This window comes from Rhizobium sp. LARHSG275 (assembly GCF_052871115.1).
On the sequence record NZ_JBIXJN010000001.1, the window covers coordinates 55681 to 111820 of the forward strand.

Here is a 56140-nt window from a genome sequence, read left to right on the forward strand (position 1 = left end):
CACGCAGACCATGAAGACGATGCCGGTGATGATCGTCACCGGGAATTCCGACGTGGCGAGGTAGTTTTCCAGCGCCACCACCAGCCCGGCGCCGAAGAGCGGACCGATCAGCGTGCCGATGCCGCCGAGCAGCGTCATCAGGATCACCTCGCCCGACATCTGCCAGGCGACGTCGGTCAGCGTCGCAAACTGGAAAACGATCGATTTCACCGCGCCCGCGAGCCCGGCAAGCGCTGCCGACATGACGAAGGCGCCGAGCTTGTAGCGCGCCACGGAATAGCCAAGCGAGATCGCCCGTTGCTCGTTCTCACGGATCGATTTCAGGATCATGCCGAAGGGTGAATTGATGAAGCGCCAGATGATCAGCACGCCGATGATGAACACGGCCAACACGAAATAATACATGTTGGTCGAGTTGTTCAGATCGATGAAGCCGAAGAGATGGCCGCGCGGAACGGATTGGATGCCGTCCTCGCCCTCGGTGAACTTCGCCTGCAGACAGAAGAAGAAGAACATCTGCGACAACGCTAGCGTGATCATCGCGAAATAGATGCCCTGGCGGCGAATGGCGAAGAAGCCCATGACGAGGCCGAGAAACGCCGCCCCCGCCACGCCGATCAGGATGCCGAGTTCCGGCGGCAAGCCCCATGCCTTCACCGTATAAGCGGTGAAATAGGCAGCACCGCCGAAGAAGGTGGCATGGCCGAAGGAAAGCAGGCCGGTATAGCCGAGCAGCAGGTTGAAGGCGCAGGCAAAGAGCGCGAAGCAGAGCAGCTTCATCAGGAAAATCGGATAGAAGAAGAACGGTGCCAGCAGCAGGAGCAGCAGCCCGGCCAGCAGGAAGCCCGCCTGCACCGAAAGGGCGGTCCGGCTTTTTTCCGTTCGGATGGTGTCGGTGATGTCGGCCATGTCAGGCATCCCGTCCGAAGAGGCCCGCGGGCCTGATGAGAAGCACGATCGCCATGATGACGAAGATCACGATGTTCGACGCCTCGGGATAGAAGACCTTGGTCAGACCCTCGGCGATGCCGAGCACATAACCGGTGATGATCGCGCCCATGATCGATCCCATGCCGCCGACGACGACGACGGCGAAAACGACGATGATCATGTTCGAGCCCATCAGCGGCGAGACCTGATAGATCGGCGCCGCCAGCACGCCGGCAAAGGCGGCGAGACCGGCGCCGAGCGCATAGGTGAGCGTCAACAGCACCGGCACGTTGACGCCGAAGACCTGCACCAAAACGGCATTTTCGGTGGCGGCCCTGAGATAGGCGCCGAGCTTGGTCTTTTCGATCAGCAGCCATGTGCCGAGGCAGACGACGAGCGAGACGACGACCACCCAGCCGCGGTAGATCGGCAGGAACATGAAGCCGAGATTGGCCCCGCCGGCAAGGGCCGCCGGTGTCGCATAGGGCTGGCCGGAAGAGCCGTAGAGATAACGGAAGGTGCCCTCGACCGCGAGCGCCAGCCCGAAGGTGAAGAGCAGGCCGTAGAGCGGATCGAGATCATAGAGCCGCCGCAGGAACAGCCGCTCGATGATAGCGCCGGCAAGGCCGACGATAACGGGCGCCAGGATCAGTGACGGCCAGTAGCCGATGCCGGCATAGGTCAGCAGCAGGTAGGCGACGAAGGCGCCGAGCATATATTGCGCGCCATGGGCGAAGTTGATCACCCTAAGCAGGCCGAAGATGATGGCGAGGCCGAGGCTGAGCAGCGCGTAGAACGAGCCGTTGATCAGGCCGATCAGCAGCTGGCCGAGCAGCGCCTGCAGGGGAATGCCGAAGATCATCGTCATCTGGTCACACTCCCAGAACCTTGTGCAGCGTATCCATGCGCTGCGGCAGTTCACCGACCGGGAATTCCGACACCATCTGCCCATGATCCATCAGATAGAAGCGATCGGCAATACGGCTGGCGAAACGGAAATTCTGCTCGACGAGCAGGATCGTCATGCCGCGCGCCTTCAGCGTCTTCAGCACCTCGCCGATGCGCTGGACGATGACGGGGGCAAGCCCCTCCGTCGGTTCGTCGAGAATGAGCAGCCTGACGCCAGTGCGCAGGATCCGGGCGATCGCCAGCATCTGCTGCTCGCCGCCTGATAGTTTGGTGCCCGGGCTGCCGCGGCGCTCGTGGAGATTGGGGAAGAGCTCATAGATCTCGTCGAGCGTCATGCCGCCCGCTGCCACGACAGGCGGCAGCAGCAGGTTTTCCGAAACGGTAAGCGTCGAGAAGATGCCGCGCTCCTCCGGCACGAAGCCGATGCCCCGATGCGCCGTCTTGTGCAGCGGCACCTGCATCATATCACTGCCGGCAAAGCTGATCTTGCCCTTACGGGACCGCACGATGCCGGTGATGGTGCGCAGCGTCGTCGTTTTGCCGACGCCGTTGCGGCCGAGAATGGTGATCGTCTCGCCTTCGGCCACACGCATGTCGACGCCGTGCAGGACGTGGCTTTCGCCGTACCAGGCATTGAGCCCCTGGACTTCGAGGAGAGCGGCCATCAATGCTCCTCCGTGCCCATATAGGCCACGCGCACACGCTCGTCCTGGCTGACGGTGGCATAGTCGCCCTCGGCGAGGATCTCGCCGCGCTGCAGCACGGTGACATGCTGGCAGATATTGGCGACGACGGAGAGATTGTGTTCGACCATCAGCACCGCCCGGTCGCGGGCGACGTCGCGGATGATCGAGGAGACGACGCCGACATCCTCCTGCCCCATGCCGGCCATCGGCTCGTCGAGCAGCAGCACTTTCGGATCCAATGCCAGCGTGGTGGCGATCTCCAGAACGCGCTTGCGGCCATAGGAAAGATCGGCGGCGATGTGATCGCGCTCCTTGGACAGCCCGACGCTCGCCAGCAGTTCGTCGGCGCGCTCGTTCAGCCGGCCGAGCGCGGACAGCGGCTGCCAGAACTGCGTGGAAAGATTGTTCGGCCGCTGCAGCGCCACCCGGACATTGTCGAGAACGGTCAGATGCGGAAAGACCGCCGAGATCTGGAAGGAGCGAACGAGCCCCATGCGCGCTACTTTGTCGGGCGGCGTTTTGGTGATGTCGGTGCCCATCAGTGTGATGGTGCCTGAGGTCGGCTGCAGGAACTTGGTCAGCAGGTTGAAGACCGTCGTCTTGCCGGCGCCGTTCGGGCCGATCAGCGCATGCACGCTCGCGTCATGCACGTCGAGATCGACGTTCTTGACGGCCGTGAAGCCGCCGAAATCGCGGCGCAGGCCGCGGGCGGATAATACCACCCGCGGCTTTTCCTGAGTTTCAATTGCGGAAACCGCCATCGTGCTTACTTCACCAGATCGCAGCCGCTCTTGGCGGGATCGATATAGGCTTCCTTGCCGGGAATGGTGGCGAGCACGTTGAAGTAATCCCACGGCTCCTTGCTTTCGGCAGGCTTCTTGACCTGCAGCAGATACATGTCGTGGATCATGCGGCCATTGGCGCCGACCGTGCCGCCGCGGCCGAAGACGTCATCGACCGGCATTTCATGCAACTGCTTGGCGACGGCTTCTGTTTCGTCGGTGCCGGCCTTCTGCACCGCCTTCAGATATTGCGTCACTGCCGAATAGGTGCCGGTATGGATCATGTTCGGCATCTTGCCGGTTCGGGCAAAGAACTTCTTGGCGAAGGCGCGGCTTCCGTCGTCGCGGTTCCAGTAATAGCCTTCCGTCAGCGTCAGCCCCTGTGCCGCATCGAGGCCGAGGCCGTGGACTTCGGCCAATGTGAAGAGCAGCGCCGCCAGATGCTGGCCGCCCTGGGTGATGCCGAATTCGGCCGCCTGCTTGATGGCGTTCGAGGTATCGAGGCCGGCATTGGCAAGGCCGATCACCTTGGCACCGGACGATTGCGCCTGCAGCAGGAAGGACGAGAAGTCCTGGGTCGACAGTGGGTGGCGGACGGCGCCGACGACCTTGCCGCCGCTCGCCTTGACGTAATCGCTGGTCTGCTGCTCCAGCGAATAGCCGAAGGCATAGTCGGCGGTCAGGAAGAACCAGCTGTCGCCGCCCTGCTTGACCAGCGCGCCGCCGGTGCCGACGGCGAGTGCATGCGTGTCGTAGGCCCAATGGAAGCCGTAAGGCGAGCAGGCCTTGCCGGTGAGATCCGTCGTCGCCGCACCCGTGACGATGTCGATCTTTTTCTTCTCCTTGGCGATCGCCTGCACGGCGAGCGCCACCGACGAGGTCGTCAGTTCCATGATCGCATCCACCTGCTCGGTGTCGTACCACTGGCGGGCGATGTTGGAGGCGATATCCGCCTTGTTCTGGTGGTCGGCATCAACGATCTCGACCGGCACATCAAGCACCTTGCCCCCGAAATCCTCGACCGCCATCTTGGCGGCTTCGACAGAAGACTTGCCGCCGAAGTCGGCATAGACACCCGACTGATCGTTCAGGATGCCGATCTTGACCTTGCCGTCGGTCGCGCTCTGCGCGAGCACCGCTGTGCTGCTCGCGAGCAGAAATGCAACTGATGCAATGAGATTCTTACGCATATTCTCTCCTCCCAGAGATTGGCCAGATTGCGGATCTGTTCATATTTGGCCAGCCGCACTCCTCAGAACGACGGACCCTCACCTTACGATCACGGAAATTCCGCCCTGAGGCAACGGGTGGTTTACAACTAATTCCAAACAGTATCTGTTCGTTTTTGAACAGAGGAGGATCGCGATGAACAATCCACCGCAGTTTACTTGGGACGATCTGCAGTTTTTTCTAGCCGTCGCCCGCACCGGACAGCTGTCGACCGCCGCCAGGCAACTGCGCTCCAGCCATGCCACCGTCTCGCGCCGCATCGACCGGCTGGAGTTCACCCTCAAGGTCAAGCTGTTCGAGCGCAATCCGCGCGGCTATGTGCTGACCGCCATGGGCACGCGCTTCGTCGAGACGGCCGAGAAGATGGAGCAGGAGACCGAGCGGCTGCGCGCCGATCTTGCCGCCGGCTCGATGGCGCAGCGCGGCCTTGTGCGGCTGAGTGCGCCGGAGGGCTTTGCCAATTTCTTCTTCGCAACCGTGCTGCCGCAGTTTGCCGCCCAGCATCCGCACCTGGCGCTGGAACTGGTGACGATCCAGCAGATCATGTCGCTGTCGCGCAAGGAGGCCGATCTTTCCGTCGTGCTCGACGAACCGAAGGGCGGGGCGTATTTCGCCGAGAAGCTGACCGACTACCACCTGCAGGTCTACGGCTCTCGGGATTATCTAGCCAAGGCGCCTGACATCAATTCCCGCGAAGACCTGCTCAGCCATCCCTTCGTCAGCTATATCGAGGAAATGATTTTCGCGCCGGGCCTGGATTATCTGAGCGATGTGCACCCGCGCATCAAGCCGCAGTTCCAGAGCTCCAGCATCTTCGCGCAGCTGACTGCCACGAGAAACGGCCTCGGCCTCTGCATCCTGCCCTATTTCTTCGCCAGCCGTTATCCCGAACTGGTGCGCGTGCTGCCAGACGAGATCGACCTCAAGCGTCATTACTGGATCACCTGCCATCGCGACCTGAAACAGGCGCCGCGCGTGCGCGCCGTCATCGATTTCCTCCGTGAGGCGGTGCGCGGCGAGGATGCGCGCTTCGTCCCGCCCTATGTCACCGCCGCCGGCCCGGCGCGCCGGGCAAGAGCGGATGTTTAGATCATGAGTGGCATCGTGCCAGCTATTTCAGGAATTCGGCCCGGTGCGGGGTGAATGCATCGATCAGTCTGCCCTTTTCCAGCGCCTTGACGCCATGGACCAGGTTGGGGGGCACGATGAAGCTGCCGCCCTGCTTGAGCACCTCGGTCCGGCCATCGATCGTCACTTCGAAACTGCCTTCGGCGACGTAGCTCGCCTGGATGTGCGGATGCGAATGGGCAGCACCGACGGCACCGCTTTCGAAGGCCACTTCCACCATCATCATCTCGGGCAGATAGGTCATGATGCGCCTGACGACACCGGGCTCAGGATTGACCCATTCGGCGTCTTCGGCCGATACGAACAGATCGCTTGACGACATTTCCGCCTCCTCGTTCCAGAATCGATCGCGGGCAAAATGGATCATGCCGACGCTTTTGAAAAGATGGCGTGGCCCGTCTTTTCGGCGCGACCGTCGTCTGTTGACGCGGTCGGCTGGCGGGTCTATGGCCAACTTGAGCGAGGCAAGCCTGAACCGGGATGAGGAGACGCCGCCATGCAGCATACGCGCGAAGTTTTCGACTGGGCCGATCCATTTCGCCTGGTGGAGCAGCTGACCAGCGAAGAGCGCATGGTGCAGGACACCGCCCACGCCTATGCGCAGGAAAAGCTTGCGCCCCGCGTTCTCGACGCCTTCCGCAACGAAAAGACCGATCCAGCGATCTTCCGCGAAATGGGCGAACTCGGCCTGCTCGGCCCGACGATCTCGCCGGATTATGGCGGTGCCGGACTCGGTTACGTCGCCTACGGCCTGATCGCCCGCGAGGTCGAAAAGGTCGATTGTGGCTATCGTTCGATGATGAGCGTGCAGTCCTCACTCGTAATGGTGCCGATCGAAACCTTCGGGTCGCAGGCACAGAAGCTGAAATACCTGCCGAAACTCGCCACCGGCGAATGGATCGGCTGCTTCGGGCTGACCGAACCGGATCACGGCTCCGACCCCGGCTCGATGGCTACACGTGCCAAAAAGGTCGACGGCGGCTACAGCCTGACCGGCTCGAAGACCTGGATCTCCAACGCACCGATCGCCGATGTCTTCGTCGTCTGGGCAAAGACCGAGGATGGCCTCATCCGCGGCTTCATCCTCGAAAAGGGCTGGAAAGGGCTTTCGGCTCCCGCCATCCACGGCAAGGTGGGCTTACGCGCCTCGATCACCGGTGAAGTGGTGATGGACGGGGTCTTCGTGCCTGAGGAAAACCTTCTGCCTGATGTGACAGGCCTCAAAGGGCCGTTCACCTGCCTCAACTCGGCCCGCTTCGGCATCGCCTGGGGCGCACTCGGTGCTGCCGAGGATTGTTATGCGAGAGCCCGGCAATATACGCTGGAGCGCAAGCAGTTCGGCCGGCCGCTTGCCGCCAACCAGCTGATCCAGAAGAAGCTCGCCGACATGGCGGCGGAGATCGCGCTCGGCCTTCAGGGTTGTCTGCGGCTTGGCCGCATGAAGGAGGAAGGCCATCCGCCGGTGGAACTGACCTCGATCCTCAAGCGCAACAGCTGCGGCAAGGCGCTGGAGATTGCGCGGGCGGCCCGCGACATGCTCGGCGGCAACGGCATCTCCGACGAATTCGGCATCGCCCGTCACCTCGTCAACCTCGAAGTGGTCAACACCTATGAGGGCACGCACGACATCCACGCGCTGATCATCGGCCGGGCGATCACCGGCATTGCCGCCTTTGCGAACTAGCCTCTTGGCGCGAAAGGGCGAATTGCCACGCGCCTGACAATGTGCAACCTTCGCTGAAGGCGGCAAGAGCCGGCAAAAGGGGGGACCATGCATGTTTCTGCTTGTTGCATTGCTGATTGGTGTCATTGCCGGGCTTCGCGCCATGACGGCGCCCGCCGCCGTCGCCTGGGGCGCGGCGCTTGGCTGGTTTGATGTCTCGCAGACGCCGCTTGCGTTCATGGCTTACCAATGGACGCCGTGGATCTTCACGCTTCTCGCCGTCGTCGAACTGATCACCGACCAGCTGCCGTCTACGCCTTCGCGCAAGGTGCCGGTGCAATTCGGCGCTCGCATTGTCATGGGCGGGCTGGCAGGTGCCACGATCGGCGCCGCCAACAGCCTGCTCTTCGGCGGGCTGATTGTCGGGGTGATCGGCGCCGTCATTGGCACATATGGCGGTGCTGCCGTCCGCGGCAGGCTCGCAGCGTCCTTCGGCAAGGATCTGCCGGCTGCTCTCATCGAGGATGCCGTCGCCGTCATCGGCGCGCTGCTGATCGTGGCCGTGTCATGAAGAGCTTCGACGCCATCGTTATCGGCGCCGGTCAGTCCGGCCCCTTCCTCGCTGCCCGGATGGTCGAAAAGGGCATGAAGGTGGCGCTGATCGAGCGCAAATTCCTCGGCGGCACCTGCGTCAATGCCGGCTGCATGCCGACGAAGACGCTGGTCGCCAGCGCCCGCGCCGCCCATGTCGCGAGAAACGGCGCCGTTTACGGCGTGAATCTCCAGGGCGAGATCGCAATCGACATGAAGGTAGTCAAAGCCCGTGCCGAAACCGTGACCATGAACGCCCGCAACGGCTTGATCGGCTGGTTCGCCGGCATGGACGGTATGACCGTGATTTACGGCCACGCCCGTTTCGAGGGTCCGAAGACCGTCAGCGTCAACGGCGAGACGCTGACCGCACCGTGCATCTTCCTCAATGTCGGCGCGCGGCCCGTCATCCCCGACCTGCCCGGGATCAACGATATCGACTATCTCACCAGCACCTCGATCATCCATCTCGACACGCTGCCGCGGCATCTGGCCGTCATCGGCGGCAGTTATATCGGGTTGGAATTCGCACAGATGTATCGCCGCTTCGGCGCCGAAGTCAGCGTCATCGAGCATGGCCCGAAGCTCGCATCGCGCGAGGACGAGGATATATCCGACGCGATCGCCGATGTCCTGCGCTCGGAGAGCATCGACATTCATACCGGCGCCAGCGACATCGCCTTCGCCAAGAGCGGCGACGGAATAACGGTCGCCACCGATTCAGCGAGAATCGATGTGAGCCATGTGCTGATCGCCACCGGCCGCAAGCCGAATACCGACGATCTCGGCCTCGATACCGCCGGCGTCATCACCGACAAGCACGGCTATATCACCGTCGACGACAGGCTTGCCACCAATGTCGACGGCATCTTGGCGCTCGGCGACTGCAACGGCCGCGGCGCCTTCACCCACACTTCCTACAATGATTTCGAGATCGCCGCCGCCAACCTGCTCGACGGCGACGATCGCAAGGTCTCGAGCCGCATCCTGGCATATGCGCTTTATATCGACCCGCCGCTTGGCCGCGTCGGCATGACGGAGAAGCAGGCGCGCGCCTCGGGACGGAAGATCATGATTTCGACCCGGCCGATGAGCCGCGTCGGCCGCGCCAACGAGCGCGGCGAGACCAAGGGATTCATGAAAGTGATCGCCGACGCCGAGACCAAAAAAATTCTCGGCGCGGCAATTCTCGGCATCGAGGGCGACGAGGTGATCCACGGCATCATAGACGCGATGAATGCGGGAACGACCTATCCCGCATTGCAATGGTCGGTGCCGATCCATCCGACGGTGTCGGAGCTGATCCCGACGCTGCTTGGGGATTTGAAGCCGGTTTAGCTGTAGAAACCCCGGGCCGAGGACAGCTGCGTGTCTATCGAACTGCTGATCGAGCACTACGGCCTGTTGGCGATATTTCTGGGTGAAGCCTTCGAAGGCGAAACAGCCGCCTTCCTTGGCGGCGTGATTTCCCACCGCGGGCTGCTGACCTATTGGTCGGCGTCGCTTGCGGCAACGGCAGGATCGTTCGCCGGCGATCAGTTCTGGTTCTTCGCCGGCCGTTATGCGGCTCGATGGGGTCTCGTCCGCCGGCTGATGGAGACACCGGCGCTGGCGCGTGCAACCCGGCTCCTGGAAAGATATCCCACAGGCTTCATCCTTGCGTTTCGTTTCCTGGTGGGATTGCGGACGATCAGCCCGATCGTCATCGGCACGACGCGAATAGCGACCGGGAAATTCATCATCCTGAATGCCGTGGCCGCGCTGGTGTGGGGGCAGCTTTTCACGGCGCTGGGCTATTTGTTCGGGCACGGCCTTGAACAGACATTGGGCCGCCTTCCGCTTCACCGCCATCTGCTGATCGCAGTCGGAGCCGCGGCTGTCGTCGCAGCCGCGGCTCTTGCCTTTCGCAAGATGAAACTGAACGCCAAGCACTCATAGAGGTATGGCGTCCTATTCCATCACAATCTGCAGCTTCACGTCGCTCGGCCGCGCCTCGACGGCGCGGTCAAACGCCTTGATGGAATCCTCGAATTTGAACGTCTCTGATATCAGCGGCTTCAGATCCACGCGACCCGAGCCGAGCAGCGCGATCGAGCGCTCATACTGGTGCGCGTAGCGGAACACCGTCTCGATGCGGATTTCCTTGGTGGATGCCGTCGAGACGTCGAAGCCGATCGGGTTGACCGGCAGGCCGACGACGACGATGACGCCGCCCGGGCGCGGCAGCGCCATGATCGTCTCCCAGGCCTTTGGCGAACCGGAGCATTCGAAGACGACATCGGCGCCCCAGCCGTCGGTCAGCCGGGCAACTTCTTCGGCCAGGTTCTTCTCGCGGATATTGACCGGTATGACGCCCTGGTATTGTGCGGCGATATCGAGCTTCGGCTGGGCAAGATCAGCCACGATCGCGCGGGCGCAGCCGCCGGCAAGCGCCGCGATCGCCACCATGGTGCCGATCGGCCCGGCGCCGAGAACGACGGCAGTATCACCAGGCGTAATCTTCGCCTTGGCAGCCGCCTGCATGCCGACGGCGAAGGGCTCGACCATGGCGCCTTCGGCAAAGCTGACACTGTCGGGCAGCTTGAAGGTGTAGTTGGCGGGATGCACGACCTCTGGCGTCAGCACGCCATGGATCGGCGGGGTCGCCCAGAAGGTGACGGCCGGGTCGATATTGTACATGCCGAGCCGGCTTGCCTTCGAATTCGGATCGGGAATGCCGGGCTCCATGCAGACGCGGTTGCCGACTTTCAGATGGGTGACGCCGGCGCCGACCTCGACCACCGTGCCCGCCGCCTCATGGCCGAGCACCATCGGTGCGTTGACGACGAAGGGGCCGATCTTGCCGTGGGTGTAATAATGCACGTCCGAACCGCAGACGCCGACCGTGTGGATCCTGACCTTCACCTCGCCGGGGCCGGTTTCGAGCGGCAGATCGATATCGCGGAGCGCAAGCTCATGCTGGCGCTCGAGGACAAGCGCGCGGACTTTGGTCATCGTCGGTTTCCTTCCCTATTGGCTTGCCCATGACTCCATCGGGCCGTTGAAGCCGACTATAAAGCCCGAAGCCTTCCCAATTCAACCGGATTGCGAAGGCTTTTGCTCAACAATTGATAAAATGCTCACCTGGATTTGCCGAGGATCGGTGCCGGCAGCGGCCCGTCCGAAAACTGCGCCAGCCTGGTCCGACGGTGAGCGGCCTCGCATGGGCATTTATAAGATTTTTATATTGATGGCCTGTCGTCCGTCTCGAACCTTTATGCTCTTCGGCTCCATATTGACGTCCGAGAGATCGAAAGATCGTCTCCACGCCAGAAAGCATGAAAGGCGGCCTCCCAGCGCCCTTTGTCTTGTCTGACTCCAAGAAGAACGACAGGAGTCACGATCATGATGGATATCATTCTACTCGGCACGGCGATCATATTCTTTGCGCTGTGCTTTGCCTACACCCGAGCCTGCGACAGGCTTTGACAGGAGAAACGACGATGACCCTCGATTATGTCTTGAGCGGTGCCGTAACCGTGTTTCTCACCGTTTACCTCACCTACGCTCTCCTTCGCCCAGAACGCTTCTGAAGAGAACTGGCGCTTCTGGGGTCGCGCATGCGCGACCGAGAAGCAGCCGGGTATTGAAAGTTTACCTCCATGACCCTCAACGGATGGCTTCAGATCCTGCTTTACTGCGGGATCGTGCTCGTGCTCGTCAAACCGCTCGGCGGTTACATGACGCGTGTCTATAACGGAGAGCGCACATTCCTCTCCCCGGTCCTCGTCCCGATCGAACAGGGGCTTTACCGTATTGCCGGCACCAGCGAGCGCGAAGAGCAGCACTGGACCTCCTATGCCTTCGCGATGCTGATGTTCAACCTCCTCGGCGTCCTCGTCCTCTACGCGCTCCTGCGCCTGCAGGACGTCCTGCCCTATAATCCGGCCGGCATGGCCGCCGTCCCGCCGGAGCTTTCGTTCAACACCGCCGTCAGCTTTCCCACAAATACCAATTGGCAGAATTATGGCGGCGAAAGCACCATGTCGTATCTGACCCAGATGGCCGGCTTCACGGTGCAGAACTTCCTGTCGGCCGCGACCGGCATGGCGATCGCGGTCGCCTTCATCCGTGCCTTCGCACGGGCGTCGGGCAAGGCGATCGGCAATTTCTGGGTCGATATGATCCGCGGCACGTTCTATATCCTGCTGCCGATCTGCATCGTGCTGACCATCGTCTACGTCTATCTCGGCGTGCCGCAGACGCTTGGGCCCTATGTCAATGCGACCACGCTCGAAGGTGCGCAGCAGACGATTGCCGTCGGGCCGGTCGCCTCGCAGCTTGCGATCAAGATGCTCGGCACCAACGGCGGCGGCTTCTTCAACGCCAATTCGGCCCATCCGTTCGAAAATCCCAACGCGATCTCCAATCTCGTCCAGATGGTCTCAATCTTCGCGATCGGCGCGGCTTTGACCAACGTCTTCGGCCGCATGGTCGGCAACCAGCGCCAGGGCTGGGCGATCCTTGCCACGATGGGCGTGCTGTTCCTCGCAGGTGTCGGTGTCACATATTGGGCGGAAGCTGCCGGCAACCCGCTGATGCACGTTTTCGGTCTCGGCGGCGGCAATATGGAAGGCAAGGAAGTCCGCTTCGGCGTTGCCTTGTCTTCGCTCTTTGCGGTCATTACGACGGCCGCTTCCTGTGGCGCGGTCAATGCCATGCACGGCAGCTTCACCGCGCTTGGTGGCCTGATCCCTTTGATCAACATGCAGCTCGGCGAAATCATTGTCGGCGGTGTCGGCGCGGGTTTCTACGGCATCCTTCTCTTCATCATCGTCGCCGTCTTCGTCGCCGGCCTGATGGTCGGCCGGACGCCGGAATATCTCGGCAAGAAGATCGAGGCGAAGGAAATGAAGATGGCCGTTCTCGCCATTCTCTGCCTGCCGCTCGCCATGCTGGTCTTTACCGCAATCGCCACCGTGCTGCCCTCCGCCGTCGCCTCGATCGGCACCGCCGGCCCGCACGGCTTCTCCGAAATCCTCTATGCCTATACCTCGGCTGCGGCCAACAACGGTTCGGCTTTCGGCGGCCTGACCGGCAACACGCCCTGGTACAACGTGACGCTCGGCATCGGCATGCTCGCCGGCCGCTTCCTGGTCATCATCCCGGCGCTTGCCATCGCCGGCTCGCTGATCGCCAAAAAGACGGTTCCGGCTTCGGCAGGCACCTTCCCGACGGATGGACCGCTCTTCGTCGGCCTGCTGGTCGGCACGATCCTGATCGTCGGCGGCCTGACCTTCTTTCCGGCCTTGGCGCTCGGCCCTATCGTCGAGCACCTGGTCATGATCGCCGGCCAGACCTTCTGAGGTGATGCCATGATCCTCCGTCAGAGGCTTCGCAACGCTCCCACCCTCGTCCCGGTGCGCCGGGACGAGGGAATGGCCCGAGACCCTAAGCCTCCGACATCATCCTGGTGATGATGGCAGGCCCCCTCGTCATCGCCGCCATCTTCAAAATCCTACAGGGCTGACCGGCTTCCGGTTCGCCATCCTCGTTTCAAAGCTGGAGTCTCTTATGAGCCAGGCAAAATCCGCGAGCATCATGGATTCTCGCATCCTCATTCCGGCCGTGGGCGCCGCGTTCAAGAAGCTGAACCCGCGCGCGCTTGCCAGAAACCCGGTCATGTTCGTCGTGGCCACGGTCTCGGTGCTGACCACCATCCTCTTCCTGCGCGATTTCGTAGCAGGCAACGGTAATCTCGGCTTCTCGTTTCAGATCAATCTTTGGCTCTGGTTCACCGTCCTCTTCGCCAACTTCGCCGAAGCCGTCGCCGAAGGCCGCGGCAAAGCGCAGGCGGATTCGCTGCGCAAAGCGCGCACCGAAACCCAGGCGAAGCTACTCACCGCCAACAACGGCAGCGGCTACCGCATGGTGCCGGGCACCAGCCTTAAGGTCGGCGATATCGTGCTCGTCGAGGCCGGCGACATCATCCCGTCGGATGGCGAAGTGATCGAAGGTGTTGCCTCCGTCAACGAAGCGGCGATAACAGGCGAATCCGCCCCTGTCATCCGCGAATCCGGCGGCGACCGCTCGGCCGTCACCGGCGGCACGCAGGTACTCTCCGACTGGATCCTTGTCCGCATCACCGCCGCCGCCGGCTCGACCTTCATCGACCGGATGATTGCGCTCGTCGAAGGCGCCGAACGCCAGAAGACGCCGAATGAGATCGCGCTCAACATCCTGCTTGCCGGCATGACGCTGATCTTCGTGCTTGCCACCGCGACGATCCCGAGCTTTGCCATCTATGCCGGCGGCTCGATCCCGATCATCGTGCTCGTCGCCCTCTTCGTCACCCTGATCCCGACGACGATCGGCGCGCTGCTCTCGGCAATCGGCATCGCCGGCATGGACCGCCTCGTCCGCTTCAACGTGCTCGCCATGTCCGGCCGCGCGGTCGAAGCTGCCGGCGACGTCGACACGCTGCTGCTCGACAAGACGGGCACGATCACGCTCGGCAATCGCCAGGCGACGACCTTCCGTCCGGTCCGCGGCGTTTCCGAACAGGATCTCGCCGATGCCGCCCAGCTCGCCTCGCTTGCCGACGAAACGCCGGAAGGTCGTTCCATCGTCGTGCTCGCCAAGGAGAAATACGCGATCCGCGGCCGCGACATGGCAAGCCTGAAAGCAACCTTCGTGCCCTTCACCGCCCAGACCCGCATGAGCGGCGTCGATCTCGAAGGAGCCTCGATCCGCAAGGGTGCGGTCGATGCCGTGCTGGCCTATGTCAACGGCGATTCATCCTCGAAAAACGGCAGCGAGGTCGTGCGCGAACTGCAGTCGATCGCCGACGAAGTCGCCAAATCAGGCGGCACGCCGCTGGCAGTTGCCCGCGACGGCAGGCTGCTTGGCGTCATCCAGCTGAAGGATATCGTCAAGGGCGGCATCCGCGAGCGCTTCACCGAGCTGCGCCGCATGGGCATCCGCACGGTGATGATCACAGGCGATAACCCGCTGACGGCAGCCGCCATTGCCGCCGAAGCCGGCGTCGACGACTTCCTCGCCCAGGCAACGCCGGAGATGAAGCTGGCGCTGATGCGCGAGGAACAGTCGAAGGGCAAGCTCGTCGCCATGTGCGGCGACGGCACCAACGATGCGCCGGCGCTCGCCCAGGCCGATGTCGGCGTCGCCATGAACACCGGCACGGTCGCCGCCCGCGAGGCCGGCAACATGGTCGATCTCGATAGCGATCCGACGAAGCTCATCGAGATCGTCGAGATCGGCAAGCAGCTCCTGATGACGCGCGGCGCGCTGACGACGTTTTCGATCGCCAACGACATTGCCAAGTATTTCGCCATCATCCCGGCGATGTTCCTGACCCTCTACCCGCAGCTCAGCGTGCTCAACATTATGGGATTGTCGACGCCGCAAAGCGCCATCCTCTCGGCGATCATCTTCAATGCCCTGATCATCATCGCGCTGATCCCGCTGTCGCTGAAAGGTGTCCGCTACCGTCCGATCGGCGCCGGCGCTCTACTGTCGCGCAACCTGCTGATCTACGGTGCCGGCGGCATCATCGTCCCCTTCATCGGCATCAAGGCGATCGACATGGCCGTCGCAGCCCTCGGGCTCGCCTGAACACTCCAAGGAGTAAGACAATGTTCAAAGAACTTCGTCCGGCAATCGTCATGATCGTCGCCACCACCGCCATCACCGGTCTTCTCTATCCCCTCGCAATGACGGGTGCTGCCCAGGCCCTCTTCCCGACCCAGGCGAACGGCAGCCTGATCGAGAAGAACGGCCAGGTGATCGGCTCGACGCTGATCGGCCAGGCCTTCACCAGCGACAAGTATTTCCACGGCCGCCCTTCGGCCGCCGGCGACGGCTACAATGCGGCTGCCTCCAGCGGTTCGAATCTCGGCCCGACCAGCCAGAAGCTGATCGACCGCGTCAAGGGCGACTACGAGACCGCCAAGGCGACGAACCCGAACGCGGAGGTGCCCGCCGACCTCGTCACCGCTTCGGGCAGTGGCCTTGATCCCGATATCTCGCCGGAGGCTGCCTACTTTCAAGTGGCGCGCGTCGCCAAGGCACGTGGTGTTGATGAGGCCAAGGTCAAGGCGCTGGTCGACGGTGTGGTTCATGCCCGCGAACTCGGCATTCTCGGCGAACCCACAGTCAATGTTCTGGCGTTGAACCAGAGCCTTGATGCTTCTATGACTCAGTGACGTCGGAAGGCTGAGGGCGCCTCTGTAGGCCAGGGCGAGTTTGGCGAGAAGGCCAACACCACCCTCCGTCATCCTCGGGCTTGACCCGAGGATCCATGCCGTCGCCGCTGGTGGACGCGATGTAGATGCTCGGGTCAAGCCCGAGCATGACGGAGGGTGGGGGCCGCTCAACTGACTTAATGAGGGATACGAGACGTAACGCATTCTCGGCAGCCATCTGCAGAAAGACCACACGCATGCCAGACGACAATCGCGACCAGGCCGGCAGGCCCTCGCCCGATGCGCTTCTTGAAAAAGCCCGGGCGGAGTCGCGCGGCCGTCTGAAGATCTTCCTCGGTGCCGCCCCCGGTGTCGGCAAGACCTACGAGATGCTCGTCTCCGGCCGCGCCAAGATGGCCGACGGTCTCGATGTCGTCATCGGCGTTGTCGAAACTCATGGCCGCAAGGAGACCGAGGCGCTCGTCGCCGGCTTCGAGATCATCCCCCGCGTTGAAATCAGCTACAAGGGCCGGCCGCTCGAGGAAATGGACCTCGACGGCATCCTCGCCCGCCGGCCGGATCTTGTGCTGGTCGACGAACTCGCCCACACCAATGCCGAGGGCAGCCGCCATCCGAAGCGCTATCTCGATGTCAAGGAATTGCTCGATCGCGGCATCGACGTTTATACGACGCTGAATATCCAGCATGTCGAAAGCCTGAACGACGTCGTCTCGCAGATCACCCGCATCCGCGTGCGCGAGACGGTGCCGGACTCGATTATCGACCTTGCCGACGACGTCGAGATCATCGACCTGACGCCGGATGATCTGATCAAGCGTCTGCATGACGGCAAGGTCTACATGCCGCGCACCGCCGAACGTGCGCTGAGCAATTATTTCACCCCCGGCAACCTGACGGCACTGCGAGAGCTTGCGCTCCGCAAGACTGCCCAGCGCGTCGACGACCAGCTGCTCACGCATATGCAGGCCCATGCCATATCGGGCCCCTGGGCGGCGGGCGAACGCGTTCTCGTCTCGGTCGACCACCATCCGCGCTCCGCCTCGCTGGTGCGTTATGCCGCCCGCATGGCCTCGCGGCTGCGCGCGCCCTGGGCTGCCGTCTATATCGAGACCAACCGCTCGATCAATCTGACGGAAGCCGAGCGCGATATCGTCGCCGCCACGCTGCGCCTTGCCGAGCAGCTCGGCGGCGAAGCGATCACCATTCCCGGTCGCGAAGTGGCCGAGGAGCTCGTTCGTCATGCCACCGCCAATAACGTCACCCATATCGTCATCGGCGCCCCGAAGAAGCCGACATGGCGCGACTGGTGGAGCCGTTCGATCACCGACGAGCTGATCCGCAAGACCGGCGAGATCAGCGTCCATGTCATTTCAGGCAATGAGAAGGACGGCACCACCGCGCGCGGCGTCAGGGCGGCCGCCACCCCGCCGCCACTGGATTTCAGGGCCTACCTGCTGGCAACCGGTTATGTCGCCATCGCGCTCTGCGTCAGCATCGTGCTCGACCAGGTGCTCGACGTGCGCAACCTCGCCCTCGTCTTCCTGATGGCGGTGCTGACCTCCGCCGTCCTCCACGGCCTGCGGCCGGCCCTTTACAGCTGCATCCTCAGCGCGCTTTCCTTCAATTTCTTCTTCCTGCCGCCGCGCTACACGTTGACGATAAGCGATCCGGAAAGCGTACTTGCGCTCTTCTTCTTCCTGGGCGTCGCCATCATCGCCAGCAACCTGACCGCGACCGTGCAGCGCCAGGCGGCGGCCGCCCGCCAGCGGGCGCGCACGACCGAGGACCTCTATCTCTTCTCTAAAAAACTCGCCGGCACCGGCACGCTCGACGACGTGCTCTGGGCGACGGCCTTCCAGCTCGCCTCGATGCTGAAGGTCCGCGTCGTGCTGCTGCTGCCGGAAGAGGGCGGTATCGCCGTCAAGGCCGGTTATCCCCCCGATGACACGCTCGACGATGCCGATATCGCCGCGGCCCGCTGGGCCTGGGAGCACAATCATGCCGCCGGCCGCGGCGCCGACACCCTGCCCGGCGCCAAGCGCCTCTATGTGCCGCTCCGAACCGGGCGCACCGCCGTCGGCGTCATCGGCCTCGACAGCGACCGCCGCGACGGGCCGCTGCTGACACCGGAGCAACAGCGGCTGCTGGATGCGCTGGCCGATCAGGCGGCCCTTGCCATCGAACGCATCCAGCTTGTTGCCGATGTCGACCGGGCACGGCTTGCGGCCGAAGCGGACCGGCTGCGCTCGGCCCTGCTGACGTCGATCTCGCACGACCTGAAGACGCCGCTTGCCGCCATCCTCGGCGCCGCCGGCACGCTGCGCGATTATTTCGCCTCGATGCCGGAGGAGGATCGCAGCGACCTGCTGTCGACCGTCGTCGACGAATCCGAACGCCTCAACCGCTTCATCGCCAACCTGCTCGACATGACCAAGATCGAATCCGGCGCGATGGAGCCGAACCACGCGCTGCATTATGCCGGAGACATCGTCGGCAGCGCGCTGCGCCGCGCCGCAAAGATCCTCGATCACCACAAGACCGAGATGAGCATTCCCGCCGACCTGCCGATGGTACGCGTCGATCCCGTCCTGTTCGAACAGGTGATCTTCAACCTTCTCGACAATGCCGCAAAATACGCGCCCGAGGGATCGGTCATCCACATTGAGGGCTGGGCCGATGCCGACAACGTCGTCGTGCAGGTCTCGGACGAAGGCCCGGGTATTCCACCGGCCGATCTTACCCGCGTCTTCGATACCTTCTACCGCGTGCGCAAGGGCGATCAGGTGCGCGCCGGCACCGGGCTTGGCCTTTCCATCTGTCGCGGCTTCATCGAGGCGATGGGGGGCGCGATCACCGCCGGCAACCGGACGGGCCGTCCGGGCGCTGTCTTCACCATCCGCCTGCCGAAACCCACCGACATTCCAAAACTGGATGAACTCAAATGACCGGTTCAGCCGTCAAAATCCTCGTCGTCGACGACGAGCCTCCGATCCGCAAGCTGCTCCGCGTCGGCCTGACCGCGCAAGGCTACGAGGTGCAGGAGGCGCCGAACGCCAGCGCCGCCCGTCAGTCGGTCGCCGCCGACATGCCCGACCTCATCGTGCTCGACCTCGGCCTGCCCGATACATCAGGCCACGACTTGCTGCAGGCGTGGCGCGACGAAGGGCTTTCCATGCCGGTCGTCATTCTCTCCAGCCGCACTGACGAGGCCGGTATCGTCAAGGCGCTGGAAAGCGGCGCCGACGATTACGTCACCAAGCCCTTCGGCATCAACGAGCTCGGCGCCCGCATCCGCGTGGCGCTGCGCCACCGCCTGCAGCAGCAGGGCGAAAAGGCAATCTTCCAGACCGGCGGGCTGTCGATCGATCTCGTCAAGCGCATCGTCAAGGTCGACGGCCAGGAAATAAAGCTGTCGCCGAAGGAATACGACATCCTGCGCGTGCTCGCCCAGCACGCCGGTAAGGTGCTGACACACCAGTTTCTTTTAAAGCAGGTATGGGGGCCGGCGGCGGATGTGCAGTATCTGCGCGTCTATATCCGGCAGCTGCGGCAAAAGGTCGAGCAGCTTCCGGACCAGCCGCACTATATCACCACCGAGACCGGCGTCGGCTACCGGCTCAGGGAACCGGATTGACATCCCCTCCCTCCCGCTGCCCGAGCAGTATTGAGCCGAACAGTATTGAGAATGACATGAACCTTCTGAACATCATACGGCCGGAACACACCTCCATCGGCGTGTCGGCGCCGACCAAATGGCGCGCGCTGCAGACCATCGCGGACAAGGCGGCCAAGGCATTCTCCGTCGATGGCCAGACCATCCTGAAGGCGCTCGAAGCGCGTGAGAAGCTCGGTTCCACCGGCATCGGCAACGGTATCGCCATTCCACATGCGGCGATCGACGGCATGACCAGCCCGCGCGGCCTTCTCATCCGCTTCGCCCAACCACTGAATTTCGAAGCGATCGACGATATCCCGACCGACATCGCCTTCGTGCTGCTCTTTGGAGAAAACAATCGCGGCGAATATCTGAACGTGCTGTCTGCCATCGCCAGGCGGCTGCAATCGGACGGCGTGCTTGCCGCCATGCGCAAGGCAAGAACGGTCGACGAATTCTATTCCGATTTCATCGCCGATTCACGGGTGTGACGTCCAAATTCAATAGCGAGAGCATGATGTCGTCCGAAGATCGCTCACACTTGTCGGCATCATAAAAAGGCGCGGCCCGAAGGTCGCGCCCGCTCGTCTGCAATCAGACTATCTTAGAAATCGCGCTGGAAGCGCAGGAAGCCGAACACTTCGTCGTCGCCTTCGTCCTCATCGTGATATTGCACGCTGAGCTTCGTACGCAGGTCTTCGACGATCTGGTAGTCGATGGTGACACCTGTGGTATAGGCGCTGCCGCCGGTGAAGCCGTTGCCGTCAGCCTCGAGAGCGATGTTTTCGAAGTACTGGAAGCCGGGAGTGACCTTCCACTTGTCGTTGATCTTCAAGGCATATTCTGCTGCGATCGTCCATTCGGACTCTTCGTAGTAGTAGTTGGCGCCGCTTGCCCATACGCCGGCGATGCCGAGCGTGCCCGGGCCGATATCGGCATAGACGATGCCGCGGACAGCGACTTCGCTGGTGTCGGTGTCATAACCGGCAAGCAGGTAAGCGCTGATGGCGCCGGCCTTGTAAGAGACCTGGCCTGCGACACCAAAGTTGTTCGGGCCGTCGCCCGGCTTGGTGGCGTAGTCGTCTTCCAGTTCGTCGACCGAGATGCCGGCCGCGAAAGCGCCGGCCTCGTACTGATAACGGATCGAGTTGTGGGTCGTCTCGTTGCTGGCGAGCGTATCGGTCTCGCCGCTCATGTCGTCATCCCACCAGCTGTACAGCTTACCGACGCGGAAACCGGCAATGTCGATATAGCCTTCATCGAGCAATGCTTCCTGGTCGGTGGCATTGTCGACATTGTAACGCAGCGTGATGACGCCGGTGAGCGTGCCGTACTCGGTGTCGTTCTTGGCCTGGAAGGTGACCTGACCGCGAGTCCAGAAGTCTACGTCGGAGTCGCCGGAAATATGGTCACCGAAACGCACTTCAGTACGGATGTAACCGCCGATCGAAAGGCATGTTTCCGTCCCCGGAATATAAAAATAGCCGGTACCGTAGGCGTCGCAAACGCGAACATATTCCACGGGCTCGGGTTCCGCCGCCACGATGGCGTCGGCTGCACGGGCTCCGGAGGCCGCGGCAAGGGCGGCAACGGAGGCAAAAAGGATCGTCCTGATATTCATTTTGAATGGCCCTTAACAGGTTTGGAATGCGAGGCGCACTTCAAGGGTTGCCCCCGCGTTGCGGTCGGCGAATACGACCGCAACGGAGGCCATATAGGAATCCGCAAGTGTCATCGCGGCAAAATCTTGGCAAAAATCAGCACCATCATGTCGCTTTCGCGGAGGAACTGTGGCCAAAAAAACACGCTCCCGCGACACGACGGCGGGCGACGATCGATTGGCCGCGGCCAACTTCGGCACGTCCATTTCGAAACCGCCTCTTAAATGGAATGACATTCTAACAGCCCGGCTGGAACGGGAAGAAACTTCGTTTCATTATACGACTGAATGGATAGAGTTAAGACACAAAAACAGGAGGGTTCCCATGCAGACACAACGGTTCACCCGGCTCCTCGCGGCGGCGGTCATGGCAGGCAGCTTCGCAATCGGGGGCATCGCTCCGGCATTCGCGGATCAGACGCTTCTTAACGTTTCATACGATCCGACCCGCGAATTGTACAAGGATTTCAATGCCGCCTTTGCCGCCAAGTGGCAAAAGGACAGCGGTGAAACCGTGACGATCCAGGCATCGCATGGCGGCTCCGGCGCCCAGGCCCGCTCCGTCATCGACGGCCTCGACGCCGATGTCGTGACACTTGCCCTCGAAGGCGATATCGACGCCATCGCCAAGGCGACCGGCAAGATCCCGGCCGACTGGAAGACCAAGTTCCCCAACAATTCGACGCCTTATACGTCGACGATCGTCTTCCTCGTCCGCAAGGGCAACCCGAAGGGCATCAAGGATTGGGGCGACCTGGTCAAGGACGACGTGCAGGTCATCACCCCGAACCCGAAGACATCGGGCGGCGCGCGCTGGAACTTCCTTGCCGCCTGGGCATGGGCGAAGCAGGCCAACGGCGGCGACGAAGCCAAGGCGCAGGATTACGTTGCGAAACTGCTGCAGCACGTTCCGGTTCTCGACACCGGCGCCCGCGGCGCCACGACCACCTTCGTCCAGCGCGGCCTCGGCGATGTGCTGCTCGCCTGGGAAAACGAAGCCTATCTTTCGCTCGAGGAACTCGGTCCCGACCAGTTCGAGATCGTGACACCGACCTTCTCCATTCGCGCCGACCCGCCGGTCGCCATCGTCGACGGCAATGTCGACAAGAAGGGAACACGCAAGGTCGCCGAAGCCTATCTCAACTACCTCTATTCGGACGAAGGCCAGAAGATCGCCGCCAAGCATTACTACCGGCCGTTCAAGCCGGAAGCCGCCGATCCGGCTGACATCGCCCGCTTCCCGAAGCTGACGCTGGCGACCATCGACGACTTCGGCGGCTGGAAGAGCGCACAGCCGAAATTCTTTGGCGACGGCGGCGTATTTGACCAAATCTACAAGCCGGCCCAATAATAGACTTCATGAAAGCACATAGCCCCACGCGGTGGCGGTTCAAACGGCCGAGCGTCATTCCGGGTTTCGGAATGGCGCTCGGCCTTACCTTGACCTGGCTCACCCTTCTGATCCTCATCCCGCTTTCGGGCCTTGCCGTCCGGTCGAGCGCGCTCGGCTGGGAGAAATTCTGGTCGATCGCGGTCGATCCCCGCACGTTGAACGCACTGCGTATCAGCTTCGGCAGCGCCTTCATCGCCGCGATCGTCAACGCCGTCTTCGGCATCATCCTCGCCTGGGTGCTGGTGCGTTACCGCTTCCCCGGCAAACGCATCATCGATGCCATGGTCGACCTGCCCTTCGCGCTGCCGACCGCCGTTGCCGGCATCGCACTGGCGACACTCTATGCGCCGAACGGCTGGATCGGTCAGTTCCTGACGCCGCTCGGCATCAAGATCGCCTTTACGCCAGCCGGCATCGTCGTGGCGCTGATCTTCGTCGGCCTGCCCTTCGTGGTGCGCACCGTGCAGCCCGTCATGGAGGAGATCGACAAGGAAGTGGAGGAGGCTGCGGCAACGCTCGGCGCCAACCGCTTCCAGACGATTTTCCGCGTGCTGCTGCCGGGGCTGGCGCCGGCCGTGCTCACCGGCTTCGCGCTCGCCTTTGCCCGCGGCGTCGGCGAATACGGCTCGGTCATCTTCATCGCCGGCAACCTGCCGTTCAAATCGGAGATTGCGCCGCTGCTGATCATCATCAAACTCGAAGAGTATAATTACGCGGCAGCCACCGGCATTGCGGCGATCATGCTGGTCCTCTCGTTCGCCCTGCTGCTGGTCATCAACCTCATCCAGAGCTGGAGCAGGCGGAGGTATGGCTATGGCGCTTGATGCGACCGTTCGACCGGCAAAGCTGCGTTCGGTGACGACTGAACATCGGATCGCACGCTACAGCCTGATTGTCCTTTCACTCGTCTTCTTGCTGCTGATCCTGCTGCTGCCCCTCGCGGCCGTTTTCGTAGAGGCCTTCCGCAAGGGCACCGGCCCCTTCCTCGAGGCGCTCGGCGATGCGGAGACATTTTCGGCAATCCGCCTCACATTGATCGTCGCGGGGATCAGCGTGCCGCTCAACCTCGCCTTCGGGGTCACCGCCGCCTGGGCAATCGCCAAATTCGAGTTCAAAGGCAAAGCCTTCCTGACGACGCTGATCGACCTGCCCTTCTCGGTCTCACCCGTGATATCGGGCCTGGTCTTCGTTCTGCTGTTCGGCGCCAATACCTGGCTCGGCCAGTGGTTCAGCGCTCACGACATCAAGATCCTGTTTGCGGTGCCGGGGCTGATCCTCGCCACCATGTTCGTCACCTTCCCCTTCGTCGCCCGCGAACTGATTCCGCTGATGCAGGAACAGGGAACGGCCGACGAGGAGGCGGCCCTTTCGCTCGGCGCCAGCGGCTGGCAGACCTTCTGGCACGTGACCTTGCCGAATATCAAATGGGGCCTGCTCTACGGCGTGCTTCTCTGCAACGCCCGCGCCATGGGTGAATTCGGCGCCGTCTCAGTGGTATCAGGCCACATCCGCGGCCAGACCAATACGATGCCGCTGCAGGTGGAAATCCTCTATAACGAGTATAATTTCACCGGCGCTTTTGCCGTCGCCACGCTTTTGGCCTTGCTCGCGCTCCTGACTCTTGTTTTGAAGACGCTGCTGGAAATGCGCTATAGCGCCGAAATCGCCGCCAGCCGGCGGCACTGAAGGAATTGGAATGGAAGTACGCGTTCAAAACATTCGCAAGGAATTCGATCGTTTTCCGGCGCTGCACGATGTCTCGCTCGACATCCGCTCCGGCGAGCTGATCGCACTGCTCGGCCCTTCGGGTTCCGGCAAGACGACATTGCTGCGCCTGATCGCCGGGCTGGAAAGCCCGACGGAGGGGCTGATCTTCTTCGGCGACGAGGATGCCTCGAAGAAATCAGTGCAGCAGCGCAATATCGGCTTCGTCTTCCAGCATTATGCCCTCTTCCGCTACATGACGGTGCTCGATAACGTCACCTTCGGCCTGAGAGTCAGAAAGGGTGCGCGGCGGCCTGCGAAGGCCGACATCCGCCGGCGGGCGCTGAAACTGCTCGACCTTGTCCAGCTTTCCGGTCTTGAAAAACGCTATCCCGCCCAGCTTTCCGGCGGTCAGCGCCAGCGCGTGGCCCTCGCCCGCGCTATGGCCGTCGAGCCGAACGTGCTGCTGCTCGACGAACCCTTCGGGGCGCTCGACGCCCAGGTTCGCAAGGACCTGCGCAAATGGCTGCGCGAGATCCACGACCGCACCGGCCACACCACCGTTTTCGTCACCCACGACCAAGACGAGGCCTTGGAACTCGCCGACCGTGTCGTCGTTATGAGCCAGGGCGCGATCGAGCAGGTCGGCACGCCCGACCAAGTCTACGATTATCCGAACTCGCCCTTCGTCTTCGGCTTCATCGGCCAATCGAACTGCCTTGAGGTCGAGATATCAGGCGGTGACATCCTCTTCGAAGGCCGTTCGCTCGGTCTTAATGCCGATGGTGAGCCCGAGGGACCCGCGCAGCTCTACTTCCGCCCGCATGACGTCAGGCTCTGCGAATCAGCCGAAAACTGCATAGCCGGCCAGCCGGTCTCCAGCCGCCGCGTGGCAGGCACCCGTCATATCGAATTGGATATCGGCAACGACCGCCCGCATATCGAGATCGAATTGCCGCCGAGCGAGGCCGACAGGCTTGACCGCAACCGGGTAGCTTTCAAGCCAACCCGCTGGAAACTGTTCCGCAGCTGATGGAGATTGGGGCAGCGCCGCGCGTCTTTTCGAGAGCTGCAGAAGACGCTGTAACACTTTGAATTGCTGCTTAATTTTATCCTTGGATCGATTCCGATCTCGGGAATTATGGAAAGGCTCATCGCCGGAATCGTATTTGGCGAGAAGCCCTTAAGGTTTTTGTTATCTAAGGTTGTTTGTATTTCAGTCATATGACGAGTAAAACGTTTTCGCTTAATCATGAAGGGCTGAACTAATTCCGTAGGAGGCACCTGGCGTTGAGGGCGGAGATTTCCTTTGGAAAATCCCTGATCGGGATTTTGTTTGTAGGACTGGCAGCGGCAAGCTGCACGACGACATCGAAACCGGCGGCGACGGCGGCGAACACCAAGACGAAGCAGGGCCAAGCGGCGAAAGTCACGTTCAATTATACGGCCAAAGACCGCGAGTGCCTCCAACGCGCGATGTATTTCGAATCGCAGCATTCGGACGAGGACGGCTACATGGCTGTCGGGACCGTCGTCATGAACAGGCTCACCTCTGGCGCCTATTCCACATCGATCTGCGGCGTCGTGGCCCAGAAAAGGCAGTTCGCGCCCGGCGTGATGACGCGCGAAGTCAAACCGCAGGCGGAAACTGAGCTTGCGAGCGCGGCCGATGCGATTCTTATCAAGGGCGCACGCCATCCTGCGGTGAAGGATGCGATGTTCTTCCACACCGATGGCCTGAAATTCCCTTACGACAACATGCACTATGTGACGGTTGCCGGCGGTAACGCCTTCTACGAGAAGCGCGATTCCAACGGCATGCTTGAAACGCCGCCGCCGCTGCCCTCCTACGAGGTGGCGATGAACTATGTGCCCGGCGAAAGCATGCTGCCGCCGCAATTCGAGGCATTGATACCCTCGGCAGTTCCCGTTCCTCTGCCGGCTCCGGACCCCATGGCGACGGCAAGCACGGGGCAGATGCGGATAACGGCGCCGGTGACTTCGCCGGAAACATCACCGGTAACATCGGTCGAGCCGGAGCCGGGAATGCCCATCGCGATCCCTATTCCCCGGCCCGCCTATGACAGCGTGATGCTGCGTGAAAGCCTTCCGACGAACGGTGGTTAAACCGTCCTTCCGGTATGAGTTAGATGGAAGCGCGCCTAAAGCGCGTCGCAATCTTTCAGATCCGCTTACCGCACTTCAGGTCTTTGATTTCCGCATGTCGCGATCTCAAAACCGCTGCACACTTTTGCGCGACATGCTTTAGGCGCGCTCTTCCCAGACCCTCGCCAATTCCACGATCGTTTTGACGGCCTTTTCCATGTCCTGACGGCTCACCCATTCTAGCGGCGAGTGGAAAGCATGGCCGCCGGCGAAGATGTTCGGGCACGGCAGTCCCATGAAGGAAAGGCGAGAGCCATCCGTGCCGCCGCGGATGCTGCCGCGCACCGGCGTCATGCCGGCCCGGCGCACCGCCTCGATGGCGTTCTCGACGATCTCCGGGTGACGATCGAGCACCACCTTCATGTTGCGATATTGCTCCTTCACCTCAAAACGATAGGTCGAGCCGGGATAGCCAGCCAACACGTCCTTAACGATGGCTTCGAGCATCGTTTCCTTTTCCGTCAGCCCCTTGTCGGTGAAGTCACGGATGATGAGGCTCAGCGACGCCTTCTCCATCGATCCGGTCACGCCTGTCGGATGGATGAAGCCCTGCTTTCCTTCGGTGGTCTCGGGGGCAAGATGCCTCGGCAGCCGGTCGATGATGGCGCCTGCGATCTTGATGGCGTTTTCCATGCGGTCCTTGGCAAAGCCGGGATGGATTGCCACACCTGATATGCTGATCTCGACGCCATCGGCCGAGAAGGTCTCATCCTCGATATGGCCGGCCGTCTCGCCGTCCATCGTATAGGCGAAGTCGGCACCGAGTTTCTTCAGGTCGACCTTGTTGACGCCGCGCCCGACTTCCTCGTCGGGGGTGAACAGGATCTTGATCGTCCCGTGCCTGATATCGGGATTACCGACGAGCATCTGAGCGGCGGTCATGATTTCGGCCAGTCCGGCCTTGTCGTCGGCACCGAGCAATGTCGTGCCGTCGGTCGTGACGATATCGTTGCCGATCTGGTTCTTCAGTTCGGGATGATCGCTGACGCGGATCACCCGGCTCGTATCATTGGCAAGCTTGATATCACCGCCGGCATAGTTCCTGATGATCTGCGGCTTGACATCGGTGCCGCTGAAATCGGGTGCGGTATCCATATGCGAGCAGAAACAGATGACCGGCACCGTCTTGTCACTATTGGCCGGAATGGTCGCGTAGATATAGCCGTGTTCATCGAGATGCGCGTCGGCAAGACCGATCTTCAGCAGTTCATCGACCAGAACCCGGCCGAGATCCTTCTGCTTGCCGGTGGTCGGCTGCGTCGACGAGGCAGGATCGGATTGCGTATCGATAACGACATAACGGAGAAAGCGGTCGAGAACAGTGTCGATCATGGCATCCAGTCCAGCAAGATCACACGGACGATATAGCCCTCCTGGGCGATGCGGCAAAAGATTTTTCCGCTCGCAGCGCGTGAGGAATGACTGTTCAATCCCATTTCATGCCCCCCTGTCGGATACCGGAATCGAGACCACATGTGAAACCAGCCTACCGTCGCTGACCTCATGCACGAGGAAGGACGGAGCGTCGATCACCGAAAGATCGGCACGGCCTTCCAGCAGAAGCGGATTGGGCAGGCAAAGGGAGCCGCAGGTCTGGACAGGGATCGATCCCAACCGACCAATTGCAGGTCGGTGGACATGGCCGCAGAGAATCGCCAGCGGCAGCCTGTGCATTGTCTCCAGGGTGCTGAGAAGCGCACTGCCGTTCCTGCATCCCACCTGGTCCAGCACCTCGATGCCGATCCTGAATGGCGGCTGATGCATGAAGAGAAGCGAGGGTGTCGTCACATCCGCAAGCACGCTCATCAGCCATGGCAGATGCGGCAGGACATCGCCATAGCTCCGACCGGCGACGGTCACATCGACACCGAAGAGGGTCAGGGCATCGACGGCTGTCTGGAAGTGCACTGGTCCCGTCGCATTGATCCACGAGCCGACGGCGGCAAGTTCGGAACGCATCAATTGCACGTCGTCACCGTTGCCCGGCAACAGGTGGACAGGGCAGTCCAGCGACCGCAGGCTTTCGGCGACCAGGCGATAGCCTTGCCGCCATCCGTCGTCCACCAGATCTCCGGTGACAACAAGTGCATCCGGGCGGAACGTCTTCAGCCACGCTATCGCTCGCTCCAGCGTCCGCAGCGACGAAAGGTCCGGCCTCGCATGGATATCGGATATCTGCGCAACAAGCATGTTCTGCCTCCCCACCCTACCGGAGACAGTATGCCGAAACCGATAGCGTCCGGCTACCGGCCTCCGACCATTCAATCGACGCGTTTTCCTTCGCCATCGAACACGTGCAGATATTGAGCGGGGAAGGCCACATTGATTTTCGGACCTGCCTTCAGCGCTTCGCGGTTCAGCGTGAAGATCTTGAATGGCAGACCATGCAGGGCAAGGTGCAGGATGATGCCGAAGCCTGTGGGCTCGACGAGTTCCACATCGGTGGCGAGCCCTGCCCCGCCGTCGCTCACCAGCACATGCTCCGGCCGGATGCCGAGCGTCACCTTTGCGCCGTCGACAAGCGGCAGCGGCTTTGCAAGCGGCACGATCGTGCCGTCCTTCAACTTCACGCCGCCGGCATCATAGGTGGCCTCGAGGAAATTCATCCCCGGCGAGCCGATGAAGCCGGCGACAAAGAGATTGGCGGGGCGGTCGTAGAGTTCCAGGGGACTGCCGACCTGCTGGACCACCCCGCCATGCATGGCGACGATCCGGTCCGCCAGCGTCATTGCCTCGATCTGGTCGTGGGTCACGTAGATTGAGGTCGCCTTCAGGTCGCCATGCAGTTTCTTGATTTCGGCGCGCATCTGTTCGCGCAGGCGCGCATCGAGGTTCGACAGCGGTTCGTCGAACAGAAAGGCCTTCGGCTGGCGCACGATGGCGCGGCCCATGGCGACGCGCTGGCGCTGGCCGCCGGAAAGCGCCTTCGGCCTTCGTTCGAGCAAAGGGTCGAGGCCGAGCTTGGCAGCGGCTGCGGCCACCGCGCCTGCAATCTTCTCCTTCGCCACCTTCCGGAGCCTGAGGCTGTAGCTCATATTGCCGGCGACGTTCATATGCGGGTAAAGCGCGTAGGACTGGAACACCATGGCGATGTCGCGATCCTTGGGATGCAGCTCGTTGACCCTATTGCCGGCGATGCTGATCTCGCCTGATGTGACCTCCTCCAGCCCGGCGATCATCCGCAGCAGCGTGGACTTGCCACAGCCGGACGGGCCGACGAGCACGACGAACTCGCCGTCCCGGATCTCGAGGTCGACGCCGTGCAGCACCTGCACATGGCCATAGGCTTTGTGGATATTCCGGATATCGATCGATGCCATTTGTTTAACCCTTGACCGCGCCGGCCGTCAGGCCCTGGACGAGATAGCGCTGGATAAGCAGGAAGAAGAGGCCGGCCGGAATGAGCGCCATGACGCCCGCCGCCATCATCTGCCCGAAATCCACCGAGAATTTCGAAACGAAAGTGAGAAGGCCGACCGGGAAGGTCGCCGCATCATTGCCGTTGATCAGCATCAGCGCGAAGAGCAGTTCGCTCCAGGCGGCGGTGAAGACGAAACCGAGGGTGGCGGCGATCCCCGGCAGCGTCAGCGGCAGGATGATCTGGCGAAACGCCGTGAACTGCGTCGCCCCGTCGATCTTCGCCGCCTCTTCGAGATCCCTCGGGATGCCGTCGAAGAAGGACTGCATCAGGAAGGTGGCAAAAGGCACGTTGAAGGCGGTGTAGACGACGACGAGCCCGGTCAGGCTGTTGGTCAGGTGCAGCGGCGACAGGATCTTGAAGATCGGCGCCACCAGCATGACCAGCGGGAACATCTGGGTCAGCAGCATCAGGGCGACGATCCAGTATTTTGCCCGGAAATTGAAGCGCGACAGCGCATATCCCGAGAGCGAGGCGCAGATGGTCACGGTGACAGCCGTCGAGGCCGAGACGATCAGGCTGTTCTTGAAGAAGGTCGGAAAGGCGCTGTGGCGCAGCACGAAGGCATAGTGATCCCATGTCATGCGCGATGGCCACATGCGCACCCCTTCGCTATAGAGCAGGTCATTCGGCGTCACCGAGACCTTGAGCAGCCAGAACAGCGGAAAAAGTGCGAAGGCGATGTAGCAGAGGATCGCCAGACGGTGTGCGATGGTGGGAATGACGGATCGTCTCATGATCTCAATCCTTGCTCAGCAGCGTCTGCCGGAGCAGGATGATCAGCATCGAATAGGCAAGCAGCAGCACGAGCAGCACCAGCGCGATCGCCGAGGCATAACCGAAATCGAGCCGCCTGAAGGCCGTCGTGAAGATGTAGCTGGCGACGATCTGCGTTCGGTCGGCCGGCCCGCCACTGGTCATGACGACGATGAGATCGGCGAAATTGGAAATCCATACGGTGCGCAGCAGCACCGTGATGGCGATCGTCGGCGCCAGAAACGGCAGGGTGATCGAGCGGAAGCGCTGGAACCAGCCGGCGCCGTCGATCGATGCCGCCTCATAGAGATCGCGCGGGATCGCCTGCAGCGCCGCAAGCAGGGTGATGGCGAAGAACGGAATGCCCCACCAGACATTGGCGACGATCGGCCCCCACATCGCATAATTGGGATCGGAGAGGATGTTGCCCGGCTCATGCATCAGCCCGAGGGCGAAGAGCCAGTGCGGGATCGGCCCGATGACGGGATTGAACAGCCAGGCCCAGTTGAGGCCGGCGAGAAAGGACGGCACGGCCCAAGGCAGGAAGACCAGTGCCTGGGCGATTGCCCGGCCCTTAAACGGCTTGTCGAGCAGCAGCGCCAGGATCAGCCCGAAGACGAACTGCAGGACGACGGAAGCGCCGGTCCACCAGAGCGTGTTCCTTAGCGCGCCATAGAAGGCGGCATCGCCAGCAAGCTCGCGGAAATGATCGAGCCCGATGAAGCCGCCGGAAAACGGATTGAGCAGTTGGATATCGCGGAAGGCATAGGAAATGCCGACCGTCAGCGGCACCAGCATCACCGCAATGATCAGGATCAGCGACGGCGCGCTGTAGAGATAGGGCTCCGAAGCATCGGCAACACGACGCAGCCATGGCCTGCGGTCGCGACGCATATCGAGCGTATCGGCGGAAATGGTCATCGGTCTGCAATTTCCATTGTCTTACCCGGTTGGGAATTTGTGGTGCTTTTGAATGGAGAGACCGGAGCCCCTCATCCGCCTGCCGGCACCTTCTCCCCGCTGGGGAGAAGGGAATATGCCGCAACGTTTCCGTTCCCTTCTCCCTCGGGGAGAAGGTAGCCCGTAGGGTCGGTTGAGGGGCTTCTGGCTCAAAGCCCACTTATTTCTTGGCAAGAAACTTCTGCTGTGCCTTGGTGAGGTATTCGGCCCACTGGTTGGCCAAGTCCTTCGCCGAGATATCGCCGAGCAATGCCTGCTGTGAGGTCTTGATCGCCAGCGAATCCTTGAAGAAGGCGAATTCCTCGAGGTAGGTCGGCATCACGGTTGGTACCGTGTTCGGGTCCGCCAGTTCCTCGAACCAGCCCTTGAACTGGTCACCGGCATAGAAGGGATCCTTCTCGGCCGCCGTATAGGCCGGGAGGGCGCCGATGCGCTTGTTCCACTCGATATTGCCTTCCGGCCCTTCGAGGGTGGCGATCAGCTTCCAGGAGAGATCCTTGTTGCCGCTGGTCGTGAACATCGACCAACCGCCATAGCCGATCGTCGGGAAGGACTTGCCGTCAGGACCCTTCGGCAACGGCATCACGCCGAAATCATCCTTATTCATGCGTTCGGCGATGGCGATCAGCGCATCCGGATCCTGGTCGAGGAAAGCGCAGGTGCCGGAGTAGAAGCCGGCGACGACTTCGTTGAAGCCCCAGTTGACGCTATCCTTCGGCGCATAGCCCTTCTTGTAGAGATCGACCATCCATTCGATGCCCTTGGCCCAGCCGGGGCTGTTCATCGTCGAGGTGCCGTCGTCGTTGAAGTACTTGTTCGAGCCGGCCATCGAGGCGGCAAAGATCATCCAGCCGTTGAGGCCGCCTGGTCCGCCGCGCATGCAGTAGCCGTATTTGCCGGACAGTTTGGAAACTTTCTCCGAAGCGGCGGTGAATTCCTCCATCGTCTTCGGCGGCGCGGCGACGCCAGCTTCGGCAAGCAGTTTCTTGTTGTAGAACATCGCCCTCAGATAGAAGCCGTAGGGCAGCATATAGGCTGTGTTCTTGATGTCACGGCCGAGTTCGAGCGCGCGCGGCGTCAGCTCCTTGGTGTGTTCCCACTTTTCGAGGTAGGGCTCCAGGCTCTCGAGCATGCCGTTATTGGCATAGAGCGACAGCCAGGTATCGGGCATTTCCATGACATCGGGCACGTCGCCGGCCGACACCATGGTCGCGAACTTCTGGAAGGCTTCGTTCCAGGGCAGCGAGATGATGTCGACCTTGGTGCCGGGATTGGCGGATTCGAATTTGCCGACGATCGATTTCAGCGTTTCGGTGCGCTCCGGGCTGGTGATGACTTCGACAAGCTTGAGCGTCGTATCGGCAAAGGCCGTACCCGCCATCATCGAAGCAAAGAGCGTCGAGATTATTAGTTTTTTCATGGCTCAGTTCCCCCTTATTAGGTTTCTCTCGGGTTTCAGGATTGTGAGGCGGCGGCGAGCGCCTCCTCGATGTCTCTCCACAGAGCCTCGGTTCCTTCGAGGCCGACATGGAGACGTACGGATCGCGCATGGATGCCGAAGGCATGTGCGGAATTCGGCTGTGCCTTCTGCTGAAGCACCACCTCGCCCGGTACGATCAGGCTTTCATGTCCACCCCAGCTTACGCCCAGTTTGAAGAGCTTGAGGTGATCGGCGAAGGTGCGGATATCGACGCCCTCGCGGAAGATGAAGGAAAACAGGCCCGAGGTGCCGATGAGGCCGGCGGGCAGGCGGTTGGCGAGCCCCGGATGGCAGACCGTCTCCACCACGTCGAGCTTCTGCAGGCGCCTGGCGATTTCAAGCGCCGATGTCTCGTGGGCCCGCATGCGCAGCGGCAGCGTGCGCAGACCGCGGATCAGCAGCCAGGCGTCGAACGGCGAAAGCTTGCCGCCGAGATAGGGATAGGCCTCCGCCTTGATGCGGGCGATCATCGCCTTCGAGCCGGCGATGACGCCCGCCACCACATCGCTGTGGCCGCCGAGATATTTCGAGGCCGAATGGATGACGAGATCGACGCCGAGCGTCAGCGGCCGCTGGAAGAACGGGCTTGCCCAGCTGTTGTCGATCATCGAGACAACACCGTGCCGCTTGGCGAGGGCTGCGAGCGCACCGACGTCATGGGCCTCCATCACCCAGCTCGTCGGGCTTTCCAGGTACAGAAGCTTGGCGCCGGGCAGCGCCCTGGCGACCGCTTCCTCGTCGCGCCCGTCGACATAGGTCACCTCGATCTTCATCCGTTTCAGGATGGTGCCGAACAGGCGGAAGGCGTCGGGATAGACATGATTGACGGCGACGATGCGATCACCCGGCTCGACAAAGCTCAGCACCGAGGACGAGATTGCCGCCATGCCGCTGGCAAAACCCAGCGCATCCTCGGCACCTTCGAGCTTGGCGAGCATTTCCTCGAAGGAGCGTACCGTCGGGTTCAGGCCGCGCGTATAGATCGGCCGCACCTTCTCGCCGCGATAGGAGGTGATCATGTCGTCATAATCGGAAAAGGTGAAAAGCGAGGTCTGGAAAATCGGCGGCACGACGGCGTCAGCGAAGTTGCTCTCGTCGTGCGCGGTGATGAGGGAAGCAAGATCGAACGGTTCTGCGCCGTTGCTCATTTGGACATTTCCTTGATGTCTTCCTCGACGATGTCGAGAATTTTCAATGTTTCGGCACGCGCCGCCTCGGGATCCCTGGCAGCGATCGCGTTGAAAAGCGTGCGGTGAAAGGGAAAGGACCGACGCGCGAAATCCTGCCGGTCGAACGGATGCTCCCAGAAGCGCTCGAAGGTCTCGCGCATCTGCTCGAGAAGCTGGCGAAACAGCGGATTGTGGGTGGCGTCGTAGACGGCGAGGTGGAAGGCAAGATCCTCCGGCCCGGAGGTGCCCTTCTCCAAGTGCACCCGTTCCATCGCGTTCAGCTTTTCCTCGATGACGACGAGATCCGTGCTCGTACGCCGCCGCGCCGCGACCATGCCCGCCTCGCATTCGATGCCGCGGCGAACCTCCAGCGTCTGCAGCAGCGCGTCGCGCAAATGGACCGCGTCGAGCGACAGCGGCATGTGGATCGTCGCCCTGGAAACCGGTTTCAGCAGATAGGTGCCACTGCCCTTGCGCGTCTCGATGACGCCGAGCGCCTGGAAGTGGCGGATCGCCTCGCGAATGGTCGAGCGACCGACGGCAAGGGCTGCCATCAGCTCGCGCTCGGCCGGCAGCCGATCGCCCGCCTTCAACCTGGCTTCCTCGACATAATCCGCCAGCGCATCGGTCACCTGACGCGCGCGGTCCATGACCGGAAGCGGCCGAATGACCGGCCTGTCGCTACGATTTGCCTTCATGGTTCCCCATTTTCTTATCAGGCAGTCAGAGCTTGAAATTGGTCTGACATCTTAGCATTTCTCAAAGAGGGGAAGGCGTCAAGGGTGTTTGTTGGGAACGAACTCGCGTTGGTTCAGCCAACATGCATGGTGGCAAGCCCGTTCTCCGTTCTTATTGGGAGGTTGCGGGTTTCATAGTGCATTCGTGCCAATGTGGGGGTTGGGCGCCGGGCCAAAAAGCGGCTTAGCTGGACATCACGCGGAGAGCGCTACCATCCTGTCAATTGCCAATTTGTACGCCCGTTGACGGAGAATCGGCGTCCGAACCCGAGATTTGGCGGACGCAACGGTGCGTTCACGGCGACGTAATCATCGAGTGAACTTTTAGTCCGATCGATAACAGGTGAACTATGCAGTCTTGCGGAAAGCATAGGCTTGGTGTCCCGTTCCGTCACCCACTTTGAATTGTCCAATCAGCTCGCGTAGCGTAACGGTCTCGTTCGCCAGCGACGTGGAGGCGGCACTCGCCTCCTCGACCATCGCAGCATTCTGTTGGGTCGTCTGATCGAGGCTGTTAACTGCCGTGTTTATCTCAGCGAGACCTGTCGACTGCTCGCGCGACGATACTGCGATCGCTTCGACGTGTTGGTTCATTGCTACCACGAGCTCACCGATCTGCTTCAAGGCACTGCCGGTTTTCGAGACCAGCTCGACACCTGTTGCCACCTCCCCGCTCGACGTTTGAATGAGCGATTTGATTTCCTTTGCCGCCTTTGCCGAGCGCTGCGCCAGCTCGCGGACCTCCTGGGCAACGACCGCGAAGCCCTTGCCAGCTTCGCCCGCGCGTGCAGCTTCAACACCTGCGTTCAACGCGAGGAGATTCGTCTGAAAGGCGATTTCGTCAATGACACCGATAATGGTCGATATCTCGTTGGAAGATTGCTCGATGCGGCTCATTGCTTCGACTGCTTGTGTGACAATCTGGCCGGACGTCGCTGCGCTGGCGTTGGCCTCAGCGGCAACCTTCCGAGCTTCCTCGGCGCGTTTGGAAGATGAGGCGACGTTTGCTGTGATTTCGTCCAGCGCGGCCGCCGTTTGTTCCAAAGCCGCCGCCTGCTGCTCGGTGCGTCTTGCGAGGTCGTTCGCACTGTTGGCGATCTCGTTCGATCCGCTGTCGATACCCACTGTCGAGCCGGCCACTTTGGTCAGCGTGCGACAGAGCTGGGCCACGGCACTGTTGAAGTCGCTCCTTAGCGCCTCAAAATCAGCATCGAATGGCTCGCTGATCTGGATTGTGAGATCGCCGTCAGCCAGCTTCTTCAAGTTTCCGGCCAATCCGTTCGTCGCCTGAGCCATCGCCGCCGCTCGCGCACGGTCAATCTCCTCACGTCTCTGGCGTTCACCTTCTGAAAGGGCGCGACTTACCTCAATTTCCTGATCCGCTTTGATCTTGGCCAATGCCGTCTGCCTGAAAACTTCGACCGCCCCAGCCATCGAGCCGATTTCGTCGGTTCGGCTGGCATAAGGAATGATTGCCGCCGTGTTGCCTGCAGCAAGCCCGGTCATCGAACCCGTAATCGCGTTGATTGGACGGGCGATCTGCGCGGCAACGTAGACAATCGCGCCAGCGACAATCGCCAAGACTAAGGCAATAAGGCCCCAGGTGCTCCAGAGGATCGCACTATAGGTTAGCTCGCTGCTCTCGTATGAGGCATCCGAACCCTTGACGTTGATGTAAAGCAGCTCGCTAGCGTCCTTGTCGGCTTCTTGGATAATGGGCTCCATATCGTTGTAGAAAATGACCTTCGCCGCATCGTTGTCGTTCTTACGAGATTTCTCGAGCATCGGCTCGGCTGCATTCGCGTAGTCGGTTGCGCCTTTTGCGATCTGTTCCAGTAATTCTTTCTCGTGAGGCGATGATATCAACGCGTTATAGGCTTCGATCGCTTTTGCCAGCTCTTCCCTCTGTGCGGTAACCTGCTTTTCAGCCGCCGCGATCGCTTCGTCACTGAGGGACATGATGTGATTGGCATATGCGAACTTCATCTTCTGAAGTTGGAGTTGAATGTTCCTGACGACGGAAACGCTTGGCAGCCAATTCCTGGCAATGGCAGTAGTGTCCTCATTTACCGCTCGCACGCTACTCAGCGAGAACATTGCGAAGCCGAGAAAAATGGACGCAAAGGTCAGATTGATGACGATCAGGGAGGTTCGGACGGTAGGCCTGCGCATGTATTCACTCCTTGGAACGATGTCAGGCCAGGTCGCAAACTTGGCTCTTGGTAAGTATTGTATGAATTTTAGGGATTTCTGTTTAATTAAACGTCAAACCCGCAGTTAGTGTGCTTTACTTTGGCACTCGCCAAAAGGCGGTATTAATGCGCGTGTCGAGCAATCTGCCGAAGGCAATTCGGCCACCCGGTCACAGTCACGTGCCGCAGGGTTTGGGGGCCTTCATCACGGTGCCGACCGAGGTCGTGCGGCACAGACAATAGATCGCCCTCGTCCGCCCCTTCAGAATCCCCTGATCCGGGACGCGATCCAGTGCACGAAGAGCGAGGCAGATGGGCTGAGCCGTTCGAAACTGCGCGCAACAAGCCAGTAGGCGCCGTGAGGAATGGCAAGATCGAAGAGGCGAAGCAGCCGGCCTGCTTTGATCTCCTCCTCGGCGAAGATCTCGTCCATCAGCGCTACGCCCTGCCCGCGCAGGACAGCCTGCATCACCAGGCCACCATCGGCATAGATCGGCCCCCGCGCCATCTCCGGCATGGCGATGCCAGCAGCTTCGAACCAGCGCGACCACACGTCCCGGTTTTCCTCATGCAGCAGCGTGTGGCGCAGAATGTCCCCCGGCCGCTTGATCGCCGGCCCCATCTTGAGCAAGGCAGGCGCTGCGACCGCTGTCATTCTGACATCGGCGAGATGCCTGTTCTCGGTCCTCGGCCAGGCGGTGGCGACCGCGCTATGGCGGATGGCGATGTCGGCCTGGCCACTGCGGAACTCGACGAGGCGTGGATCGGAGTCGATCGTCACCTCGATCTCGGGATGCCGCTCGCGAAACTCCGGCAGGCGGGGAACGAGCCAGCATGCCGCGAAGGAAGGTTCCGCGCTGATCGTGATCGCGGCAGCCGTCGACCGGCCGCGAATCTCCTCCAGGCATTCATCGATCCGGTCGAAGGATAAGGTCAGGATCGCCAGCAGCCTGGCCCCGGAAGCGGTGAGATGGACCCTGCGATGGCGGCGCTCGAAGAGCGCTTCGCCCAGCGACGTCTCAAGCTCGCGGATCTGCCGGCTGACCGCTGCCTGCGAGATGAACAGCTCCTGCGCCGCCAGCGTGAAGCTTTCGAGGCGGCCGGCGACCTCGAAACTCCGCAAAGCCGTCAATGGCAGGCGTCCACGCTTCATCCATAACCTCAAGTCATTCGAGGGCGACGATAAGCTCGTTTGAAGGCGCCAGGCAAGAGGCGGCATATGACGCGAAGGAGAGATATCGATGCGCAGGCGGATATTCGAGATCATATTGAACGTCATCCGACTGGTGACGTTTCAGCCATGGCCAGGCGCCGGGCGAAGTGAGAACGGCGACAGCACCCACTGTCGCCATGACATCAGACCGGCACCGGCTCCAGATCGACGAGCGCCTTGATCGGCAGGTGGTCGGAGGCGATGCGCGCCAGTGGCGTATCATGCGCTTCCACCTCCGAAATGATCCCCTTGCGGTTGGCGATGATCCGGTCGAGGGCCAGAAGCGGCAGGCCGGCGGGGAAACTCGGTACGGCGGCCGGCAGCTCGCCGAAGGCGGATTGGAAGGTGTTGAGCGAAGACCGGTCGCCGAGCCGCCATTCGTTGAGGTCGCCAAGCAGGATGGTCGGCATCTCGTGCCTGTCGTTGATCAGTTCGACCAGCGTGCGGGCCTGCTGGGCTCTGCTATGGCGCAGCAATCCGAAATGCGCGGCGATGATGCGCAGCACCCCGCCCTGCTCGAGTTCGATTTCGGCAACCAGCGCCCCGCGCGGCTCCAGTCCCGGCAGCTTGACCTGGTGCACGTCATGCACCAGCCCCTTCTTGAAGAGCACGACATTGCCGTGCCAGCCATGCGCCTTCGCCATGCCGGCAATCGGCACCGGGATCAGTCCCGTCTCCCGCTCCAGCCGGCCGAGATCGAGAATGCCCGTGCGTTCGCCAAAGCGCGTATCGGCCTCCTGGAGCGCAATCACGTCGGCGCCGATTTCATGGATCACCCGGCTGGTGCGCTCCGGATCGAAACGGCGGTCGGTGCCGATGCACTTGTGTACGTTGTAGGAGGCGATCAGCGTTCCCGCACTGCGCGGCCTTGCCTCGGTATAGGCTGGGTCGAGCCGCTTTTTCCTGCTCCTGATCGAGGCGAGAATGCTGGCGGGAAGGCTGTCTTTTCTGGCGTGCATCGGCAGGCGCACTCGTCCCGTTGATCGAAAATGCTTGTCTCAGCAGTATAGGCAGGCAAGCCGAACTTACCACGTCCGATCACAAAAAATCCGTCAGAGATAGGGCGACCCCAGCCATAGCACCTTTTCGATCAGCCGCACCGCGAAGGGTCGCGCCTGCAGGCCCTCAAGCGTCACCGGCGCTGCCGTTTTCAAGGTTTCCTCGATGTGCTCGTCGATCTCGGCGGCGAAGCCCTCGTTCAGCACTTCGAGATCGACCTCGAAATTCAGCCGCAGCGAACGCGGGTCGAGATTGGAAGAGCCGACATAGGCCCAGGTGCCGTCGATCGTCAGCAGCTTCGAATGGCTGAAGTTGCCGGTGGAGCGCCAGATGCGGCAATAATTCTTGAGGATCTGGTCGAATTGCGCCGTCATCGCCCGGTCGACCAGGACGAGGTTGTTGACAGCAGGCACGACGATGTCGACTTCGACGCCGCGCCGCGCCGCCGTCACCAGCGCGCTGATGAGTTCGCGGTCCGGCAGGAAATAGGGCGACATGATGCGGATCGATTGGCGCGCCACGGAAAAAGCGCCCATCAGCATCTTATGGTTGGTCTCGACGCTGCGGTCCGGGCCGGAGGCGACGACACGCATCAGTATGGGATCACCGGCGCTGCGCTCTGGCGGTTCGATGCGCCACGGCTCGTCGTTCAACAACTCCTGCGTCGAGAAGCGCCAGTCTTCGGCGGCGAGGTCGAAGAGGTCGGCCACGACAGGGCCCGTGACGCTAAAATGCGTGTCGTGGGCAAAGTTTTCGCCTGTCGCCTCCTCGCTGAAGCCCGCCCTGATGTTCATCCCGCCTGTCAGCGCAATTTTCCCGTCGACGATCAGGATCTTGCGGTGGGTGCGCAGATTGGCATAAGGCAGCCGCAAGCCCATGATGACGTTGCCGTTGAAGACGGCAACAGTGACGCCGCTCTCCCTGAGATGGCCGAGAATGCTCGGCACCGAATAACGCGCCCCGACCGCGTCGATCAGGACCCGGACCTCCACACCACGCCTGACCGCGGCAATCAGCGCATCGGCGATGCGAAGGCCAACCGCATCTCGGTCGAAAATATAGGTTTCGAGCAGGATGCTGCGCGTCGCCTCGTCGATGGCTGATTTCATCGCGGCATAGGCCTCGTCGCCGGTCTCCAGCACGTCGATCGTATTGCCTGTCGTCAGCGGATTGCGAGTCACCCGGTCGCCCAGCGTCTGCAGCGCGGCAAAACGGCGGCCGAACTGGCTGATCACCGTCTCGGCCTCGGCATCGAATGTCTCCAGTTCGTCGAATTCGGCCGCAAGCAGCAGCGCGTCGCGGCGGACGCTCAACGATTTGCGGCGGATGCGGTTGATGCCGGCAATCGCGTAAAGCACCGCGCCGATGATCGGAGAGAGAATGATGACGCCGACCCAGCCGATCGCGGCACGCACCTCCTCCTTGGTCATGGCGGCATGGATCGCCGCCGCGGCCCCCATGGCGATCGAAACGACAAAGAGGATATGCGGCCAGTAGGTTGATAGGAGATAGAACATCGCTGGCGAATATAGCCGCGAAACCGCGACGTTCAATCACACTGCCGCTCTCCCATGAGGCGAAATTTTTCACCGTGACCATTGTGCCAGCCCGGGGACCGATCGTGAAAGGTTCCGGAATGGGCCTGCAGATTGCAAAGCGCGCGGCTCATTCCCGAACGGGAACAATCCCGGCACAGATCGATTGACCCCAAGGAAATGAGGATCGCCATCATGAACTTAGCCGCAAACGTCGGTCCCGCCTTGGCGCTCGAAGTCGCGGATGCTGACAGCATTGCCGAACTCCGGCATCAGGCCGAAGACTGCACCCGCTGTGATCTCTACAAAAATGCCACGCAGATCGTCTTCGGCGAAGGTCTGGGTAAAGCCGAGATCGTCCTCGTCGGCGAGCAGCCGGGCGATCAGGAGGATCTGACCGGCAGGCCCTTTGTCGGCCCCGCCGGCCGGCTGCTCGATCGCTGCCTCGAAGAGGCCGGTCTCGATCGTCAACGCTGTTATGTCACCAATGCGGTCAAGCATTTCAAGTTCACGCCACGCGGCAAACGGCGGCTGCATTCAAAACCGAATGCCGGCGAGATCAGGCGGTGCGCCTGGTGGCTCGGCGCAGAGATCAATATCCTGCAGCCGAAACTCGTCGTGACGCTCGGCGCAACCGCTCTTTATGCGCTGCTCGGCCCGAAAGCAAAGCTGACGCCGGAGCGGGGCCATATCCTGCATCCGACAAATCGTCCGCCTGTTCTGGTCACCATCCACCCCTCCTATCTCTTGCGCATCCGCGACGAAGAAGAGCAACAGCGGCAGCGCCGGGAGTTCGTGTCAGATCTGCACAAGGCGGCGGCGTTTCGGCCCGCTTGAGTGCCGATTCTCAACCCTAATATGCTGCGATGCGAAATATTTCGGGTTGCGGCGCGATTTCGCTTGAAACAGTTCCCCACCTCTGGAACCATCTCAGCAGTATCGCGTTCGAACGACGGCATCATGTGACTGGAGATCAGCGATGGCAGAAACTCGGGAAGAGTGGATCAAAAAACGTGCATACACCCTCTGGGAAGAAGAGGGATATCCGATAGGGCGAGATTCCATTCATTGGGAACAGGCACGACACGAGCGCGACACGCTCGATGGCTCTGCCGCGTCTTCCAACGGCAAGGAAGTCAAGTCCAAGGCGAAACGCAGCGTGACGGGCAGCAAGACGAACGGCGTCGTGACACCGGCAGCGAAACGGACTGCGAGCCGCAAGACGGCGTCCTGAACACTGGAATACCGAGCATGTCGATTAAAAGGGCGTCGTCGCGACGCCCTTTGATCCCTCTTTGTCATATGCCTGAATTAGTTGTGCTTTATGGAATTTGAGAGGTGGGCTTCCATGCGGGGGTGAACAGAGGCCGGATGACGCTGCAAGCTTTGAGGCTTCAAAATAAAGTTGTTCCCCCGCCCGACAACCGGGAACAAGAACATCCAATGGCTGTTAATGGCGAAACCGGGGAGGTTGCCATGAACGACGGCCGTATCGAAATCCTTTCCATCCCGCTCTTCGCAGCCAGCGGCTGCGCTTCGACCACGATCGTGTGAGGGATGGAGATGTCGCTCCTCATCATCGCCGCGCTGCTCTATCTCGGTCTCGCGCTTGGGTTCATCCTTGTCGTCGACAATCTCGTCGGGCTGGTTTTCCGCGATCCGCGCGCGCCGGTGCAGCGGCCCTCCTTCGACATCGGCCGCGCCTTCGCCGCATCGCAAAAACTCTATCGAAAATAACAGCCCGCAGGCGCCGTCCGCAGACTGCTAAAAGTGTTGAACGCCCGGCGGTTAAGGATATTTCGACCGCGCCCTTTCCCTCCTATCGGAAGCCTCTATGTTGACGGTTTGGAAGGGCTGATCCCGAGGTGGCCAATCACCCGGCGCGGCTGACGACAAGAAAGCGATTTTGAATGGGAAGCGTCGCGAACGGCTGGCCGACAGGCGGCGGCGAAATCGGCGAATTGTTACGGCATCCGGCTTTCCACGCCGTCGGTCTCGGTCCGGTCGAAAGCTGGCCTGCGTCTCTCAAGCATATCGCCGAAATGGTGTTGAATTCCCGCCAGCCTAAATTCGTCGCCTGGGGTCCGGATCTCGCTTTTCTCTACAATGACGCCTATGTGCCTGTTTTCCCGGAGCGACATCCCGATGCCCTCGGAAGACCCTTCCGCGAGGTCTGGGCTGATATTTGGGAACAGTTCTCGCCAATCATCGCCAGCACTCTGGAAGGCGGTTCGCAGCTCTTCAAGGAACTGCTCATCCCGATGCGCCGCGACGGCCGCACCGAGGACACCTGGTTCACCTTCTCCTACACCCCGCTGCGCGACGATGACGGCATGGTCGCCGGCATCCTCTGTGCGGCCCTTGATGTCACAGACCAGGTGTCGGCCAAGCGCGGCGAACAGATTGCGCTGGAAGAGCTGCGTGCAAAATCGGACGCGCTTGCAGTCGTCAACCGGGCGGGCGCCGCGATCACCGCCGAGCCCAATGTCGAACGCCTCACCCAGATTGTCGTCGATGCCGGCGTGACGCTGACCGGCGCGGAATTCGGCGCCTTCTTCTACAATGTCGATGACGGTGAGCGCGGCAGCTACATGCTCTACGCGCTCTCAGGCGTCGATCGGAAGAACTTCGAGAAATTCCCGATGCCACGCAATACCAAGGTCTTCGCGCCGACCTTCGACGGCGAAGGCATCGTGCGCTCCGACGACATCCTGCTCGACCCGCGCTACGGGCAGAATGCGCCGCATGCAGGCATGCCGAAGGGGCATCTGCCGGTCAGGAGCTATCTTGCCGTGCCGGTGAAATCACGCGACGGCAGTGTCATCGGCGGTTTGTTCTTTGGCCACGGCCAGCCCGGCCGTTTTTCCCAAGCAGCCGAGGCGAGCCTCGTCAGCCTCGCCGGCCAATCGGCCGTCGCGATCGACAATATCCGGCTCTTCCGTGCCGCCAAAGTCGAAATCGACCAGCGCCGCGATATGGAAGATCAGCTGCGGAAACTCAATGAAATGCTCGAGGTCCGCGTCGCGGCAGAGATTGCCGAGCGCCAGCAAGCCGAAGCAGCACTCCAGCAATCGCAGAAGATGGAATCGATCGGCAAGCTTACCGGCGGCGTCGCCCATGATTTCAACAATCTGCTGCAAGTGATCTCCGGCAACCTGCAGCTTCTCGGCAAGGATGTGGCTGATAACGGCCGGGGCAAGGAACGCATTTCCAACGCGCTTGCCGCCGTCGGACGCGGCTCGCGACTGGCAAGCCAGTTGCTCGCCTTCGGCCGCCGCCAACCGCTGGAACCGAAGGTCGTCAATATCGGCCGCCTCGTCACCGGCATGGACGACATGCTGCGCCGCGCGCTTGGCGAAGAGATCGAAGTCGAGACCATGGTCTCCGGTGGCCTCTGGAACAGCTTTGCCGATCCGACCCAGATCGAGAACGCCCTGCTCAATCTTGCGATCAACTCCCGGGACGCGATGGATGGCGCCGGCAAGTTGACAATCGAGGTCGGCAACGCCTTCCTCGACGATTCCTACAGCCGCGCCCATCCTGAAGTCACCGCCGGCCAATATGTCGTGCTGGCGGTCACCGATACCGGCTCCGGCATGATGCAGGAGGTAATAGAACAGGCATTCGAACCCTTCTTCTCAACGAAACCGGAAGGCAAGGGTACCGGACTTGGCCTGTCGATGGTCTATGGCTTCGTCAAGCAGTCCGGCGGCCATGTGAAGATCTACAGTGAGATCGGCGAAGGCACGACCGTCAAGCTCTACCTGCCCCGCTCGTTCCAGAGCGAGGATGGCATCACCAATGTCGACAGCGTGCCGGCAACCGGGGGCACGGAAACCATCCTTGTCGCCGAGGATGACGAGGGTGTGCGCACGACTGTCGTTGAGATGCTGACGGATCTCGGCTATTACGTGCTGAAGTCCAAGGATGCGCAAAGCGCGCTCACCGTTATCGAAAGCGGCGCCCATATCGATCTGCTCTTTACCGATGTCATCATGCCCGGCCCGTTGAGGAGCCCGGAACTTGCGCGCATGGCGCGCGAGCGCCTGCCCGATATCGCCGTGCTCTACACATCAGGCTATACTGAAAATTCGATCGTCCATGGCGGCAGGCTCGATCCCGGCCTCGAACTGCTCTCCAAGCCCTATACACGCGAGGAACTCGCCCGCAAGATCAGCCACGTGCTTGCCAACCGGAGCCAACGCGGCCAAGGGGCGAGCAATGCCGCAGCACCGGTTGCCCAGCCCGATATAGCCGGTGAAAAGCTGAAGCTGCTGCTCGTGGAAGATGACGCCTTCATCCGCATGGATACTGCCGAGATTCTGCAGGATCTCGGCTATGACGTCATCGAGGCTGATAGCGGTGAGCGGGGCGTGGAAATCCTCGGACACACCATCATCGACATCATCGTCGCCGATGTCGGCTTGCCCGGCATGTCGGGTCCGGCCTTTGCCGCCAAGGCGCGGGAGGCCTTTCCGTCGGTCGGCCTGGTCTTTGCCACCGGCAACAGCAGCCTGCCGGATGCAAACCGTTTCCCCGGCTCGGTACTGTTGTCAAAACCTTTCAGCAGCTCGGCGCTCGACCAGGCGGTCAGGAACGCCGTCCAGCAGCGACCTGTCGGCTAAGGCATTTCTGTTTTCTGCCAGTCGTGGAAATGCTGTAACTTCTGCTTTATGCGTCGGCGCCGTCGAACTCGGGATATTTGCGCATCAGATCCACCTCACTGATGCAGCTGTCGTCACGCGCCATCAGTTCGATCGAGATCGTGTCGGCAGGATCGGGTATAGGTGACCGGCATGCCTGACCGTTCACGTCGATCGCGCCGTTTCCATCGGCTTTGACGATGTGTTTTTCCATGTTCTCGGCTCCTTCTTATGTGCGGGCTCATGCAGACTTTTCCCATCGGATACCTGATAAAATCGACTTTTGTTCCGAATCCTGGGCCTGCAGACCATGATCGTATGACCGGAACTTTTGGCCTCCGTATCGGTTCACTCCCTTTGAAAGCCAGAGGAGGCAAAAATGCCGAGAGGTGACAAATCCGACTATACCGACAAGCAGAAACGCAAGGCCGAGCATATCGAGGAGGGCTACGAGGATCGCGGCGTCTCCGAGAAGGAAGCCGAACGGCGTGCCTGGGCGACCGTCAACAAGGAAAGCGGAGGCGGCAACAAATCCGGTTCCGGCCGCGGCAAGAAGGATACGCATGAATCTTCTGAAAAGGGCGGCCGCATCGGCGGCGCGGCCTCCGCCGCACGCTCGAAGGAGGAACGTTCCGCTTCCGCGAAGAAGGCCGCTGCGACGCGCAAGCGCAACGAACACCACAGCCACCATTAACGAGGATGCGGCAAGCGGAGGCTTTCCGCCAGCCGCACAGGGAGTTTGACCCATGGCCAAATCGAGGAAGAAATGGTCGCAGGACGTCACCGAACACAGCGATGCGCTGGACCTAAAAGAAGGCGTGTTCAAATCGGACGATCCGAAGAAGATTGCCCGCTCCGTCAAGCACTCAGCCGAAGAGAGCGACCGCCGCAAGTCGAGTCCCTTTCGCGCCGCCATGTCGATGCTGACCTTCTACATCAACCGCGCCGGCAACCAACTGACGAAAAAGCGGCGCGGTACCCTTGAAAAAGCCAAGGACGAACTGCGAAAAGACTTCGGTCGCCAACCGAAGGATTGAGCAGCCATGGCATATGAGCTTTATTATTGGGACGGCATTCAAGGCCGCGGCGAATTCGTGCGGTTGGCGCTGGAAGAGGCCGGCGCTGACTATATCGACATCACCCGCCAGCCCGGGCGCGGCACCGGCGCCATGTTCGACATCATGGAGAGCGAAAGCGAACCGCACATTCCTTTTGCCCCGCCCTTCCTGAAGGACGGTGACCTCATTATCCCGCATGTCGCCAACATCCTGCTTTATCTCGGTCCGAAGCTCGGCCTTGCGCCCGAGGATGAAGGCCTTCGCCATGTCGTCAACGGCCTGCAGCTGACCGTCACGGATTTCGTCGCCGAAGTGCACGATACGCATCACCCGATCGATATGTCGCTCTATTACGAGGACCAGAAGCCAGAGGCAAAAGCTCGCTCAGCCGCCTTCATCCGCGAACGCATTCCGAAATTCCTCGGCTATTTCGAGCGTGTGCTGCGGCAAAATCCGAAAGGCCCCAACCATCTGGTCGGCGATGCGCTCACCTATGTCGACCTCTCGCTCTTCCAGATGATCGAGGGCCTGAGCTACGCCTTCCCGAGAGCCATGACAAACCGCAAGGCGGAATATCCCGCCCTTCTGGCTCTGCATGATGCGGTGGCTAAGCGTCCAAACATCGTCCGCTATCTCGCCTCCCCCCGCCGCCTCGCCTTCAACGAGGAAGGGATTTTCAGGCACTATCCTGAGCTCGACAGTGCGGGCTGAGTTAAGAGCCGTTCATTCCAGTGGCACGGCCGCATCGAAGAAATTTCCCCATGGGTCCTTCGGCCGGGTCTCCAATCGCCGCGGCACGTTGCCGAGCGTGAAAGCGGCGGGACCGTTCACCTCGTTCAATTCTGACCAATCCAGCGGCATCGAAACTGGCGCGCCCGATCGCGCCCGCGTCGAATAGGCCGCGACCGCCGTGTTGCCGCGGCCGTTGCGGAGATAATCGATATAGATATGTCCACCGCGTTTTGCCTTTGTCGCGGTTGCCAGATATTTGTCCGGCGCGTCGGCCGACATGCTTTCGGCCAGTGAATAGGCGAAATCCTTCACCTTCGCCCAGCCGGCCTTCGGCGCAAGCGGCGTCACCACATGCAGCCCCTTGCCGCCCGATGTCTTGACGAAGGCAGCCAACCCGCGGGCTTCCAGCCGTGCCTTCAATTCAAGCGCTGCCGTTATCGCCGCGCCCCAGGCAACGTCCTCGCCGGGATCGAGGTCCATGGTGATCATATCGGGTCGTTCCCAATCGTCGGTCGTTACGCCCCAGGGATGAATTTCGAGCACGGCCGACTGCACCAACGCCACGAGACCGTTGAAATCGGCGATGCGCAGCAGCTTTTCGCCGTCAGCATCCTGCGGATCGGCAATCTCTTCGATATGCGGGTTCATGCCCTTCCAGGCATGTTTCTGAAAAAACCGTTGGTGGCTTTTTATCCCATCCGGCAGACGCAGCAGCGCCAACGGCCGATTGACGACATAAGGCGCCATGAACGGCCAGACCGCCGCGTAGTAATCCGCCAGCGCCTGCTTGGTCACGCCCTCGTCCGGCCAGTAGAGCCGGTCGGGATGTGTCAACGATACGTCAGATGCCGGCGGATGTCTGGGGCTCATTCTTCGATCTCGCTTGTGAGGAAATCAAGTAGCCTGTTTTCCTCGGCCCGCAAGCCCCGCAGCGGCTCGTTGCCGCTCTCGACCAGCGGATGATTGTTGCCGGCGAGCGCGATGACCGCGGGATGGATATAGCTCGAGCGCGAGATCGCCGGTGTGTTGTGCAGCGTCTCGGCCGCGGCCTCCGACATTTGCTTTACCGTCGGCCGGCCGCCGCCGGCAATTGTCTCGCGCGCCACACCGAAGGCCGCCAGCGAGCCCGCCCAGGTGCGGAAGGTTTTCGCCGAAATCGGAACCCCCGATATCTCGGCGAGATAGGCGTTTAACCGGCCGGAATCGATCGGCTTCAGCGTCCCGCTTTCGTCCTTCCAGACGAAGAGCTGGCGGCCGGGCAGATCGGCTATCTCCTCCAGGATCTTCTGGAGCCTGGGATGCTTGAGGCTGCGCTGGACGCGCTTGCCACCCTTGGCGCGAAATTTCAGCTCTATCTGACCGGCGACGATCTTCAGGTGGCGCTTCAGCAGCGTCGTTGCGCCATAGGTGCCGTTCTCCCTGACATAGGCCTGGTTGCCGACGCGTAAGTGCGCCTCGTCGAGCAGCGTCGTCAAAGCCGCAAGTACGCCGTTGACATCCTCCGCACCGGTGTCGAGATGGCGCAGCACGGTCCGGCGGATCCGAGGCAGCGCCCGGCCGAACTCGATCAACTGATGGAATTTTCCCGCACTTCGAAAGGATTGCCAGTCCTTGTGATAGCGGTATTGCTTGCGGCCGCGCGCATCGAAGCCCGTCGCCTGCAGATGACCGTTTTCGTAGAGGCAGATCCAGACATTCTCGTAGGCCGGCGGCAATCCAAGTGCCCTGATGCGCGCCCGCTGCGATTCATCAGTGAGCGTCGTGCCGTCGGGCATGACGTAGCTGAAGCCCTTGCCCTTCCTTCGTCTTCGGATGCCAGGTTCGGTGTCGCTGACATAAACGAGACCAAGTTCGGTGATGGCTTCGGCATTCATGCTTTCTGAGACCTACTTGCTCCAGCGGCCGAACTGGAACCAGCGACGACGCTCGGCCTTTGTCGCGCCTTGCGGCGGTTCGGTTTGTCCCTTCGGTGCGAAGACTGCGACGCTCTGGGCATAGACCATCACCGGATTGTCCTCATCGTGCACCTCGAAAGCCTCCGTCTCTGATCCCGTTTCGAGAACCCTCGACCACTGTTTCAGCCCGTTCACGACAGGCAGATGGACCTCGCAATCGCCGCCTGCATTGAAGACGAGGAAGAGGTCGTCCATCCTCTCGGTATCCGGAGCATGCACGCTCCTCGAGAGATAGACGCCAATGACCTGCAATCCGTCGTCATTCCAGGCGCCGTCATCCATGAAACTGCCGTCGGGCTTGTACCAGGCGATCTCGATGCGCCCGTCCTCGGCTGTCTCTCCGGTCAGGAACCGCTCCTGCCGCAGGACGGGGTGGGCCTTGCGGAAGGCGACTGCCTGCCGGCAGAAATCGAGGAAGGGGTCGTCGAGCCCTGCCCAATCCGTCCAGCCGATTTCGTTGTCCTGGCAATAGGCGTTGTTGTTGCCGCCCTGACTGTTGCCGAGTTCGTCGCCGGCAAGGATCATCGGCACGCCCTGGGAGAGCATCAGCGTCGCCATCATGTTGCGCCGCCGCCGTGACCGCGCGGCGTTGATATCGGCATTATCCGTCGCACCCTCGGCACCCATATTGTCGGAATGATTATCCGAATGGCCGTCCCGGTTATCCTCGCCGTTCGCCTCGTTGTGCTTGTCGTTGAAGGAGACCGTGTCCATCAGCGTGAAGCCGTCATGGGCCGACAGAAGATTGATCGAGGAGGTCGCTCCCCGGTCCGAATGGTTGAACTGCGGCGCCGAGCCGGTGACACGCGCCGCCACCTCTGACACCATGCCGCCATCGCCCTTCCAGAAACGGCGAACGTCGTCGCGGAATTTGTCGTTCCATTCGCGGAAGGGATGCGGGAAGCCGCCGACCTGATATCCGCCCTCACCGATATCCCAGGGTTCGGCGATCAGCTTGACCCCCGATAGCATCGGATCCTGCCGGATGGCGCCGAAGAAGCCGCCCTGGCGGTCGAACTCCAGATCCTGCCGGCCGAGCGTACTGGCAAGATCGAAGCGGAAGCCGTCGATATGCATGACGCCCACCCAGTAACGCAGGCTGTCGAGCACCATGCGCATCACCATGGGGTTGGCGACGTTCAGCGTATTGCCGGTACCCGTCGTATCGAAGGTATGGCGCGGATCATCGGGGGAGAGAATGTAATAGCTCGCATTGTCGAGCCCGCGGAAGGACAGTGTCGGGCCTTTTTCGCTGCCTTCGGCGGTGTGGTTATAGACCACGTCCATGATGACTTCGATGCCGGCGGCATGGAACCTTTTCACCATGGTCTTGATCTCGGTGATCTTGTCGCCGGACATGTAGCGGGATTGCGGCGCAAAGAAGCCGAGCGTCTGGTAGCCCCAGTAATTGCGTAAGTTCTTTTCCAGGAGATAACGGTCGTCGAGGAAATATTGGATCGGCAGAAGCTCGATCGCTGAGATGCCGAGCTTGACGAGATGGTCGATGATCGGATCGCTGCACATGCCGAGAAATGTGCCGCGCAGCCGGTCAGGCACTTTCGGATGCGTCATCGTCAGGCCGCGCACATGCGCCTCATAGATGATCGTGTCGGGCCAAGGGCGGCGGATCGCCTCTTCACCCGCCCAGTCGAAGTCCGGATCCTGCACCACGCCCTTAACCGTGAAGGGCGCGCTGTCGCGCTCGTCGAAGGAAAGGTCATCCTCGCCGATCTGGTAGCCGAACAGCGCATCGTCCCACGTCAACTCGCCCGTCACCTGTTTGGCATAGGGATCGAGCAGCAGCTTGTTCGGATTGAAGCGATGGCCGGCGGCAGGCTCGTAGGGACCATGAGCGCGATAACCGTAGACGGTGCCGGGGCCGATGCCGGCAATATAGCCCGACCAGATATCGCCTTCGCGTTTCGGCAACGGCAGCCGGGCGATCTCATTCTTTCCATCAGGCGAGAAGAGACAGAGCTCCATCTGTTCCGCATGCGCGGAGAATACCGCGAAATGGGTGCCAGAACCCGTATACTCCGCCCCCAGCTCCGGCTTGAGGAAGTCGAGTTCCGAAAATGAAAAGCTCATGGTGCCCCGCTTGCTGAAAAGACCAAGCAGGAAACGTCACGGCGGTTCGAAAGTTCCCTTTTAAAAGGGAAAGCGAAGGATCTTGCTCGCCGATCGAAGCGTCTACGGCATCAGCTGGCCGCCATTGACCTCGATGATCTGGCCGGTGATGTAGCCCGACAGCGTCGGCGAGGCGAGGAAGAGATAGGCGCCGACGCAATCTTCCGACGTGCCGACGAAACCCATCGGGATCGACTTGCGCTGCAGCTCCATCTGCTCGTCATTGGTATAACGCTCGTGGAAGGGCGTGGCGATAACACCCGGCGCCACCGCGTTGACGCGGATCCTGTCGGCGACGAATTCCTTGGCATGACCGCGGGTGATCGTCGAGACGAAGCCTTTGGACGCCGCATAAAGGATCGCACCATTGCCGCCGCCATTGCGCGCAGCGATCGAAGTGGTGTTGATGATGAAGCCGCCCTGCTTCTTCAGCCAGGGATGCGCCGCACGCGTTGCCGCCAGTACAGAGCGTGCGTTGAGATCCATGACCGCGGCATAATGGGCGTCGGTATATTCTGCGGTCGGCTTGCGCCCCAGCATGCCGCCGGCATTGTTGATAAGCCCGTCGAGATGACCGAATGTCTTCGCCGTCTCCTCGACGACACGCTCGGTCTCGCCCTCCCTCGACACGTCGCCCTGGACCAGATGCACCGTGCCGCCGGCAGCCCTGATCTCATCTGCAAGCTTCTCCGCCGGTTCGCGGCTGGCATTATAATGCACGCCGACCTTGGCCCCTTGAGCCGCAAAGGCGCGGGCGAGTGCCGCGCCGATGCCGGTCGAGGCACCGGTGATCAGCACGGCCTTGCCGGACAGGTCCGGCAGCTTGATGGATGCGAGCGATTGCGCAAGTTCGACCATGGCGACGATTGCCTCCCGAAATACCAAGGACATAGGTGATGAAACGAATAGGAGAAGACTTATCAGGGGAAATCGACGAAGGGCAATGCACGAAGGGGAGATTTCATTGTGGGCGAATGCAATGGTTGGTCTGTCGGATGGAAAAGTCCCCTCCCCACAAGGGGGAGGGGCTAAGCTGCGGTGGCCGACGGTGACCAAAAGATAGCTCTTGCCCGCTACCGTTCGGCAGATTGATACGATTGATGGCTGCGTGAGGCGGTGCTGCACGTTAGCCCCTCCCCCTTGTGGGGAGGGGTTGGGGAGGGGTAAGCGGGAGAATGAAAGGCTGACCGCGCCAAGCGCCATCTCATCAAGAAGTTACGCCAAAAGCCGGCTGCGGCTTTTGGCGGGCGAGAGGCGGGAATGCGAGCGCTATCGCAGCGGCCCCCAGCCCGACCATTGCGGAGCCGATGAACAGCCAGGAATAATTGGCGAAAGTGTCGAAGATCCAGCCGCCGATCAGAGGGCCGAACGCCATGCCGAGGCTGGAGAGCATCGTTGCTGCGCCCAAGACGGTACCGATGATGCGTTGGCCGAAATATTCCCGCGCCAGTACCGCATAAAGCGGCATCACGCCGCCATAAGCGCTGCCGAAGACAATGGCGAGCGCATAGAATTCGGTCAGCTCGCTGACGAGGAGATAGGTCGCGAGCGCGGCTGCCTGCACCAGCAGGCCGGCGACCAGCACCGGCTTCACCCCGATCCTATCGGCGAGGCTGCCATAGAGCAGCCGGCCGCCCAGTCCCGCCAGCCCCTCGACGCTGTAGATGCTGACGGCTGCCATTGGTGCGATGCCGCAGATCGTCGCATAGTTCACCATGTGGAAGATCGGGCCTGAATGGGCCGCACAGCAGGCAAAGAAGGTCAGGCCGAGCACGATGAATTGCGGTGACCGGAAGACTTTCGACAGCTGTGGCCTGGCGCCTTCCGCGGCAAATCCGGTGTCGGCATCTGCGGTCTCGGCAGGCGGACGCCTGACCAGCAGCGCGGCTGGCACCAGCAGCACCCAGGCCGCGATACCGATGATCAACATGGCTGGCCGCCAGTCATAGGCCGAGATCAGCCAGCGCGCGAAGGGCGAGATCGTCATCGGCGCAACGCCCATGCCGGCGGAGACAAGCGACACGGCAAGGCCGCGGTGCTCGTCGAACCAGGCGGTCGTCGCCGCGATCATCGGCGCGAAGAAGGCGCTGGCGGCCAGTCCGACGAGGATGCCGTATGTCAGCTGGAATTGCAGGAGTGTCTCGGCGCGGCTCGCCAGCACCAGCGCTAGGCCGAGCAGCCCGGAGCCTATTAGCACGACGACACGCGGGCCGAAGCGGTCGCTTGCCGCCCCCCAAAGGAAGCCGCCTAAGCCCATGACAATGAAATTCAGCGTCATTGCGCTCGCGATGCCGACATGCGACCAGCCGGTCGCGGTTGCGATCGGCTCCTGAAAAATCGCCAGCGAGAACATCGCCCCGATTGCCACGCATGACATCAGAGCGCCGACGCCGACGATGACCCAACGATAAGAAACACTCATGGCTTCATAACCTCCATGCCGGACAGAGTGATCGCGAGGCACGCGGCTCACCCGCCGCATTCCGCGCCTGCGATCTTAAGACGTTTGAACCGCCGCGATTTCGACAGCGCATTCACATCTTTTTTCGCCGCACGATGTGGCCGCTAAAGCGTGCGAAACATCACCAATGCATCGACATAGCCCTGCTTGGGATGAAGGAAGACACCAGGAAGCCGGCCGACGATATCGAAGCCGAGAGATTGCCACAGCCCAACCGCGCGTTCATTGCTGCTGACGACAAAATTGAACTGCATCGCCCGAAAGCCCCGCAAGCGGGCATGATCCAGGGAATGCTCATGCATCAGCCGGGCGACGCCACGGCCGCTTGCGGCAGCATCGGTCATGTAACCGCAATTGCAGACATGCCGGCCGCCACCTGCCTGATTGGCCTTGATGTAATATGTGCCGAGAATCACGCCGTTTTCTTCGGCGACGAAGGTCTCGCGGTCCGGTCCCATCCAGTAGGCCAGCGCATCGGCTTCGCTGAGATCGCGATCGAGCGCATAGGTTTCGCCGGCGCGGATCGTCGGACCAATGATCCTCCAGATGGCGCTTCGATCCTTCTTGTCTGCGGGTCGGATCAGCATGCCCGATCTCTAACGAAACCGGGCGCACCGCGCAACGGGTCGGCAGCCTCCGGCAAAAGCTGGAAGCGTCCCGACCTCAAACCCTTTCAAGCGCAACCGCGATCCCCTGCCCGACGCCGATGCACATGGTCGACAGTGAGTATTTTGCGCCGGTCTCCAGAAGCTCGAGGGCCGCCGTACCGGTGATGCGTGCGCCCGACATGCCAAGCGGATGGCCGAGCGCGATCGCGCCGCCATTGCGGTTTAGCCGCGCGTCATCATCGGCAATGCCGAGTGCGCGCAGGACCGCCAGCCCCTGGCTGGCAAAGGCCTCGTTGAGTTCGATCACGTCGAACTGCTCCGCGGTCATGCCGAGCCGTGCCATCAGCTTGCGCGAGGCCGGGATCGGCCCGACGCCCATCACCCTTGGCGGAACGGCGGCAGCCGCGCCGCCGAGAATGCGGGCGATCGGCGTCAGGCCGTATTTGCGCGCCGCCGCTTCCGACGCGACGATCAGTGCCGCCGCCCCGTCATTGACGCCGGAGGCATTGCCTGCTGTCACGGTGCCGCCTTCCTTTTTGAAGGGCGTGGCGAGTTTCGCCAGCGTTTCGATCGTCGTCGCGCGCGGATGCTCGTCCTTGTCGACGACAACAGCATCACCCTTGCGCTGCGGGATCGTCACCGGGGTGATCTCCTTCGCCAGCCGTCCGTTTGCCTGGGCAGCGGCCGCCTTCGCCTGGCTTCGCACGGCAAACGCATCCTGGTCTTGGCGGCTGACATGATAGTCTTCGGCGACATTCTCGCCGGTCTCCGGCATGGAATCGACACCGTACTGCTTCTTCATCAATGGGTTGACGAAGCGCCAGCCGATCGTCGTGTCATGGATTTCGGCCGCGCGCGAAAAGGCCGTCTCGGCCTTCGGCATGACGAAGGGCGCGCGTGACATGCTCTCGACGCCGCCGGCGACCATCAGCTCGGCCTCGCCGGAGCGGATGGCGCGCGCCGCCGTGATCACCGCATCCATGCCGGAGCCGCAGAGCCGGTTGATCGTCGTGCCGGGAACCGTGATCGGCAGGCCGGCCAGCAGGGCCGACATGCGCGCGACATTGCGGTTGTCCTCGCCCGCCTGGTTGGCGCAGCCGAAGATCACATCGTCAACGGCTTCCCAATCGACGGCGGCATTTCGTTGCATCAGCGCCTTCAGCGGGATTGCGCCGAGATCGTCGGCCCGCACCTGGGATAGCGAGCCGGCGAAGCGGCCGATCGGCGTTCTGACATAGTCGCAGATAAAGGCTTCGGTCATGGCTTTTCCTCAGAGTTGGGGGACGACGAGGTCCGCAACCGGCCCGTCGACATGCAGCGGCGCGCCGGTCATCGCCTGCAATTCCTCTTGCGTCATCGCGGCCAGCTTCTCGCGCAGGACGAAGCGTCCCTTGAC

General features: G+C 61.6%; 55 protein-coding genes (2 of these 55 running past the window's edge). 25 read left to right on the plus strand and 30 right to left on the minus strand.

The features are described 5' to 3' along the window. The 5 genes in view from ACIPSK_RS00285 to ACIPSK_RS00305 are tightly spaced (at most 5 nt apart) and all read right to left on the minus strand, a layout consistent with a single transcriptional unit that may run on beyond the window. Positions 1–909, minus strand: partial view of a branched-chain amino acid ABC transporter permease gene (locus tag ACIPSK_RS00285; protein ID WP_162115305.1) — the 5' portion only. The gene continues 81 nt to the left of window position 1, outside the view; only the first 909 of its 990 coding nucleotides appear in the window; its start codon is at positions 907–909; its stop codon lies off the left edge, out of view. 1 nt (position 910) lies between these two features. After that, a complete protein-coding gene (locus ACIPSK_RS00290) occupies positions 911–1798 on the minus strand; it encodes a branched-chain amino acid ABC transporter permease (protein ID WP_003553893.1) in 888 nt (295 codons plus the stop codon). A gap of 4 nt (positions 1799–1802) precedes the next feature. Continuing rightward, positions 1803–2504, minus strand: a complete 702-nt coding sequence (locus ACIPSK_RS00295; protein WP_162115304.1) for an ABC transporter ATP-binding protein — start codon at positions 2502–2504, stop codon at positions 1803–1805. Further along, positions 2504–3286: an ABC transporter ATP-binding protein gene (locus ACIPSK_RS00300; protein WP_162115303.1), complete on the minus strand. Its 783-nt coding sequence runs from the start codon at positions 3284–3286 to the stop codon at positions 2504–2506. Before ACIPSK_RS00300 ends, ACIPSK_RS00295 begins: the two co-directional genes overlap by 1 nt. A gap of 5 nt (positions 3287–3291) precedes the next feature. Next, entirely contained in the window at positions 3292–4497 is a 1206-nt protein-coding gene (locus ACIPSK_RS00305) for an ABC transporter substrate-binding protein (RefSeq protein WP_162115302.1), read from the minus strand. A 175-nt stretch (positions 4498–4672) separates the two neighbouring features. Here ACIPSK_RS00305 and ACIPSK_RS00310 point away from each other — a divergent pair, with 175 nt between their 5' ends. Then, on the plus strand, positions 4673–5626 hold the full coding sequence (locus tag ACIPSK_RS00310) for a LysR family transcriptional regulator (RefSeq protein ID WP_162115301.1): 954 nt from the start codon (positions 4673–4675) through the stop codon (positions 5624–5626). 22 nt (positions 5627–5648) lie between these two features. On the opposite strand, the gene ACIPSK_RS00315 is transcribed toward ACIPSK_RS00310, so the two are convergent. Beyond that, entirely contained in the window at positions 5649–5987 is a 339-nt protein-coding gene (locus tag ACIPSK_RS00315) for a cupin domain-containing protein (RefSeq protein WP_162115300.1), read from the minus strand. Between the two features lie 174 nt (positions 5988–6161). On the opposite strand from ACIPSK_RS00315, the gene ACIPSK_RS00320 reads away from it, so the two are divergent. The 4 genes from ACIPSK_RS00320 to ACIPSK_RS00335 all read left to right on the plus strand — a co-directional run bounded on the left by ACIPSK_RS00320 (position 6162) and on the right by ACIPSK_RS00335 (position 9857). Then, positions 6162–7349, plus strand: coding sequence for an acyl-CoA dehydrogenase (locus ACIPSK_RS00320; protein ID WP_446532619.1), 1188 nt, complete (start codon positions 6162–6164; stop codon positions 7347–7349). Positions 7350–7440: 91 nt separating this feature from the next. Beyond that, on the plus strand, positions 7441–7899 hold the full coding sequence (locus ACIPSK_RS00325; RefSeq protein ID WP_162115298.1) for a DUF4126 domain-containing protein: 459 nt from the start codon (positions 7441–7443) through the stop codon (positions 7897–7899). After that, entirely contained in the window at positions 7896–9257 is a 1362-nt protein-coding gene (locus ACIPSK_RS00330) for an FAD-containing oxidoreductase (protein WP_162115297.1), read from the plus strand. Before ACIPSK_RS00325 ends, ACIPSK_RS00330 begins: the two co-directional genes overlap by 4 nt. Before the next feature lie 30 nt (positions 9258–9287). Beyond that, on the plus strand, positions 9288–9857 hold the full coding sequence (locus ACIPSK_RS00335) for a VTT domain-containing protein (RefSeq protein ID WP_162115296.1): 570 nt from the start codon (positions 9288–9290) through the stop codon (positions 9855–9857). 12 nt (positions 9858–9869) lie between these two features. Here ACIPSK_RS00335 and ACIPSK_RS00340 read toward each other — a convergent pair whose 3' ends face one another. Further along, positions 9870–10913: an NAD(P)-dependent alcohol dehydrogenase gene (locus ACIPSK_RS00340; protein ID WP_162115295.1), complete on the minus strand. Its 1044-nt coding sequence runs from the start codon at positions 10911–10913 to the stop codon at positions 9870–9872. Positions 10914–11401: 488 nt separating this feature from the next. Here ACIPSK_RS00340 and ACIPSK_RS00345 point away from each other — a divergent pair, with 488 nt between their 5' ends. From ACIPSK_RS00345 to ACIPSK_RS00375, 7 genes are all read left to right on the plus strand, one after another. Continuing rightward, positions 11402–11491 (plus strand): K(+)-transporting ATPase subunit F, encoded by a 90-nt coding sequence (locus ACIPSK_RS00345; RefSeq protein ID WP_003547774.1) that lies wholly within the window; start codon positions 11402–11404, stop codon positions 11489–11491. A gap of 69 nt (positions 11492–11560) precedes the next feature. Beyond that, entirely contained in the window at positions 11561–13264 is a 1704-nt protein-coding gene (kdpA, locus tag ACIPSK_RS00350) for a potassium-transporting ATPase subunit KdpA (RefSeq protein ID WP_162115294.1), read from the plus strand. A 208-nt stretch (positions 13265–13472) separates the two neighbouring features. Next, on the plus strand, positions 13473–15533 hold the full coding sequence (kdpB, locus tag ACIPSK_RS00355; protein ID WP_162115293.1) for a potassium-transporting ATPase subunit KdpB: 2061 nt from the start codon (positions 13473–13475) through the stop codon (positions 15531–15533). Between the two features lie 20 nt (positions 15534–15553). After that, a complete protein-coding gene (kdpC, locus tag ACIPSK_RS00360; protein ID WP_170258366.1) occupies positions 15554–16123 on the plus strand; it encodes a potassium-transporting ATPase subunit KdpC in 570 nt (189 codons plus the stop codon). A 236-nt stretch (positions 16124–16359) separates the two neighbouring features. Beyond that, complete coding sequence (locus ACIPSK_RS00365; protein WP_162115291.1) at positions 16360–19068, plus strand: sensor histidine kinase; 2709 nt, start codon at positions 16360–16362, stop codon at positions 19066–19068. Continuing rightward, complete coding sequence (locus ACIPSK_RS00370; protein WP_162115290.1) at positions 19065–19757, plus strand: response regulator transcription factor; 693 nt, start codon at positions 19065–19067, stop codon at positions 19755–19757. Before ACIPSK_RS00365 ends, ACIPSK_RS00370 begins: the two co-directional genes overlap by 4 nt. A gap of 56 nt (positions 19758–19813) precedes the next feature. After that, on the plus strand, positions 19814–20269 hold the full coding sequence (locus tag ACIPSK_RS00375; protein WP_162115289.1) for a PTS sugar transporter subunit IIA: 456 nt from the start codon (positions 19814–19816) through the stop codon (positions 20267–20269). Between the two features lie 113 nt (positions 20270–20382). Here ACIPSK_RS00375 and ACIPSK_RS00380 read toward each other — a convergent pair whose 3' ends face one another. Together ACIPSK_RS00380 and ACIPSK_RS00385 are read right to left on the minus strand one after the other, a co-directional pair. After that, entirely contained in the window at positions 20383–21399 is a 1017-nt protein-coding gene (locus ACIPSK_RS00380) for a porin (RefSeq protein ID WP_017968352.1), read from the minus strand. A 12-nt stretch (positions 21400–21411) separates the two neighbouring features. Beyond that, positions 21412–21645, minus strand: a complete 234-nt coding sequence (locus tag ACIPSK_RS00385; RefSeq protein WP_157386387.1) for a hypothetical protein — start codon at positions 21643–21645, stop codon at positions 21412–21414. 118 nt (positions 21646–21763) lie between these two features. Here ACIPSK_RS00385 and ACIPSK_RS00390 point away from each other — a divergent pair, with 118 nt between their 5' ends. From ACIPSK_RS00390 to ACIPSK_RS00410, 5 genes are all read left to right on the plus strand, one after another. Further along, complete coding sequence (locus ACIPSK_RS00390; protein WP_017968351.1) at positions 21764–22789, plus strand: sulfate ABC transporter substrate-binding protein; 1026 nt, start codon at positions 21764–21766, stop codon at positions 22787–22789. Between the two features lie 8 nt (positions 22790–22797). After that, positions 22798–23655 carry a sulfate ABC transporter permease subunit CysT gene (cysT, locus tag ACIPSK_RS00395; protein WP_162115288.1) on the plus strand — a complete coding sequence of 286 codons (858 nt, stop codon included), beginning with the start codon at positions 22798–22800 and terminating at the stop codon, positions 23653–23655. Further along, the gene (cysW, locus tag ACIPSK_RS00400) at positions 23645–24517 is read left to right on the plus strand and encodes a sulfate ABC transporter permease subunit CysW (RefSeq protein ID WP_017968349.1); all 873 of its coding nucleotides are present in this window, start codon (positions 23645–23647) and stop codon (positions 24515–24517) included. The genes cysT and cysW overlap by 11 nt, the downstream gene beginning before the upstream one ends. Before the next feature lie 10 nt (positions 24518–24527). Then, the gene (locus tag ACIPSK_RS00405; RefSeq protein ID WP_162115287.1) at positions 24528–25568 is read left to right on the plus strand and encodes a sulfate/molybdate ABC transporter ATP-binding protein; all 1041 of its coding nucleotides are present in this window, start codon (positions 24528–24530) and stop codon (positions 25566–25568) included. 257 nt (positions 25569–25825) lie between these two features. Next, on the plus strand, positions 25826–26662 hold the full coding sequence (locus tag ACIPSK_RS00410; protein WP_162115286.1) for a cell wall hydrolase: 837 nt from the start codon (positions 25826–25828) through the stop codon (positions 26660–26662). A 138-nt stretch (positions 26663–26800) separates the two neighbouring features. On the opposite strand, the gene pepT is transcribed toward ACIPSK_RS00410, so the two are convergent. From pepT to ACIPSK_RS00470, 12 genes are all read right to left on the minus strand, one after another. Beyond that, entirely contained in the window at positions 26801–28033 is a 1233-nt protein-coding gene (pepT, locus tag ACIPSK_RS00415; protein WP_162115285.1) for a peptidase T, read from the minus strand. 105 nt (positions 28034–28138) lie between these two features. Beyond that, positions 28139–28891, minus strand: coding sequence for a metallophosphoesterase (locus ACIPSK_RS00420; protein ID WP_162115284.1), 753 nt, complete (start codon positions 28889–28891; stop codon positions 28139–28141). 71 nt (positions 28892–28962) lie between these two features. Further along, positions 28963–30021 carry an ABC transporter ATP-binding protein gene (locus ACIPSK_RS00425; protein ID WP_162115283.1) on the minus strand — a complete coding sequence of 353 codons (1059 nt, stop codon included), beginning with the start codon at positions 30019–30021 and terminating at the stop codon, positions 28963–28965. Positions 30022–30025: 4 nt separating this feature from the next. Beyond that, on the minus strand, positions 30026–30856 hold the full coding sequence (locus tag ACIPSK_RS00430; RefSeq protein WP_162115282.1) for a carbohydrate ABC transporter permease: 831 nt from the start codon (positions 30854–30856) through the stop codon (positions 30026–30028). 4 nt (positions 30857–30860) lie between these two features. Then, positions 30861–31796 carry a carbohydrate ABC transporter permease gene (locus tag ACIPSK_RS00435; RefSeq protein WP_162115281.1) on the minus strand — a complete coding sequence of 312 codons (936 nt, stop codon included), beginning with the start codon at positions 31794–31796 and terminating at the stop codon, positions 30861–30863. A gap of 199 nt (positions 31797–31995) precedes the next feature. Next, on the minus strand, positions 31996–33255 hold the full coding sequence (locus tag ACIPSK_RS00440) for an ABC transporter substrate-binding protein (protein WP_162115280.1): 1260 nt from the start codon (positions 33253–33255) through the stop codon (positions 31996–31998). Positions 33256–33290: 35 nt separating this feature from the next. Next, complete coding sequence (locus tag ACIPSK_RS00445) at positions 33291–34463, minus strand: PLP-dependent transferase (RefSeq protein ID WP_446532620.1); 1173 nt, start codon at positions 34461–34463, stop codon at positions 33291–33293. Next, positions 34460–35182, minus strand: coding sequence for a FadR/GntR family transcriptional regulator (locus ACIPSK_RS00450; protein WP_162115278.1), 723 nt, complete (start codon positions 35180–35182; stop codon positions 34460–34462). Before ACIPSK_RS00450 ends, ACIPSK_RS00445 begins: the two co-directional genes overlap by 4 nt. A gap of 387 nt (positions 35183–35569) precedes the next feature. Then, positions 35570–37393: a HAMP domain-containing methyl-accepting chemotaxis protein gene (locus ACIPSK_RS00455; protein ID WP_162115277.1), complete on the minus strand. Its 1824-nt coding sequence runs from the start codon at positions 37391–37393 to the stop codon at positions 35570–35572. A gap of 282 nt (positions 37394–37675) precedes the next feature. Next, on the minus strand, positions 37676–38566 hold the full coding sequence (locus tag ACIPSK_RS00460) for a LysR substrate-binding domain-containing protein (RefSeq protein ID WP_162115276.1): 891 nt from the start codon (positions 38564–38566) through the stop codon (positions 37676–37678). A 203-nt stretch (positions 38567–38769) separates the two neighbouring features. Continuing rightward, positions 38770–39585, minus strand: a complete 816-nt coding sequence (locus ACIPSK_RS00465) for an endonuclease/exonuclease/phosphatase family protein (RefSeq protein ID WP_026154589.1) — start codon at positions 39583–39585, stop codon at positions 38770–38772. A gap of 93 nt (positions 39586–39678) precedes the next feature. Next, positions 39679–41142, minus strand: coding sequence for a phospholipase D-like domain-containing protein (locus ACIPSK_RS00470; RefSeq protein WP_162115363.1), 1464 nt, complete (start codon positions 41140–41142; stop codon positions 39679–39681). A gap of 213 nt (positions 41143–41355) precedes the next feature. Between ACIPSK_RS00470 and ACIPSK_RS00475 the strand changes: the two genes are divergently transcribed. From ACIPSK_RS00475 to ACIPSK_RS00495, 5 genes are all read left to right on the plus strand, one after another. Beyond that, positions 41356–41997: a UdgX family uracil-DNA binding protein gene (locus ACIPSK_RS00475; protein WP_162115275.1), complete on the plus strand. Its 642-nt coding sequence runs from the start codon at positions 41356–41358 to the stop codon at positions 41995–41997. Between the two features lie 142 nt (positions 41998–42139). After that, positions 42140–42394 carry a DUF2934 domain-containing protein gene (locus tag ACIPSK_RS00480; protein ID WP_026154587.1) on the plus strand — a complete coding sequence of 85 codons (255 nt, stop codon included), beginning with the start codon at positions 42140–42142 and terminating at the stop codon, positions 42392–42394. Positions 42395–42531: 137 nt separating this feature from the next. Further along, positions 42532–42714 carry a hypothetical protein gene (locus ACIPSK_RS00485; protein ID WP_017968333.1) on the plus strand — a complete coding sequence of 61 codons (183 nt, stop codon included), beginning with the start codon at positions 42532–42534 and terminating at the stop codon, positions 42712–42714. A 9-nt stretch (positions 42715–42723) separates the two neighbouring features. Continuing rightward, positions 42724–42897, plus strand: a complete 174-nt coding sequence (locus ACIPSK_RS00490; protein WP_017968332.1) for a hypothetical protein — start codon at positions 42724–42726, stop codon at positions 42895–42897. A 173-nt stretch (positions 42898–43070) separates the two neighbouring features. Continuing rightward, entirely contained in the window at positions 43071–45785 is a 2715-nt protein-coding gene (locus ACIPSK_RS00495; RefSeq protein ID WP_162115274.1) for a hybrid sensor histidine kinase/response regulator, read from the plus strand. A gap of 46 nt (positions 45786–45831) precedes the next feature. On the opposite strand, the gene ACIPSK_RS00500 is transcribed toward ACIPSK_RS00495, so the two are convergent. Next, the gene (locus ACIPSK_RS00500; protein WP_162115273.1) at positions 45832–46017 is read right to left on the minus strand and encodes a hypothetical protein; all 186 of its coding nucleotides are present in this window, start codon (positions 46015–46017) and stop codon (positions 45832–45834) included. Between the two features lie 165 nt (positions 46018–46182). Here ACIPSK_RS00500 and ACIPSK_RS00505 point away from each other — a divergent pair, with 165 nt between their 5' ends. Genes ACIPSK_RS00505 through ACIPSK_RS00515 form a run of 3 tightly spaced genes read left to right on the plus strand, consistent with a single transcriptional unit; the run spans position 46183 to position 47572 of the window. Beyond that, positions 46183–46497 carry a hypothetical protein gene (locus ACIPSK_RS00505; RefSeq protein ID WP_011655053.1) on the plus strand — a complete coding sequence of 105 codons (315 nt, stop codon included), beginning with the start codon at positions 46183–46185 and terminating at the stop codon, positions 46495–46497. Between the two features lie 52 nt (positions 46498–46549). Then, a complete protein-coding gene (locus tag ACIPSK_RS00510; protein ID WP_017968329.1) occupies positions 46550–46840 on the plus strand; it encodes a DUF3175 domain-containing protein in 291 nt (96 codons plus the stop codon). A gap of 6 nt (positions 46841–46846) precedes the next feature. Beyond that, positions 46847–47572 carry a glutathione S-transferase gene (locus ACIPSK_RS00515; RefSeq protein ID WP_162115272.1) on the plus strand — a complete coding sequence of 242 codons (726 nt, stop codon included), beginning with the start codon at positions 46847–46849 and terminating at the stop codon, positions 47570–47572. A gap of 12 nt (positions 47573–47584) precedes the next feature. Here ACIPSK_RS00515 and ligD read toward each other — a convergent pair whose 3' ends face one another. The 8 genes from ligD to ACIPSK_RS00555 form a co-directional block, all read right to left on the minus strand. After that, positions 47585–48463 carry a non-homologous end-joining DNA ligase gene (gene ligD / locus ACIPSK_RS00520; RefSeq protein ID WP_162115271.1) on the minus strand — a complete coding sequence of 293 codons (879 nt, stop codon included), beginning with the start codon at positions 48461–48463 and terminating at the stop codon, positions 47585–47587. Then, the gene (locus tag ACIPSK_RS00525) at positions 48460–49467 is read right to left on the minus strand and encodes a DNA topoisomerase IB (protein ID WP_162115270.1); all 1008 of its coding nucleotides are present in this window, start codon (positions 49465–49467) and stop codon (positions 48460–48462) included. The genes ligD and ACIPSK_RS00525 overlap by 4 nt, the downstream gene beginning before the upstream one ends. A gap of 12 nt (positions 49468–49479) precedes the next feature. After that, a complete protein-coding gene (gene glgX / locus ACIPSK_RS00530; protein WP_162115269.1) occupies positions 49480–51636 on the minus strand; it encodes a glycogen debranching protein GlgX in 2157 nt (718 codons plus the stop codon). A gap of 102 nt (positions 51637–51738) precedes the next feature. After that, the gene (locus ACIPSK_RS00535; protein ID WP_162115268.1) at positions 51739–52533 is read right to left on the minus strand and encodes an SDR family NAD(P)-dependent oxidoreductase; all 795 of its coding nucleotides are present in this window, start codon (positions 52531–52533) and stop codon (positions 51739–51741) included. A 349-nt stretch (positions 52534–52882) separates the two neighbouring features. Next, positions 52883–54097, minus strand: a complete 1215-nt coding sequence (locus ACIPSK_RS00540) for an MFS transporter (protein ID WP_162115267.1) — start codon at positions 54095–54097, stop codon at positions 52883–52885. A 143-nt stretch (positions 54098–54240) separates the two neighbouring features. Then, complete coding sequence (locus ACIPSK_RS00545) at positions 54241–54723, minus strand: GNAT family N-acetyltransferase (protein WP_162115266.1); 483 nt, start codon at positions 54721–54723, stop codon at positions 54241–54243. 76 nt (positions 54724–54799) lie between these two features. After that, complete coding sequence (gene pcaF, locus ACIPSK_RS00550) at positions 54800–56005, minus strand: 3-oxoadipyl-CoA thiolase (RefSeq protein WP_162115265.1); 1206 nt, start codon at positions 56003–56005, stop codon at positions 54800–54802. A 9-nt stretch (positions 56006–56014) separates the two neighbouring features. After that, positions 56015–56140, minus strand: partial view of a CoA transferase subunit B gene (locus tag ACIPSK_RS00555; protein WP_170260508.1) — the final stretch only. Its footprint extends 579 nt past the window's final position; 126 of the gene's 705 nt are visible here — the last part of the coding sequence; the start codon falls outside the window, past its right edge; its stop codon occupies positions 56015–56017.

Coding starts and splice junctions, on each gene's coding strand:
- ACIPSK_RS00290 (WP_003553893.1), bottom strand. CDS start 1,798: ATGACGATGATCTTCGGCATTCCCCTGCAGGCGCTGCTCGGCCAGCTG.
- ACIPSK_RS00295 (WP_162115304.1), bottom strand. CDS start 2,504: ATGGCCGCTCTCCTCGAAGTCCAGGGGCTCAATGCCTGGTACGGCGAA.
- ACIPSK_RS00300 (WP_162115303.1), bottom strand. CDS start 3,286: ATGGCGGTTTCCGCAATTGAAACTCAGGAAAAGCCGCGGGTGGTATTA.
- ACIPSK_RS00305 (WP_162115302.1), bottom strand. CDS start 4,497: ATGCGTAAGAATCTCATTGCATCAGTTGCATTTCTGCTCGCGAGCAGC.
- ACIPSK_RS00310 (WP_162115301.1), top strand. CDS start 4,673: ATGAACAATCCACCGCAGTTTACTTGGGACGATCTGCAGTTTTTTCTA.
- ACIPSK_RS00315 (WP_162115300.1), bottom strand. CDS start 5,987: ATGTCGTCAAGCGATCTGTTCGTATCGGCCGAAGACGCCGAATGGGTC.
- ACIPSK_RS00320 (WP_446532619.1), top strand. CDS start 6,162: ATGCAGCATACGCGCGAAGTTTTCGACTGGGCCGATCCATTTCGCCTG.
- ACIPSK_RS00325 (WP_162115298.1), top strand. CDS start 7,441: ATGTTTCTGCTTGTTGCATTGCTGATTGGTGTCATTGCCGGGCTTCGC.
- ACIPSK_RS00330 (WP_162115297.1), top strand. CDS start 7,896: ATGAAGAGCTTCGACGCCATCGTTATCGGCGCCGGTCAGTCCGGCCCC.
- ACIPSK_RS00340 (WP_162115295.1), bottom strand. CDS start 10,913: ATGACCAAAGTCCGCGCGCTTGTCCTCGAGCGCCAGCATGAGCTTGCG.
- ACIPSK_RS00345 (WP_003547774.1), top strand. CDS start 11,402: ATGACCCTCGATTATGTCTTGAGCGGTGCCGTAACCGTGTTTCTCACC.
- kdpA (WP_162115294.1), top strand. CDS start 11,561: ATGACCCTCAACGGATGGCTTCAGATCCTGCTTTACTGCGGGATCGTG.
- kdpB (WP_162115293.1), top strand. CDS start 13,473: ATGAGCCAGGCAAAATCCGCGAGCATCATGGATTCTCGCATCCTCATT.
- kdpC (WP_170258366.1), top strand. CDS start 15,554: ATGTTCAAAGAACTTCGTCCGGCAATCGTCATGATCGTCGCCACCACC.
- ACIPSK_RS00365 (WP_162115291.1), top strand. CDS start 16,360: ATGCCAGACGACAATCGCGACCAGGCCGGCAGGCCCTCGCCCGATGCG.
- ACIPSK_RS00370 (WP_162115290.1), top strand. CDS start 19,065: ATGACCGGTTCAGCCGTCAAAATCCTCGTCGTCGACGACGAGCCTCCG.
- ACIPSK_RS00375 (WP_162115289.1), top strand. CDS start 19,814: ATGAACCTTCTGAACATCATACGGCCGGAACACACCTCCATCGGCGTG.
- ACIPSK_RS00380 (WP_017968352.1), bottom strand. CDS start 21,399: ATGAATATCAGGACGATCCTTTTTGCCTCCGTTGCCGCCCTTGCCGCG.
- ACIPSK_RS00385 (WP_157386387.1), bottom strand. CDS start 21,645: ATGGACGTGCCGAAGTTGGCCGCGGCCAATCGATCGTCGCCCGCCGTC.
- ACIPSK_RS00390 (WP_017968351.1), top strand. CDS start 21,764: ATGCAGACACAACGGTTCACCCGGCTCCTCGCGGCGGCGGTCATGGCA.
- cysT (WP_162115288.1), top strand. CDS start 22,798: ATGAAAGCACATAGCCCCACGCGGTGGCGGTTCAAACGGCCGAGCGTC.
- cysW (WP_017968349.1), top strand. CDS start 23,645: ATGGCGCTTGATGCGACCGTTCGACCGGCAAAGCTGCGTTCGGTGACG.
- ACIPSK_RS00405 (WP_162115287.1), top strand. CDS start 24,528: ATGGAAGTACGCGTTCAAAACATTCGCAAGGAATTCGATCGTTTTCCG.
- pepT (WP_162115285.1), bottom strand. CDS start 28,033: ATGATCGACACTGTTCTCGACCGCTTTCTCCGTTATGTCGTTATCGAT.
- ACIPSK_RS00420 (WP_162115284.1), bottom strand. CDS start 28,891: ATGCTTGTTGCGCAGATATCCGATATCCATGCGAGGCCGGACCTTTCG.
- ACIPSK_RS00425 (WP_162115283.1), bottom strand. CDS start 30,021: ATGGCATCGATCGATATCCGGAATATCCACAAAGCCTATGGCCATGTG.
- ACIPSK_RS00430 (WP_162115282.1), bottom strand. CDS start 30,856: ATGAGACGATCCGTCATTCCCACCATCGCACACCGTCTGGCGATCCTC.
- ACIPSK_RS00435 (WP_162115281.1), bottom strand. CDS start 31,796: ATGACCATTTCCGCCGATACGCTCGATATGCGTCGCGACCGCAGGCCA.
- ACIPSK_RS00440 (WP_162115280.1), bottom strand. CDS start 33,255: ATGAAAAAACTAATAATCTCGACGCTCTTTGCTTCGATGATGGCGGGT.
- ACIPSK_RS00445 (WP_446532620.1), bottom strand. CDS start 34,463: ATGAGCAACGGCGCAGAACCGTTCGATCTTGCTTCCCTCATCACCGCG.
- ACIPSK_RS00450 (WP_162115278.1), bottom strand. CDS start 35,182: ATGAAGGCAAATCGTAGCGACAGGCCGGTCATTCGGCCGCTTCCGGTC.
- ACIPSK_RS00455 (WP_162115277.1), bottom strand. CDS start 37,393: ATGCGCAGGCCTACCGTCCGAACCTCCCTGATCGTCATCAATCTGACC.
- ACIPSK_RS00460 (WP_162115276.1), bottom strand. CDS start 38,566: ATGAAGCGTGGACGCCTGCCATTGACGGCTTTGCGGAGTTTCGAGGTC.
- ACIPSK_RS00465 (WP_026154589.1), bottom strand. CDS start 39,585: ATGCACGCCAGAAAAGACAGCCTTCCCGCCAGCATTCTCGCCTCGATC.
- ACIPSK_RS00470 (WP_162115363.1), bottom strand. CDS start 41,142: ATGTTCTATCTCCTATCAACCTACTGGCCGCATATCCTCTTTGTCGTT.
- ACIPSK_RS00475 (WP_162115275.1), top strand. CDS start 41,356: ATGAACTTAGCCGCAAACGTCGGTCCCGCCTTGGCGCTCGAAGTCGCG.
- ACIPSK_RS00480 (WP_026154587.1), top strand. CDS start 42,140: ATGGCAGAAACTCGGGAAGAGTGGATCAAAAAACGTGCATACACCCTC.
- ACIPSK_RS00485 (WP_017968333.1), top strand. CDS start 42,532: ATGACGCTGCAAGCTTTGAGGCTTCAAAATAAAGTTGTTCCCCCGCCC.
- ACIPSK_RS00490 (WP_017968332.1), top strand. CDS start 42,724: ATGTCGCTCCTCATCATCGCCGCGCTGCTCTATCTCGGTCTCGCGCTT.
- ACIPSK_RS00495 (WP_162115274.1), top strand. CDS start 43,071: ATGGGAAGCGTCGCGAACGGCTGGCCGACAGGCGGCGGCGAAATCGGC.
- ACIPSK_RS00500 (WP_162115273.1), bottom strand. CDS start 46,017: ATGGAAAAACACATCGTCAAAGCCGATGGAAACGGCGCGATCGACGTG.
- ACIPSK_RS00505 (WP_011655053.1), top strand. CDS start 46,183: ATGCCGAGAGGTGACAAATCCGACTATACCGACAAGCAGAAACGCAAG.
- ACIPSK_RS00510 (WP_017968329.1), top strand. CDS start 46,550: ATGGCCAAATCGAGGAAGAAATGGTCGCAGGACGTCACCGAACACAGC.
- ACIPSK_RS00515 (WP_162115272.1), top strand. CDS start 46,847: ATGGCATATGAGCTTTATTATTGGGACGGCATTCAAGGCCGCGGCGAA.
- ligD (WP_162115271.1), bottom strand. CDS start 48,463: ATGAGCCCCAGACATCCGCCGGCATCTGACGTATCGTTGACACATCCC.
- ACIPSK_RS00525 (WP_162115270.1), bottom strand. CDS start 49,467: ATGAATGCCGAAGCCATCACCGAACTTGGTCTCGTTTATGTCAGCGAC.
- glgX (WP_162115269.1), bottom strand. CDS start 51,636: ATGAGCTTTTCATTTTCGGAACTCGACTTCCTCAAGCCGGAGCTGGGG.
- ACIPSK_RS00535 (WP_162115268.1), bottom strand. CDS start 52,533: ATGGTCGAACTTGCGCAATCGCTCGCATCCATCAAGCTGCCGGACCTG.
- ACIPSK_RS00540 (WP_162115267.1), bottom strand. CDS start 54,097: ATGAGTGTTTCTTATCGTTGGGTCATCGTCGGCGTCGGCGCTCTGATG.
- ACIPSK_RS00545 (WP_162115266.1), bottom strand. CDS start 54,723: ATGCTGATCCGACCCGCAGACAAGAAGGATCGAAGCGCCATCTGGAGG.
- pcaF (WP_162115265.1), bottom strand. CDS start 56,005: ATGACCGAAGCCTTTATCTGCGACTATGTCAGAACGCCGATCGGCCGC.